The organism is Pseudomonas sp. NKUCC02_KPG (genome assembly GCF_019345465.1).
Taxonomy (GTDB): Bacteria; Pseudomonadota; Gammaproteobacteria; order Pseudomonadales; family Pseudomonadaceae; genus Aquipseudomonas.
In genome coordinates this window covers 222,107-279,777 of the sequence record NZ_JAHKRC010000002.1, presented here as the reverse complement: position 1 = coordinate 279,777, position 57,671 = coordinate 222,107, and the positions used below count along the sequence as shown (strand labels likewise).

The following is a 57,671-nucleotide window of genomic DNA, read 5'->3' as shown; positions in this document are numbered from 1 at the left end:
GTCTTCGGCCCGCTCGGAGCCCAGCAACGTGGCGCCTTCAGCCATTTGCAGGGTCATGTTGCTCTTGAGGTAAAGCGCCCCGCTTTTGTAGATGCCCTTGGGCAGCAGCACTTTGCAGCCGACGGTACAGGCGTCGATGGCGCTCTGGATGGCTTGCGTATCGAGGCTGCTGCCGTCACCCCTGGCGCCGTACTGCATGACGTCAAAGACCGCAGGCACAGGGGTGGTGCGTTGCTCCACGGCCGGGCTGTCGACCGATTCCTGGCCATCAGCTCCTACCGAACGCACGGTAAAACGGTACGGGGTGTCCGGCTTGAGGCCCTGTGCGGTGTAGCTGTGGATGCCGATGCGGTGGTGAAAGTTGGCCTTGTCCTGCTCGTAGAAGCGGTTGATGTAAGGCTTGGCGGGCGACACCCGGTCATTGTTGGCGTTACTGCTGCCCAGCAGCACGCCGTTGGCGTAAACCCGGTAATCCTTGACCGCAGCATGGTCTGCCGGTTTTTCCCAGACCAGAATGATCTCCTGATCATCAAAGGCCAGGGTCGGCACTTGCACCTTCAGTGGCGCCTGCAACGCGGCCCACAGCGGCAGGCTGAACCCCAGCGCCAGGGTGGCCACCGCCGACCGGGTCAGCACCCGCCTGGGTAAAGCAGTCGTCGTGTTTTGATCCAACATATTGTCTTCCTTATTGTTGTGAATCGTCACGCCAGAGCCGTTTAAGCCGATGCCTGGCTGAAATCGCGACTGGCCTGCACCAGCATTTGGGTATAGGCGTGGACCGCCGAGTCCTGACTCAGGGCCTTGCTGTCCAGCAGTTCAACGATTTTTCCCTGCTGCATCACGGCCACACGATCACACAGGTGCGTCACCACCCCCAGGTCGTGAGTCACCATCAAGTACGTCAGCTTTTCCCGCTCACGCAGGTCCGTGAGCAGGTTGAGGATTTCGGCTTGCACCGAAACATCCAGGGCCGAGGTCGGCTCATCCAGCAACAGCACCCGTGGCTCCAGAATCAGGGCCCGGGCAATGGCCACCCGCTGACGCTGACCACCGGACAGTTGATGGGGATAGCGATAACGGAAACTGTCATTCAGACCGACCTTGAGCAGGATTTCATTGATCCGGTCATCCTTGTCCCCTACCCCGTGAATGATCAGCGGCTCGCGCAGGGCGGTGTCAATGGTGTGGCGCGGATGCAGGGAGCCGTAGGGGTCCTGGAAGACCATCTGCACCTTGCGAAAATGCTCCTTGGACAGTTTGTGCTGCAACGGCACGCCAGCAATGCTCAGCTCGCCACTCCAGTGCCGGTACTGGCCGGCCAGGCAGCGCAGGACCGTGGTCTTGCCCGAGCCGGACTCCCCCACCAGACCAAAGGATTCGCCATCGGCGACACTCAGATTGACATCCTGCAACACGTGGTTATGAGCCGCGCCTGCACCAAAGCTCAGGTTCAGCGAACGGGCTTGAATCATGGACATGACGGGTTTCCTCAGTGGGTCAGCCAAAGCGGGTCACGCTGCAGCACCGGCAGGCGCACACGGCGATTATCCATGCTGGGCAGCGCAGCCAGCAGGCCACGGGTATAGGGGTGCTGGGCATTTTGCAGGTCGCAGGCAGCAAGAGACTCCACCACCCGCCCGGCATACATCACCAGCACACGGTCGCAGTAGTTGCGCACCAGATTCAGGTCGTGGCTGACAAAGATCAGCCCCATCTCCTGCTCCTCGACCAACTCCTCGAGCACGCTGAGTACCTGCTGGCGAACGGAAACATCAAGGGCGGAAGTCGGCTCGTCGGCGATGATCACTTCCGGTCGCGTGATGACCATCATCGCGATCATGATGCGTTGCCCCATGCCCCCGGACACTTCGTGGGGGTACAGGCCGTAGACCCTTTTTGGATCGCGGATATGCACTTTTTCGAGCATTTCCATGACCCGTTCCCGGGCCTCGCTGCGGCTGGCCTTGTGATGGGCCAGGTAGGCTTCGGCGATCTGGTCGCCGACTTTGACCACCGGGTTCAACGAGTACTTGGGGTCTTGCATGACCATGGAAATGCGCTGCCCGCGAATCTTCTGCATGGCCTTTTCACTGGCACTGAGCAGATCGACTTCGCAGAATTGCAGGGTGTTGGCGGTGATCCGGGTGCTGCTCGGGTGCAACTTGAGCAGGCTGCGCCCGACCGTCGACTTGCCCGAACCGGACTCGCCGACAATGGCCAGCTTTTCCCGACCCAGGGTGAAGGACACATCGCGCACGGCATGGGTTTCTTTCTGGCCGTTGACGAAGCGCACATTGAGCCCTTCGACGACCAGTTTATGGGTGGACACGGTATTCGCAGACATAGGGCCTCCAGTTACTCGCTACGCGGATCGAGAATGTCCCGCAGGCCATCGCCCAACAGGTTGAATGCCAGGCTGACCAGCATGATCGCGGCCCCTGGAACTGCGACCAGCCACCAGCACTCGAGCATGTAGCGCCGACCCGTGGAGATCATCGCGCCCCACTCCGGCGACGGCGCCTGGGCCCCAAGCCCAAGGAAACCCAGGGCGGCGGCCGTGAGGATGATCCCGGCCATGTTCATGGTCAGGCGGATGATCACCGACGACAGGCACATCGGCACGATGTGACGCAGGATGATCCGCGCAGGCGAGGCGCCTTGCAGCTCGACGGCGACCACAAAGTCGGCCTTGCGCAAGGACAGGGTTTCAGCCCGCGCCAGCCGTGCGATAGGCGGCCAGGACGTCAGTGCAATAGCGACCACCGCGTGCTCCAGGCCAGGGCCCAGTGCCGCGATAAAGGCCAGTGCCAGTACCAGGCTTGGAAAGGAGATGAATATATCGGTCAGGCGCATGAACACCGTGTCGACGATGCCGCCGAAATAACCGGAGACGGTGCCGATAAACAGGCCGATAGGCCCGACGATCACCGTCACCAGGGTGATGATGTACAGGGTGATGCGCGAGCCGTAGACAAGCCGGCTGAACACATCGCGGCCGTATTCATCGGTGCCGAACCAGTGGGCGGCACCCGGCGGCTGCAGGGCGTCGGCCAGGTTCTGCGCGACGGGGTCATGGGTGGCAATCCAGGGTGCGAACGTCGCCACCACAATCAGCAAGAGTGCGACCAGCAGCCCGGCCAGTGTCATGGGGTTGCGCAGCAGATGGCGCAGCACCCGCAGACCGTTCTTGCACAGGGCATCGAAGCTGGATGCCGGAGCATGGTGCAACGGCTGTTTGAGGCTGGAATCGGTAGAAGACATGGTGGGAATCATCGGCATGTTCTCGGATTGAAATCAGGTTCACCGGATACGCCCGCAGGCGCGTCCGGCAGCACTTCGCGGGTGAACACTCAGCGTTCCTTGTAGACCCCCAGATAACGGGTGGCCTCGGCGTCATCACCCGTAAACCCCTTGATATCGGAAGCGCTCACGACGGTGTCGGTCATCTGCGAAATCATCATGATCGGGCCCACTTCCTGGTCGTAGAGGTTCTGCGCCTGGTGGTACAGGCTCACCCGCTGGCTGGCGTCACGCTCCACCCCGGCCTTGTCGATCAGGCCATTGATCTGCGGGCTGAAAAACGAAGCACGCCAGCCCTGGAAATTCGGCAAGCCTGCGTCATCGCTGTTGTCGGGGTTGTAGACGAAGGTGCGCAAGCTGAAATACGGATGCGGGTAACGCTCGGCGCCACGGGCGACGATGATGTCGAAGTTGCGCGCACGCATCGCGCCATACACCTGGTTGCCCGTGCCGGTGACGATGCTGGCCTTGATCCCGCCTTCGGCCAGGGTTGATTGCAGGCGCGCAGCGATGTCAATAAAGGGGGGCTCGGACAAGGTGCGGATCGTGGTGGTGAAACCCTGGGGATACCCGGCTTCGGCCAGCAGTTTTTTCGCCGCCGCCACGTCCATGTGATACCCCGGGTCCGGCAAGCGTGCTTCCAGGCTCAGTTGCATCGGTTGCTGGTTGAGCTTGCCGTAGTAAGGCATCACCTGCTCATCCAGGCCCTTGTAGTCGATGAGGTTGCGCACCGCTTCGCGGACCTTGGGTTTGGCAAACTCGGGCTGCTTCATGCTCATGGCAACGTAGTACATGGTGCCCCGGGGTAACGATTGCACCTGAAGCTTCGGTGAACCGTCGATGGCGCGAATGTCCGGCGCCGCCATGCCGTAGGCCAGGTCCAGATCCCCACGCTCAAGCATCAGGCGCAAGGACTGGGACTCGGTCATGTGCCGCACCACCACACGCTTGAGCTTGGCCGCGCCACCCCAGTAACCATCGAAGCGGGTCAACAACAGGGAGTCATTGGCGCTCCACTTGGTCAGCACGAAAGGCCCGCTGCCCGCTTCGTTGGTCACCAGCCAGCCTGCGCCCAGATCACCGTTCTTTTCATGGGCCAGGGCAGTCACGCGGTCCACCACCACGGCACTGGGCGAGATCGCCAGGGAGTCCACCAGCAGTTGCGGATCCATGACCTGCGGCAGATCAATGACCAGGGTGTGGGCATCCGTGGCACGGATCAGCGACTGGATGTTGTCGACGTTGTAGCCGTAAGCCTTCCAGGTCGTGGCCAGGCCAAAGTTGAGTTTCATCACCCGGTACAGCGACCAGGCCACATCTTCGGCGGTCAGGGGATTGCCGGAGTGGAACTTCACGTCCTGACGCAAATGAAAGGTCACCTGCTTGCCATCTTCACTGACCTCCCAGCGCTCGGCCAATTGCGGCACGTGACGCTCGGGGTTGCCCTGGTCACGCTTGATCAGGGTGTCGTAGAGGTTGGCATTGACGCCCGAGGCGTCAAGGCCGGGCGCATTGGCCGGATCGATGGAGAACAGATTGACCATGCTCATGCCCACAATCAGCTGGTCGGCCGGGGTTTTGGCATTGACCGCGCCCGTCGCGCCCAACGCCAGAACAGCCGCCAGCAGACTCATATGCACTGTCGAAAATGCAGTCTTCATTCAAAATTCCTTCTTCTTATAGTTATTAAGGGGCTGACGTCGGATTAGCGGGTGCGCGGATCAAACACCTTGTACAAGGCATCACTGATCAGGTTGAGCGCGACGAAGATCAAGCCGATCACCAGTACACATCCCATCACGGCATTCATGTCGCCGAGCATCAGGCTGCTGGTCAGGTACTGGCCGAAACCGGGCCAGGCAAACACCATCTCGATCAATACCGCGCCTTCAAGCAGCGAGCCGTAAGCCAGGGCCACGACCGTCAGCAGTTGCACCAGGATGTTGCGAAAGGCATGCCCCCAGACCACCTGGCGCCGGGACAGACCCTTGACCCGCGCCGTAATGATGTATTCCTGGGAGAGCTGTTCGAGCATGAAGCTGCGTGTCATGCGGCTGATGTAGGCCACCGAGTTGAGGCCCAGGATCAGTGCAGGCAACAGGATGTGGCGCATGGCGCTGGCAAACGCATCCCAGTCCCGGGCCAGGCTGGTGTCGATCAGCAACAACCCGGTCACTTCAGGCACCATGCCGTCGTAGGCCAGGTCGATGCGCCCTGCCCCACCCGCCCATCCAAGCCAGGCGTAGAACACCAGAAGGCCCATCATGCCCAGCCAGAAGATCGGCGTGGAGTAACCGAACAGTGTGATGACCCGGGCAATATGGTCCCCCATGCGCCCCTGGTTACTGGCAGCGCAGACCCCCAGCGGCAACCCGATCAGGACCCCGAACAGGATCGCCAGCGTTGCCAGTTCGATGGTTGCCGGGAAGACCCGCAGGATGTCTTCAAGCACCGGATGACCGGTTAACAGCGCGTTACCGAAATTGCCGTGCAGCAGGTCATTGAGGTACAGGCCGAACTGGGTCCAGATCGGCTTGTCCAGGCCCATTGCCCGGTAGACCTGGTCATAGGTGGAACTGTCCGCGTCCGGCCCGACCACCGCCAGGACCGGGTCCAGCGGCATGACCCGGCCAATGACGAACGTCAGAGCCAGCAGGCCGAGCAAGGTCACCAGGACCGTGCTGACCCGCCGGGCGGCGTTGGAAGTACGTGCTCCCAACACAGAGGCTGTCGAAACAAACATAGTGAACTCCTGATCTATCGGGCACCGGTGCACCAAGGACGCGGGTGTTTACCCGCGCCACTTTCAGCGATTTTTGTAGACGTCTTTGTAGCGCGTGGTCGCCGCCGTATGGCCCTGGAAATCAACCACATCGCCGTACACCAGCACCGTGTCAGTCATCTGCGAGACAGGCAGGATGGCGCCGACCTGCTGGTCGAGCTGCTCCTGAATCTCGCGGTACTGGGCCAGTTGCCTGGCGGCATCGGGCTCCACTTCGGCGCTTTCGATCAGGGTGTTCAGTTCAGGGCTGTAGAACGATGTGCGCCAGCCCTGGAAGTTGCTGAGCTTGGCTTCATCGCGGTTGTCGGGGTTGTAGACCAGCGTGCGCAGGCTGGAATGGGGATGGCGTTCAGCACCGCCGCCGCCACGGCCGACGATGATGTCAAAGGACCTGTCGCGCATGGCGCCATAAACCTGGTTGCCGGTGCCGGTGATGATGCTGGCCTCGATCCCGGCCTGGGCCAGGGTCGATTGAAGGCTGGAGGCGATGTTGATAAACGGCGGCTCGGTCAGTACCCGGATAGACGTCTTGAAGCCGTTGGGATAGCCCGCTTCGGCCAGGAGTTTCCTGGCTTGCTCGACGTTCAACTGGTAGCCCGGATCGGGCAGCCGTGCGGGAAGCCCCAAGGGCAAAGGCCGCTGATTGATCACGCCGTAGTGCGGCATCACGGTCTGGTTGATGCCCTGATAATCGATCAGCGAACGCACGGCCTGGCGAACCCGGGCATCGGCAAACATCGGCTGCTTCACGCTCAAGGCCACGTAGTAAAGCGTGCCGCGCTGCAGGCTCTGGGTACGAATATTGGGGTTTTTTTGCAGGGCCTGGATATCCGGAGCTGACATGCCTTTGGCGATATCCAGATCACCGCGCTCGATCATCAGCCGCAAGGACTGCGACTCGGTCATGTTGCGCATGACGATACGCTTGAGCTTGGCCGGGCCACCCCAATAGCCATCGAAACGGGTCATCAGAATCACGTCATTGGCGCGCCAGTCGTTGAGCACGAAGGCTCCGCTGCCAGCTGCGTGGGTCACCAGCCAGGCTGCGCCCATATCATTGTTCTTTTCGTGCTCCAGGACTTTTTTACGGTCCAGGATAAAGGCGCTGGGAGACGTCGCCAGCGTGTTGAGCACCAGCATCGGGTCGGTAGGCCGCGCCAGTTCAATCACAACGGTGTTGGGGTCAGTGGCGCGGATCAGGCGGTCAACGTTGTCGGCACTGAAACCGTATGCCTTCCAGGTCGAGGCCAGGGCCAGATTGAGTTTGAGTACCCGCTGCAGCGACCACACAACATCCTCGCTGCTTAAAGGATTGCCCGACTGGAACTTCACATCGGGGCGCAGGTTAAAGGTCAGCGTCTTGCGGTCATCGCTGACCTGCCAGCGTTCCGCCAGCGCGGGCAACAGGCGATCGGGCTGTGCCACGTCCTGCACCAGCAGCATGTCGTAGAGATTGGCATTGATCTCCGACACATCCAGGCCAGTGGCTGCCGCCGGATCCAGGGACAACAGGTTGATCATGCTCATGCCGACAATCAGCTGGTCGGCCGGGGTCTTGGCATAAGTCACAGGTACTGCAGTGACCGCCAGGGCCATCGCCAATACCCGCGCCCAAAGCAAAGGGGAAATGCTCATGGTGAGAGTGCCTTTCTTATAGTTATAGGGCGCTCGGACAACCCGGTTTTCACCGGGTTAGCCGGGTACACATCAGAAGCTTTTGAGCGTGTTGGTCTCGATGAAATCGAAATCGATTTCTTCGCCCAGCCCTGGCAAATCGGAGAGATGAACAAAGCCATCGCTGTCCATCGGATCCACCAGGCGCTTGAGATACGCGGGCACTTCGTCGTAATCCAGGTACGGGTGCAGCAACCCGCGCTCATACCAGGTGCAGTTCTTGATGGCCCCGACCACCGCCAGGTTGGCGGCACCGTTGCCGTGGATCTCGCAATCCATGCCGAACGACTCCGCCATGTGCGCAACCTTCAGGCACGGCGCAATACCACCGACCCCGGCCACGCCTGCGCGCAAAATATCGCACACGTCGTTCTTGACCCAACTGGCACGGCTCAGGTGCTTGCCGCCCAGGCTTTCCGGGCCCAGCACCGGAATATCCAATTGCCCCGCCAACCAGGCGTAGGACTCTGCCGAGTCTTCCATCATGGGTTCTTCAAACCAGGCGAAATTCAGTTTTTCCAGTTCGCGGCCGATGTACAGCGCGTCAGTGCGGCTGTACCAGTGATAACCATCGAGCATCAGGGCGATGTCCGGCCCCACTGCCTCACGCACGGCGGCGCAGGCTTTGACATCCATACTCGGGCTCGGGGCGAAGGACACCGGCGGCATCCAGGTGTGCAGCTTGATCGCCTTGTAGCCACGCTCGACCAGCGTCTGGGCAAACCGGCCGTAATCTTCTGGCGTCGCCAGACCACCCGGTAATTCATCACCGCACATGGTTGAGCCATACGCAGGCACCTTGTCGCGGAAACCACCAATGAGTTTGTGCACCGGCACGCCCAGCTTGCGGCCTGCCCAATCCCACAACGCCTGCTCGACCAGTGCCAGTGCGCGGTCGGTCAACTGGCTGGCGCTGCCACGTTGCCAGTGCGCCAGCTCATGCCAGATCTTTTCGCGATCAAATGCGTTTTGCCCCACCAGCACTTTGCGCACAAAGCCATCGAGCACATACGGCCTGATCAATTCGGGAGCACCGAAGGCATACCCCTCGTTGCCGTCTTCGGTCTGGATCCGCAGCAGCGCCATTTGGGCCTGGGCGACATCACCGGGATGGGCATGGCCGGCGCTGTCCACAGCGCGGCGAGTGGGATAGGAAAAAACCTGGACGTTGACTGCGGTAATTCTCATGGACGTGGTTCGCCTTTTTATTGGGTGTGTATCAGAGCAATCGCCTGTCGAAATGATCATAAGTCATCGTACAACGATTGAAAAGACACTGATAAACATCCTTTAAAAATGCACGCCGCCCCTGAAAATCGCACGAAAGCCCCAATTTACTGGGGCTTAAAGGACAACATCGAGATAACTCATCCAGCATGAAGGCTGCGTAAAACGCCGACATATGTAACAAGATGTTACTAAAGCACCTATAACCCATAGACTCGTTACATGTCGTACGATAACGTATGTCATCGCGCAAAATTTGATCCAGCCGTAGCAACTGATTGGTAGTAGCCGTTTCAAACGAACCCCAAAAAAAACAATAAAAGAAGGCCGTATGAACAACCCTCTACGTACGCTCGTTACCGTCGCGACCCTGTGCCTGCCCTTCTACGTCAGTGCCGATTCCGCCAGCATCAATTACCGGCACCAGATGACTGAGGAAGACAGCGCCCACGCCGACAGAATCAAGCTGGGCTACCGCATGGACAGTGGTCTGGGCTTTGAAGCAGAAATGAAATACCGCACGGCTGGCGATCGCAAAGACGTCGCCTACGACAACATGGTCAACAACGGCCATGAGTTCACCGTCAGCTACAACTACAAGTTGAGCCCGCAATCGACGCTGACACCGGCTTTCCAGATGGACAGTTCGAAGGACTCGACCTCTTACAAGTTCGGCCTCAAGTACAACTACAAAATCAACGACACCTTCTACGTCGCGACGCGCTATCGCATCGACATGAAGAAACTGGACCGTGATCAGGTCAACAGCGACATGCCCGACAACCTCAAGGACAACCAGGACACCCACCGTATCGAAGGCTGGCTGGGCTACACCCCGGCCAGCAAGTGGGCGCTTGAGTACCAGGCCATCTACTTCAAGACCAACTACATCCGCTACGACAACGAGAAGAGCGATTACGAGCAGAACCTGATCGTCAAATACAAGATCAACAAGCAGTGGGCGCCGTTCATGGAGGTGGGTGACGTCAAGGTCAGCTCAACTTCCGACGACCGTCAGGCGCGCTGGCGTCTTGGGGTCCAATACAACTTCATGTAATGCCAGGCAGGCCTGGCGTTCGCGCATCGTGCGCCAGGCAAGCCCCTGTTACCCAGACCTGAATACCCATCGATGGATGACCTGACCATGACAACACCGCTTGCTTCGAATAAACCCTTCAACCGTATTTTGCTGACCGGTGCCGCGGGTGGCCTGGGCCAGATACTCAGGGACACCTTGCAGGCCCACGCCACCACCGTTCGCCTCTCGGACATCAGCCCAATGGCGCCTAGCCGTGGTGAACATGAGGAAGTCATCACCTGCAACCTGGCCGACAAGGCCGCCATTGCGGCGCTTGCCAAGGATGTCGACACGATTGTTCATTTGGGCGGGATTTCAGTCGAACGCCCCTTTGAAGAAATTCTCGAGGCCAATATTCGCGGCACCTTTCACATTTACGAGGCCGCACGCATCCACGGGATCAAGCGGATCGTCTTTGCCAGTTCCAACCACGTGACGGGTTTCTATCCCCAGGACACGCCGCTGGATGCCCACTCCCAACGCCGTCCCGACGGCTATTACGCGCTGTCCAAGTCTTACGGCGAAGACATGGCAACCTTCTACTTGCACCGGTATGGCATCGAGACGGTGAGCCTGCGTATTGGTTCTTCGTTTACCGCGCCCCGCAATACCCGAATGCTGTCGACCTGGCTCAGCTACTCCGACCTTGAACACCTGGTAGAGCGCGCCTTGCTGGCACACGACGTCGGCCACAGTGTGGTCTACGGTGTTTCCGACAACAGGGATGTGTGGTGGAGCAACCGCCATGCCTCGCACCTGGGCTTTGCGCCGCAGGACACTTCAGAACCGTTTCGCCCACAGTTCGAACAACAGCCCGAACTGGCGGCTGATGACCCAAACCGGCTGTATCAGGGCGGGGCCTTTGCGGTCGCCGGGCCTTTCGGCGAGTGAAGCGCCAGCACTCATCCCTTCAGGCTTGACTCATACGCCTTGCGCATACGCTCACGGCTGTTGGAGAGGTGCAGACGCATCGCCGCACGGGCCGCATCGGAGTCGCGGCGGACAATGGCCTTGTAAATGTCCTCATGCTCGCGGCTCAACCGCTCCAGATACGGGCCCGCATCACTGGTATGGCGCGTTGAGTGCAGCCGGGTGCGCGGGATGATGCTGAGCCCCAGGTGCAACATGATGTCGGTGAAGTAACGATTACCCGTGGCCAACGCGATCTGCTGGTGAAACTGGAAGTCCGCAGACACGGCGTAATCGACACTGACTGCCGGTGAATTCAGGGCATCCAGCGAATCGCGCATCAGTTGCAGCTGTTGATCCGTTCGCCGCGAGCACGCCAGGCCTGCAGCCTCCACTTCCAGGCTGATGCGCAACTCAAGCACAGCCAGCACGTCGTGCAGCGTCACAATGCTGTCGGGGTCGATATAAAAACCGCTGGCGCTCGGGATGTCCCGCACAAAGGTGCCAATGCCATGCCGGGTTTCTACCAGCCCGCTGGCCTGCAATCGGGAAATAGCCTCGCGCACCACTGTACGGCTGACACCGTGTTCCTGCATGACCTGCGACTCGGTCGGCAGTTTTGCAGCACGTGCCAACTCACCCTCTCGAATCCGCCGGGAAAGCTCAGTAACCAGATCCTCGGCCAGGCTGCGATGCTTTTGGCGAGCTCGGGGTTGGACGTTCGGGTTGTCCATCAAGTGCCTTTACTTCTGCTGGCGAATGAACCGCCATCATAGCTCAAGCAGTTGTACGACAACACGCCTAAGCACTGAGACCTGCTCCATCCGTGTCTTGCGCGGCCTTTTTTCCGCTGATAGGGTCTGCTGACAATACCTGCCCAAGCAGGAACACGAGGAAGCAAGCCATGCAGATTCAATCCCACAACACGGCGGACGTGGATCAGCAACTGGTGATTGCAGGCTGGCAGGAACACTACCAACAAATGTCGGCCGGGTATTTCCAGGGCAAGGTGGTGCACCTGCAACTCAACGGCATCGAGGTGTTTGAGGAGCAGATGAACACTCGCATCGAGCAGCATTTCCATGCACCCGCCGCCTCGCTGGTGTTCAGTTTTGACACGCAAAACGGCTCGCTCTATCTGCTCAACGAAGAAACCCAGAACACCTGGATCACCCCGGAAAACTACAAGGAAGTCTCGGTCGTCATCGGCCCCCGCTACCTCAGGCAACTGGAAAACCTGAGCAACCTCGACGGCCTGTTCCTCACGCCGCTGGTGTCCCAGCAAAGCCGCATTTTTGGCCGCTGGTTAAGCAGCACCTTGCAGCAACTGGCCGTCGATGATTCGCCGCTGCCCGACGAAAGCCTGGCCCAGCAACTGGTCGACGACTGCCTGTATATCCTCGACTGCCCGCGCCAGACCCTCGATCACAGCCAGCAAAAACACCTGGCCCATGACCGCCGCCTGATCCAGCGCGTATTCGACCTGGTCATGACCGCCCCGCAAGAACACTTCAACGTGCTGCAACTGGCCAATGCCGCCGGGGTGTCCGTGCGCCAGTTGCAACACAGTTTCACGTCCTTTACCGGCGTCTCGCCCAGCCAGTGGCAACGTTTGCGCCGACTGAATTTTGCCCGCCGCGACTTGCTGCGCCTTTGCCCCGCCCAAACCACCGTGGCAGAAATCGCCATGCGCTGGTCGTTCTGGCACCTGGGCCGGTTCTCGGAAACCTACCGCACACTGTTCGGCGAACTGCCCAGCAGCACCCTGTTGCGCCTACGCTAGCGCACCAAAACAGGGCATGAATTAAAACGCAAATCGGATAGAAGCCTGCCGTCCCACGATTGCACTATCACCTCGCAACACGGAACTGAGCAGCCAGGGGGCGCTCAGGCATTTCCCTGCAAGAGGCGTTATGAAAGGCAATCTGGATCGACTGAGCCATTGGCTCAAAGAAAACAAAATCACTGAAGTCGAGTGCCTGATCTCTGATCTGAGCGGCATCGCCCGGGGCAAAATCTCTCCCACCAACAAGTTTCTCAACGAGCAAGGCATGCGCCTGCCAGAGAGTGTCTTGTTGCAGACAGTGACCGGCGATTACGTAGAAGACGATATCTACTACGAACTGCTGGACGCGGCGGATATCGACATGCACTGCCGCCCGGATCAGGACGCAGTGTTCATCGTGCCCTGGGCAACCGAACCCACGGCACAGGTCATTCACGACACCTATGACAAACAGGGCAATGCGATTGAACTGTCGCCGCGCAACCTGCTGAAAAAGGTCTTGAGCCTGTACACGGCGCGCGGCTGGAAACCGATTGTCGCCCCCGAAATGGAGTTCTACCTGACTCAGCGCAGCCCCGACCCTGACTATCCGCTGAAACCACCGGTGGGGCGCTCCGGCCGCCAGGAAACCGGGCGCCAGTCGTATTCGATTGAAGCCACCAACGAATTCGACCCGTTGTTTGAAGACATGTACGACTGGAGCGAAGCCCAGGGGCTGGATCTGGACACCCTGATCCACGAAGAAGGCACGGCGCAGATGGAGATCAACTTCCGTCACGGCGCGGCGCTGTCCCTGGCTGACCAGATCATTATTTTCAAGCGCACCATGCGCGAAGCGGCGCTCAAGCATGACGTGAGCGCAACCTTCATGGCCAAGCCCATGACCGGCGAGCCAGGCAGCGCGATGCACGTGCACCAGAGCGTGGTGGACCTGGAGACAGGCGAGTCGGTGTTCTCCAACCCCGATGGCAGCATGAGCGAGCTGTTTATGCACCACATCGGCGGCCTGCAAAAGTACATCCCCGAAACCCTGCCGCTGTTCGCCCCTAACGTGAATTCGTTCCGCCGTTTCCTTCCCGACACCTCGGCCCCGGTCAACGTCGAGTGGGGCGAAGAAAACCGCACCGTGGGCCTGCGCGTACCGGACTCGGATCCGCAAAACCGTCGTGTTGAAAACCGACTGGCCGGTGCCGATGCCAACCCTTACCTGGCCCTGGCCGCCAGCCTGCTCTGCGGTTACGCCGGGATGGTCGAAGGCATTGAACCGAGCGCGGCGGTCGTTGGCCGTGGCTATGAACGTCGCAACCTGCGCCTGCCCCTGACCCTGGAGGCCGCGCTGGAGTGCATGGAACAGTCGGATATGGCCAAGAAGTACCTTGGCGAGCGCTTCACCAAAGGCTTTGTGGCCGTCAAACGGGTCGAGCACGAGAACTACAAGCAGGTCATCAGCTCGTGGGAGCGGGAGTTCCTGCTGTTTAGCGTGTAGCACTCAACGCCTTCCAAAATGGACTCACAGAAAGGACATGTGGATGAAACCTATAGCCAGAAAACTGATGTTCATGAGCCTGTTCGCCCTCGCCGGCCAGGCCTCGGCGCAAGACACGGTCAATATCTATAACTGGACGGACTACATCGCCGAAGACACCCTGGCCAACTTCCAGCGCGACACCGGCATCAAGCCGATTTATGACGTGTTTGATTCCAACGAAACCCTTGAGGGCAAGTTGCTTGCCGGACGGACCGGCTATGACGTGGTTGTGCCCAGCAACCACTTTTTGGGACGACAGATCAAGGCCGGGGTATTTCAGAAGCTCGACAAGTCGCAGATCCCCAACTGGAAGAATCTGGACCCCACCTTATTGGCCCGACTGCAGGCCAACGACCCGGGCAATGAGTACGCCGTGCCCTACCTGTGGGGCACCAACGGCATTGGCTACAACGTCGACAAGGTCAAGCAGGTGCTGGGCATCGACACCATCGATTCCTGGAGCGTGCTGTTCGAACCGGAAAACCTCAAAAAGCTGAAAAGCTGCGGCGTTGCCTTTATGGACTCTGCGGACGAAATAATGCCCTCGATGCTCAACTATATGGGGCTCAACCCCCGCAGCCTGGAACTCAAGGACTACAAGGCAGCCGAGAAAAAACTGGAGCCCCTGCGCCCCTATATCAGCTACTTCCATTCCTCCAAGTACGTGACGGACCTGGCCAACGGCGACATCTGTATTGCCTTCGGTTATTCGGGTGATGTGTATCAGGCGATCCATCGCGCGCAAGAGGCCGGGAACGGGGTGAATGTTGCCTACGTGGTGCCCAAGGAAGGCGGCAACCTGTGGTTCGACATGCTGACCATCCCGGCAGATGCCAAGAACCCCGAGCAGGCCCATGCCTTTATCAACTACATGCTCAAACCTGAAGTGATTGCCGGTATCAGCGAGTACGTGGGTTACGCCAACGCCAACACCGCGGCCACGGCCTTGATGGAAGACGAAATCACCCACAACCCGTCGATTTATCCGCCCGAGTCAGTGCAGGCCAAGCTCTATGTGTCATCGGAGCTGCCGCCAGACCTGATGCGCTGGATGACCCGTTCGTGGAACAAGTTCAAGTCCGGTCGTTAATCCTGTGCCGGGCATCAATGGATGCCCGGCAACTCAGTAGGCAGTTTTTTATGACGTCCATGATGTCTTTACCGCACACCTATTACAGCGCCACGCGCAACCAGACGCTCAACTGCCCGCCCCTTGAGGGCCAGGTGCAGGCGGACGTCTGCATTATTGGCGCAGGCTTTACCGGCTTGAACACCGCCATTGAGCTGGCGGAACGTGGTCACTCGGTGATTGTGCTTGAGGCGCAGCACATCGCCTGGGGGGCCACCGGGCGCAACGGCGGCCAACTGATTCGCGGGGTGGGTCACGACCTGGACGCCCACGAAAAAACCATCGGCCGTGAAGGCGTCACGGTACTCGAACGACTGGGCCTGGACGCGGTGGATCTGGTGCGTCAGCGCGTAGAAAAACACGGCATCGACTGTGATTTGCGCTGGGGCTTTTGCGAGTTGGCCAACACCCCGCGCCATGTTGAAAACCTTGTCGCCGAGCAGGCATCCCTGCAACGGCTGGGCTATCGGCACAAGGTCGAGCTGGTAGCGCGCGCAGACATGCACCTCGTGGTCGCGTCGGACCGCTACCTCGGCGGGTTGATCGATGAAGGCTCGGGGCATTTGCACCCGCTCAACCTGGCCTTGGGCGAAGCCGCCGTCGCGCAACAACTGGGGGTCAGGATTTACGAAAACAGCGCCGCGACCCGTATCGAATACGGCAGTCAAGTTCGCGTGCACACGGCCAACGGCGTGGTTCATGCCAAAACCCTGGTGCTCGCGGGCAATGCCCATCTGGGTGATCTGGAGCCTGCGCTCAGCGGCAAAGTGTTGGCCGCTGGCAGCTACGTGATTGCCACTGAGCCCTTGAGCGAGGATCTGGCGCACACCCTGATCCCTGAAAACCGGGCCCTGTGCGATCAACGTGTGGGGCTTGATTACTATCGTTTGTCGGCCGACCGACGCTTGCTGTTTGGCGGCGCGTGTCACTACTCCGGGCGAACGCTCAAGGATATTGCGGGGTATATGCGCCCCAAAATGCTTGACGTGTTTCCACAGCTGGCAGGCAAAACCATCGACTTTCAGTGGAGCGGCATGATCGGCATTGGCGCCAACCGGCTGCCACAGATTGGCCGGTTGCAGGCCCATCCCAACGTGTTTTATGCCCAGGCCTATGCCGGGCATGGCATCAACACCACCCATATGGCGGCGCGGCTGGTTGCACAGGCCATCAGCCTTGAACACAGCCAGGGTTTTGACCTGTTCTCCCGCGTACCGCACCTGACATTCCCCGGGGGCAAGCACCTGCGCTCGCCACTGTTGGCGCTGGGCATGCTCTGGTACCGACTCAAGGAAATCGCTGCCCGCTAATACGAGATGCAGCACTGTGGTCATTCAGATACACCGCGCCGCGAGTATCGCGAGCAAGCCCGCTCCCACAGGAATTGGGGCTGTGGGCGCGGGCTTGCTCGCGAGGCAGGCGCCGCGGTTTATCCGTTATTTCCAACACTTTGAAACAAGCCAACAACAATAAAAAGGACGTTCACATGAAGCGTTTTACCCCGTGTGTGCTTGCAGCATTGTTTACCCTGCCCTCGCTGCAGGCCATGGCCGCTGCCGACCTGGTCTTCACCAACGGCAAAGTGTTTACCGGCGTGCCCGGCCAGGCGCTGGCAAACGCGGTGGCCGTCGAAAACGGCAAGATCATGAAAGTGGGCAGCGATGACGAGGTCAACGCCTTGGCCGATGCCAAAACCCGGCGCATTGACCTGGCAGGCAAGGTACTGATGCCCGGCATGATCGACACCCATAGCCATCCGGTACTCGCCGGTTTGGCCAGCCTGGGGGCGAACCTGCTGGATGAAGAAAAACCCCTGCCCGAACTCGAACAATGGATCATCGAGCAGGAGCAGGCAGGCAATACCGGGGACGGCGCCATCGTCAATATTGCGGGCGTCAGTTCGGCCTATTGGGAACAAAGCAGCGAGTTGGGCAAGCGTTTCAATCAGGGCCGCTGGGCTGACAAACCGCTGGTATTGAACGGCATCGACGGGCATACCGGCTGGGCCAACAACGCCATGCTCAAGCACGCCAACATTGATGCCGCCTTTATAAAGAACCTGCCGAGCAAAGAGCGCGGTTATATCGGTCACGGGGCAGACTTCACCCCGACCGGTTTTGTTGCCGAGTCCATGTGGGATCAGGTACGCGGCCAGGTCCCGCCGCCAAGCGCGCAGGTGATGCTCAAGGCTGCCCGTGAAGCCGTAAGAATAAATAACCAGTATGGGGTTACGGGCTGGATGGACGCGGCCTCGAACGCAGGGCATTCCGACTCGCTGTTTGATTTCACCGCCACTGAACAGAGCGTGGGCGTATTACCGCTGTATCGTCAATTGGCAGAGAACGGAGAGCTTTCTGCCCACGTCGCGGCTCTGATGCTGACCAATTCCAAAAGCAAACCCGCCGACCTTGAAGTGCTGGCCACGGTGATGAAACAGTTCGAAGGCGTACCCAACCTGACCTTCCCCGGCATCAAGGTGTTTGCCGACGGTGTTCTGGAATACCCGGGGCAAACGGCGGCAGTCATCGTGCCGTACAAGAACAATAATAAAAACGGCGAACTGCTGATTGACCCTGCGCACTTTGGCGAGCTGGTGGTGGCCGCCGAAAAGCGCGGCTGGATCGTACACATGCATGCGGTCGGCGACCGTGCGGTGCGTGAGTCCCTGAACGGTTTTGAATATGCGCGCACGCAGAGCCCCGCATCGGTGACCCACAGCATCAGCCACTTGCAACTGGTCAACCCCAAGGAGTTCCCGCGGTTTGCGCAACTGGGGGTAGTGGCATCCATGCAACTGCTGTGGGCGACGGAAGAAAGCTACACCGTCGACCTGGTGAAGCCTTACATCAGTGCATTTGCCTATGGCTATCAGTACCCGGCCAAATCCCTGAAAGATGCCGGGGCCATGATCGCCGGCGCCAGCGACTGGCCGGTTTCCAGCCCGAACCCGTGGAACGCCATCGCCCAGGCAGCCACCCGCAAAGGCCCTCTGGGTGTGCTCAATGCCAAGGAAAGCCTTGATCGCCAGAGCATGTTTTATGCCTACACCAGCAATGCCGCCAAAACCCTGGGCCTGGATGCCCAAATCGGCTCTCTGGTACCCGGCAAGCAGGCTGACCTGATCATCCTCGACCGTGATGTGTTCAGCGTCGATGACGAGGCCCTTTCGGACACCAAAGTCCTGAAGACCTTCTTCGCCGGTAAGCAGGTGTACGCACCTGACGCCTGATTGACCCGCATGGCCCATGGCGCCTTATAAAAACAAGAGAATCGATATGAATGCATTGTCTGTCTGCATGCTCACGGGCCTGGCCCTGGCCCCCTTGCTCAGCGCCCGGGCGCTGGAGCTCAACGATGATTTCCAATTGGCGATCACCCCCACACTGATCAGCGACTACCGGGCCAACGGCCTGTCGCAAACCCTGGGCGACCCCGCCGCCCAGCTGGCGATCACCCTCAACCATGTCAGCGGTCTGTATGCTGGCCTGTGGACCTCCAATGTCGACTTTGGCCATGACTCCAAAGCCCGACAGGAGATCGAATACTTCGCCGGTTACTTCTGGCAAATCAACGACAACATCAGCCTGGACACTTTCTACACCCGCTACGAGTTCCCCCGTGAAAGCGGGTACAACCAGAGCGATATCCAGACCACCCTCGACCTGTACGGCGTGTTGCTCGGGGGCAAGTACGTCAACAACATGAAAGGCCCGGACTACGAGGATGACAACGGCGAGTTCCACGAGGGCAAAAAAGACGAGGATTTATCCACGGTCTTTATCGGCTATCACACCGTGCTGCCCGCCGAGATCGGCTTGGCCCTGCGCTATGAATACGTCGACTACAAGGACGACGTATTTTTCAGCAACAGCGGCAAAGGACGGGGTGATTACTACGACTGGGAGGTCAAGCTCAGCCGCCAGCTGATCGGTATTGACTGGGCGCTGAGCTATATCGATACCGACCTGTCGAAGGCCGAGTGCACCAGCTTCACCGACTATGACGATGTGTGCGGTGCAACGCTGGTGGCCAGCGCCAGCAAAACCTTCTGATTAAACCTGCGATCAGGCGTCACCCATTATCCTGTGATCCATTACCATGAGCCTCGCCAAGACGTCGTTACGTAGCCTGGAGTGCTCAGTGGAAATCAAACACCTGCGATCATTTGTGACCCTGGCAGAGGAGCTGCACTTCGGCCGCGCTGCACAACGGTTATCCATCGTGCAACCGGCCCTGAGCATGCAGATAAAGATGCTCGAAGAAGAGCTGGGGGTGCGCCTGTTCGAGCGTAACCGGCACTCGGTCACGCTGACAGAAGTGGGCACCCTCTTCCTGCCCGAAGCCCGGGCCACGCTGTATCAGTCTGCCCATGCGGCGGATGTGGCCAGGGCTTGCGGGCGCGGAGAAATCGGGCGCGTACGCTTGGGGTTTGTGTCATCGGTCCTGCCTGAGCTGCTGCCCTCACTGATCCGCTCGTTGCATGCACGATTCCCGCGTATTGAACTGGAACTCAAGGACATGCCCGGCCCGGATCAGGCGGTGGCACTCAAGAACGGCCAGCTCGATTTCGGCCTGATGCGCTTGCCAGCCGCCATCCCCGGTATCCAGACCCGCGAAGTGCTGCAGGAAACCTTTATTGTTGCCCTGCCCGGCGATCACCCGCTGGTTGCCTGCGACACCCTGCACCCGACGGACCTCGACCAACTGCCCGTGTTTATCCTGGCCAGACGTTACGCCCCCGGCTTTTACGATGAGCTGATGCAAGCGGTCACACGCCAGGGCGGGCAGTTGCAAATTGCGGCGGAGCTGGGCGAGTTCACCACCATGCTCGCGCTGGTGTCGGCCGGGCTGGGCGTTGGCTTGCTGCCCGCCAATGCCGGACGCGCATTACCCGCCAACGTCATTTCCAGGCCCCTGGAGCTGGGAAGCTACCGTGCAACCACAGGGCTGGCATGGACGGATCTGAACAGCGCCGTCAAAAGCACCGTGTTCAACTTGATGAGCGAGTTACTGCCGTTTGGGCAACAAGCGCTCAAGGAGTGATGCGCGGGCACGTTGCCCTGCCCCACGACTTTTGTGCGCCACACCCAAAAGTTAATGATAAACATTCCCGCCAGCTGATACGATTCAGCCCTACTGACGAGTCTGAAACGCCCGTAATAGACGTTTCACCCGGAGTACCTGGAACCTTGTCCAGCGTGTGTCCGGTGCTCGACAGCGAATTCAGTTATCTGCCGTCAATGGTGTGGAGTGTTACGGATGTTGCAAAGGAAGCATGGATTCAAACGGGCAGGCATTGTGCCGCTGGGTGTGTGTACCAGCCTGGTGATCAGTTGCACAGTGCTGGCGAGCGAAGTCGCCCCCCTGCAACTGCCCAGTACTCAGGTCGACGGTGTGCAATCCAGCGCAGACGACACGGACTACCGTGCAGGCTACAGCTCGACGGCAGACAAGACTGAAACGGCCTTCCTGCAGCAATCACAGACCGTGGACACGGTGACCCCGCAACAGCTCAAGGATCAAGCGCCTCAAACCCTCGAAGACGTGATCAAGTTTATGCCGGGGGTCGTGGTCAGTAATAATTTCGGTGGCACGCAGGACAGTTTCATCAAGCGCGGTTTCGGCAACTCCGACGATGGCGGCGTGCTGCGCGACGGGGTGCGCATGCCCATTGGGCGCAATTTCCAGCGCGTCACCACCGAGCGCGTCGAGATGCTCAAGGGCCCGGCGTCATTGCTCTACGGCATGCAGGAACCGGGCGGCGTGATCAACGTGATCACCAAAAAGCCGCAATACCAGTGGAACAGCACACTGGGCGGCACCCTGAGCGATCAGGGCGGTGGCGATGGCTGGTTCGATGTGACCGGGCCGCTGGGTGATACCGGGTTTGCATTTCGACTGATAGGGCAAAACCGGGACGAAAATTACTGGCGCAACTTTGGCCAGAACACGTCCAGGCTGGTCGCGCCCTCACTCGCCTACGAGTCTGACGATCTGTCATTTCTCGCCGCCTATGAATACAACGACTACAGCAACACCCTGGACCGGGGCGCCGTGTTTTACAACGGCCATCACGTGGGCAGCCGCGACAAGCGCCTGGATGAAAAATGGACCCGTGCCCAAGGCCAGCGCCAGTCGTTCAACACCACCACCGAGTACCGTCTGGATCCCGCTTCACGGGTACGCCTGACAACGGGCTGGGTGTATGACCACTACAACGATTACCAGGCCGACCCCAGCGAATATCGCCCCGCCACTGGCGAACTGACCCGGCGTTTTCGGCGCAATGTGGGCGCCAACCGGGAGAACGCTTACCTGTCCCTGGACTGGATCGGCAGCAGGACCTGGTACGGTATCGACCATGACCTGGTCACGGGTGTCGACTATGAAACACGTCGCGAAGCCAACGGGGATTTCCTGCAGAGTCGAAACGTCGGCGGCTTCTACCCGGCCGACCCGCAGTATGGCTTGCTGCCCCCGACAGGCACCGTCAACCCGTCGAACACCAACGGCAAAAACCATATCAAGGGCCAGTCGCTGTACGTCAAAGACACGGTTCACCTGGGGGAAAAATGGATTCTGGCGCCGGGCCTGCGCTATCAGCACTACTCGATAGACTCGGGCGCGGGCCTGGACTTCAAGCAAACCACCGACGAGGGCGAGTCCAGGCTCCTGCCCTTTCTGGGGCTGGTGTATCAGATGCGCGATGACCTCTCTGCCTATGCCAACTACAGCCAGTCGTTCGCACCCAATGAGATGGAATCCGGCACCACCTTCGAAGGCACTTACAAGGCGGAGACCGGGCGCCAGTACGAGGTGGGGCTCAAGTATGACAACGGTGACTGGACCAGCCAGCTGGCGCTGTACGACATCCTGAAAAAGAACGTGCAGCAGAACACCGGCGAGCTGGACGAATTCGGCAACATGGTGCAGCGCCTGGCGGGTGAAGTGCAGTCCCGTGGCCTGGAATGGAGCATGACCGGACGCCTGAGCGCGCAGTGGAGCGTGATAGCCAACTACGCCTACACCGATGCCCGGATCAAGAAGGACGCCGAGCAAACCGAAGGCAATCGCCTGTTCAACGTGGCACGTCATGTAGGCGGTGCCTACCTCACCTACGAAGTCCCGGCCGATATTTTCTCGGGACGTTTGCGTCTGGGCTCCGGTGCTCGCTATGTGGGCAAGCGCGCGGGCGATATCAGCAACTCTTTCGAGTTGCCTGACTACACCACGGTAGACGCTTTCGTATCCTGGAAATCCAGCCATCTGCTGGGCAAGGAAACCTCGCTGCAACTCAATGCCGGCAACCTGACCGATCGCAGCTACTTCGTGGCGTCGGGTGGCAACACCCGGCGAGTCACCTGGGGAGAAGGACGCACACTGCGCCTGACCGGGGAAGTCAGCTTCTGATCAGACGTGCGGGCGCCATGAAGCTTGAGCATGGCGCCCATGAGTTGACCGGTTCCCCAGCTTGTACGGGGAACTTCTGCTACTTAGATCCGGCGTTAGCGCAATGAGTGCTTGATGCAGCCCTGCCTGAGTTTCACAATTCGAGATTACGCCCTGAAGTGAGCCGGGCGCTGAGCTTTTCAGCTGTTACAAAACCGTCCATGGCAATGGATAGAACTGACCAAAAAGGACTTTACGGATGTCATTTTCACTGGAAGAAAGAACCGCCTTGTTAGCGCTCAAGGGCGTTGGACCCACCGTTATCACGCGACTTGAACAAATGGGCATCGGGTCCCTGACTGAACTCAGCAAGGCGAGTGTGTGTGACATTCTGGCCCAGGCATCTGCAGCAACAGGATCGACTTGCTGGAAAAACAGCCCTCAGGCCCGGGCTGCCATTACAGCGGCTTTCGAGCTCGCCAGAGCCTCGACAGGGCCTGAAGCAACCCGGTAGATACCTTCGGATACCGCCCTGTTGAGCTGCCCGGGCGCCACGAATCACCCAAGGGCGTGCTGGCGCCAGGGCTCTGAACTTTTTAAACAAGGGCCCGGTCAGACTTCAATCAATACTGTGTGTGAACATCTGCGTGCTTGACCTTACCGATAGCAATAGAACGTTTTTGAAAAAAATATACTCACTCTCCACCGACCTGAGCGACAGGGAGGTCTTGGTGGGACTCACCCATGAAGAGTCAGAGCGCTACCTGGCCCTGAGCGATCCAGTGAGAAACGCCACGCCTGAGGAAATGCAAGAGCACTCAGCGTTAAAGGAGAGACACATCCTGACTCGCGTGCAGGTTCTGGAGGCGGAGTTGTGTCTTCGAACCGAGAACCCTTCTGTACACTGAGAGACTAACGTCGGTGGAGTCGGTCATAACCCGGCAGAATGACCTGCCGTAAGACAGATTCTCAGGAGAGCTCATGAGACGCATCGAGCACAATCAGGAGCTTAGTCGCAAGCTCGAAATAATAGGCGCCAAGCTTGAGCAGGCCGCTGATGATGCCCTTGGCCAAGTGAAGGAATATCAAGGCGCAGAACTGATAGAGGTCCTCAAGCTGATCACGAAGCTTTACGAAGACGTCGCTCGGCTTAAAGTGATTTCAGACGAGCTGAAACAGCGATACAGCGCAGACTCAGGCGCTTGATTTTCCGGTTTTCACCCGAAAAGCGTGGACGGCCAGCGACCTTGGCAGCATGGCCGTCCGATCACCTCGGTTACTGACCTTTTTGTGAATTCACAACATCCTGCAGCGCTTTATTGGTGAGGCTGATGCACTTCTGTATGTCGCCTTCAGCCTGTGCTTTTTGTGCCTCAACCCGCGCGTCGTGGATCTGCCCAAGCAGCGGTTGTCCAAGGGTGCTGGCGGTGGCCTTGTAGTCAGAAAGCTTCTGCAGATTGATGGTGCACAAATCATCGGCAGCAAAAACCGGAGTAGCTGCCAGTCCTGCTAAAACAAACAACACTGATCGTTTCATAACGCTCTCTCTTATTGAGGCAGTGGGCTTTTACTATAGTCCCGGATCATTATGGACACCGAAATAAGCGACCTGGCGCCTATCCGTAATGTTCCCCTCCTCGCCCAATGGCGCCCCCCTGCAAATAAATCTGCTGAAAACAGTGCAGATTGACGCAATCAAGCTTCACTTGAATATAAAGGTTTTCAATGAACAACCAGCGCCAACGACAGCCTGTCGGTAACTGCCCGATCCCTCACGGGAGGTCGCATCGGAGTGTGATCTGAGTAGCACCTGACAGACCCCACTCCAATGCAGAACATTCAAGCGCCGCGCAATGTGGCCATCGGCATCAGAGCCTGTAACCACCCTTGATGACTTATCCCCTTCCTGACTCGTTTTCCTGACCCGCGCCAGCCCTGCGCGAGCATTTTTGGTGGGAGCCCGAATGATGGCAATGTAGAATCACTCTCTTAACCCTAAAATGGAATTTACTCATGCTGTATCTCCGCGTCCTTGCAATCCTGTGCGCCTTCACGGCTCTGGGTGGCTGCGCCTTCGGCCAAAAAATCGACTACCGACAATCCAGCCCCGCGCTTCACGCACGCTCTGACACGCCCGTGGAATTAAACGTCATTGATGAGCGGCCTTACGTGCTCAAAGATGAAAAAGCCCCTGACTTTGTTGGGCGCATCAGGGGCCTTTATTACAACCCCTTCAATGTCAATACGCTGACGGGCGACCCTTTATCGGCCGATATCAGAGAAGCGGTGCGTGGCGCACTGGAGAAATCCTCCATCAAGGCGCAGCCCGCTTATTCAGCCGCCAGCGCGAAACCCGGGCAGAAACTTTTGAAGCTCACCCTGCGCGAATGGAAGATTGATGCCTACATGCGCACCCGGTTCGACTACGACATTACGGCTTCTGTGTTCGATGAACACGGGAATCAACTGGCTACAAAGAACGCGAAAAACAGCGGTGAGGTAACGAACGTCATTACCGCCGGCACTGACGTATTGAGTGCCGTACTCAACTCAGATGAAATTGTCTCTGCGCTTTCATCGACACCAAAAACGACTGTGCCCTTCGCGTCCAAGTAACGCTCCCAAAGCCTGACGGGCTCAGCCGGCTCGTCAGGGCTGTGGCGTAAAGTGAAACGCCAGACCGCTTCCGGGAGTCACCACTCTGCTATGGTGGTGACCCAAAAATGCAGTGCAGACATTGCAGCATGGAGTGTTGGAAGATTCCGGCAACCCTTGGTGGTGCCCGTAAGTGCGCAAGGAAGAGACAAGAATGAAGTCATGGAAAATACTGGTGCTGGCCTTTGTGGCGTCGACTGGCAATCAGGCAGTGGCGGCCGAAAACAACAACCCATTCCAGGCAGCACTCATGATCACCACCGTTGTACCGTGCGTGATCATCTCCGGAGCCACAGCAGCAACTGCGAGCATTCCAGACCTCTTCAAATCCGCCAAGAGCGACGCACTGACGTTCATTGGTTCGGATGGCGAGATTCGGGGCGCTGAGTTTGAGCAGGCGTCCCGGTATTACAAAGCCAGCTACCCTCAGCCATTGATGTCGGATCAGCAACTCGCAGAGGCGATTGCGGCGTCTTTCTAGCCCAATGACTCGCAAGAGCCAGCCTTGACGATCTTGAGGAAGAAAACCGGGTGAACCCCCGCAAAAGTCACTGGGCATGAAAAAGCCACGGCCTCCTGCCGACCTAACCCTCCTCCCCATGACCATGAAATATCCGATACCGCGTGTAGAAGCCACCGCCAAATACTTACTATCTAACCGATCTTGAACCTGTGGAAGCTTTGCTCTTCACCTCCCTTGAGTTCATTTTTGCTTTTCTGCCCATCGTATTTGTAGGATTTTTCTTACTCGCACGCATTGCCGGTAAAGAGGCCGCAGCCATATGGCTAGCTGCCGCATCCGTATTTTTCTACGGTTACTGGAGCACCACCTATATCCCTCTTTTGCTGGCATCCATCGTATTCAATTACACCATTGGGTATATCATCGCCAAGAATCAGGAACACAATAGGACCAAGGCAAAGATCGCTCTGTATTTAGGGGTTATCAGCAATTTGTTGCTGCTCTGCTATTACAAGTACTCCAATTTTTTCTTGAGCGAGGTTGCGAGGTCAACCGGCGTACATATGCCGACCCTGGAATTGGTTCTGCCACTCGGCATATCTTTCTTTACCTTCACGCAGATCGCCTTTTTGGTAGATGCATGGAAAGGCAAAGCCAAGGAGTACAATTTCTGGCACTACCTGTTGTTTGTCACATGGTTCCCACACCTGATCGCCGGCCCGATCTTGCACCACAGCCAGATGATGCCGCAGTTTCGCGACCCGGATATTTACCGCATCCGATCTAAAAACATCTCTATTGGCATCGCGCTGTTTGCAGTTGGCCTGAGTAAAAAGCTATTAATCGCAGACCCCATCAGTGTGTATGCGGACCCCGTGTTTCATGCCGCAGCAGCAGGGCAGGCAATTAGCTTTATGATCGCCTGGACAGGAGCGATGGCATACACGATTCAAATCTACTTTGACTTCTCGGGTTATTCCGATATGGCTGTGGGCCTGTCGATGTTGTTCGGGATTAAACTGCCGATCAACTTCAACTCTCCTTACAAGGCACAGAACATTATTGAGTTCTGGCGCCGCTGGCACATGACGTTGTCGCATTTCCTGAGGGACTACCTATACATCCCGCTCGGTGGCAATCGGAACGGTGAAACTCGCCGACTGATCAACCTGGCGCTGACCATGCTGCTCGGAGGCCTGTGGCATGGTGCAAACTGGACCTTCGTTGTTTGGGGTGCGCTGCACGGTACGTATTTATGCATAAACCACATGTTCCAAAAGCTCCCGCCAGTCATGCGTCTGTCCGGGGTGCTGCCAAAGGCCTTGACTGCGCCACTCGGTGTGCTGCTGACGTTCACCCTGGTTGTGATCGCATGGGTGTTCTTTCGCGCTGACACCATTCATTCCGCAGAGGTGATCATTACTGCAATGGCCGGCCTACAGGATGCGGTTTCTTGGGAAACCGTATTCAATACATTGAGCGCACATACATTTATCGGCTACCTGACCGTCTCACTGGTAATAATCTGGGTATTCCCCAACACTTACGAAATACTGAATCTTTTAGAGAAAAACATCACAGTAGATGATCACGAAAGACGGAGAACCAGTTCAATGGTGAGTGTGACCGCCGGGGTAATTTGCGTTGCGCTAATAGGCACCAGTCTACTGTCTACCTTCGGAACAAATGTCATCAGCCCATTCTTATATTTCCAATTCTAACCATGAACCCATATAGAACTTTCGCTTTATCCGTGGCCGGCGCATCAGTGATAGCGTTCGGCGCCTACTATTGCGCATTCGTTTACCAGCTTGGCGCACCCATCCCGGCCTCCTACGATGTGGCGAACTGGATATCCCTAAAGGAAAACACCGCCCAAAACACTGCGGGGCACCGCGTTCTTCTCATCGGTGATTCAAGTGGAGTTTTCGGAATGGATAGCCCGCAACTGGAAAAGGAGCTTGGGCGACCTGTCGTCAACATGACATTGCATGGCGGGCTACCGCTGGATTGGATAACAAATTTTGCCGAGCGTAACGTCAGATCTGGCGATATCGTAATTATGCCCCTGGCATGGCCTTACTACTTTCGTGACTTCGATACACCGGAAGACTGGATGATTGATCAAATCGTCGCTTGGGACAGGGATTACTTTGATTCAATGAGCCTGTTGAAAAAGCTCAAGTACTTATCAGCGGTTAACCCCCAACGCCTGTACGACAATTTAAAAATCAAGATCAAAGCCAAAAAAACACTAAAAAACTTTCCGCTGCGGAAAATTCTATCGCCGCAAGAAGCGCTAAAGCAATATCAAGAACAGTATGGTGGATCGACCACCCAATTCTCGTACAGCTACCTGAACATGAATAAATATGGTGACATGTTAAACACCTGTGGCAACGTCACATCTGCCATAAGCAGCCTTCAAGTAGCACCAGACTCAAAAGTCAATACAAAAGCCCTACAACTCCTGAAGGAAACGGCTAAAAATATTGCCAGCCTTGGCGGGACTTTATATATAGTACCGTCTATCACAGTATCAGATTCACAGTCGCAACAACCCCATTATGAGCAAGCCCTTAACAGCATGTTAAATCAGGTAAAGGCGTCGGGTGTAAACGTATTAGGAGAAGCCAAGGAGTTTTATTTCCCTCCTGAAGCCTTTTTTGATACGAACTTCCATCTAAATTGTTCTTATCGAAGTGCCCGTACCAAAGCCCTTGCGAACATCCTGAAGCCTGAACTGAAAGATGTTGCGGGTACTAACGCGCCCGCTGGATTGTAAAGCGTCAGGTAATCCCCCCTGAAAAAGTACTCATCATAAGTAGAATTTTCCCCTGACCGGATCAAGGAAATTTTGCGTGAAGACATCGCGGCGACGAGAGATGGCGCAGGAAGCAGTTCGCTCAGGTCGGTGAAGCATCAAATTATCGTGCCTGGCTTTCAGGGTTAGCCTCTCGCGCTATCGTTTACTGCCGCGTTTGGTGCCAAAAAACGCCGAGATCTCCGATAAACTGATTCAACCCACGTAGAACCAGCGTACTGGGGATTTCGCTTGTGCTTTACGTACCTGATCAACGTGAGAGGCTATCGCTGCAACCACAAGCGGGTATATCGGATTTACCGCGAGCTGGAACTAAATCTGCGTATCAAAAAGCCTAAGGCACTGGCCGTTCCCGAGGCGACTAACCAGTGCAGATCGATGAGCTTCATGCACGATCAATTAGCGGACGGAAGCAGCTTTCTGGTTTTCAATCTGATTGATGACTTCAACCGGGAAGCCCTGAGTATGAAAATTGATTTGTCGCTCCCCTCTGAGCGCGTAGTGCGGGCATTGGATCAGGTTATCGAATGGTGCGGAAAACCACAGGAAATCCGCAGTAATAATGGCCCCGACTTTATTAGCGCCAACCTCACTGGCTAGGCCGAGAAACAGGGTATTCGTTTGGAAAATATTCAGCCAGAGAACCCGCAGCAGCAAAATGCTTACGTCGAACGCTATAACCGGACGGTACGCTAAGACTGGCTTGGCCATTACTTGTTTGAATCGATAGCTGAAGTTCAGGACTATGGGACGAATTGGATCTGGACATACAATCACGAGCGCCCGAATATGGCTCTTGGAGGAATAACCCCCAAACAGAAATTGGCCCAGGTGGCCTGACCTCTACATATGGCGAATGCTAAAAATGGGGGGGATTACCTACAAAGGCCTCAAAATGCGGACTCAAAACAACGCTGCTGTACATGCAACTCTCCCATGTGACTCACCTGACTACCAAGAGGGAGTAATTTTCAGAGCAGCTGAGTTCAAGTCGCATCGATGAACGGCAGCCAACAGCCACGTTCATCGAGAAGCCGCCACCCTCTTCAGAGATGGGTGTGACCAAGAAAGTACGGCATAACCACGAATTCATAGCAGCCCACGAATCGGGGGGGGGATTTAGTGGTTTTTTTTCGCAGGCATGAAAAAGCCCAACCTGTGAAGATTGGGCTAAGTCATTGAAAAATATGGTCGGGACGGAGTGATTCGAACACTCGACCCCTAGCACCCCATTCAAGCTTGTGTCTCTACAGGCTGCTAAATTCAAGGCTTCGCGCTTGGCGTTCGCTGCAACGATGCCCAACAGTGCTAAACCGCGAGTGACAAAGTCACTTGAAAAGTCACTCAGTCTTTTGCCACCACCAGCGTCCTTTCAACAGAATACGCTTCTCTACAAACTCAAAACGCTCCTTTCTCGACGGCTGTAGCAGGCCAAAGAACTGCGAAAGCTGGGACTGATGGTTTGACTGTCTTCAAATTGAGTCGAAACCCTGACCACACCAAACAAAGACCGGTTCGATTGGAGAACAAGGTCCTTCGCTAGCTGGCGGTAGCCAACTTACGGGTTCCAAGGGGTTTCTCTACCTAATTTCGGCTGGTCTAAATGCACCACGAAAGGAAGGTTAAACACCCATTGAATGGTAATTTCAGGCCTTCCGTCCATCACCACCTCTGGTAACATGCAACCAGGATTTCGATAGTATTAAGGACTTAGTGTCGTGGCTAGACCTGCAATTCCAATGGAGATTCAAAGAGCACTGCTGATTGAGGCTAGTCATCAGTGCGCAATTCCTGCCTGCCCACATCCCAGGGTAGAATTTCACCATATTATTCCGTGGGCCACATGCAAAAAACATGAATACCACAATCTTATTGCACTCTGCCCTAACTGCCATACTCGGGCTCATGATGGTGAGATTGATCGCAAGTCACTAATTAAATACAAGTCGATGTTGGCATCAGCTATTCGCGACTTAGGAAACTCCGCTTTCAACCAACCTATCGTTGAGATTAAGCGACGCATATATAAAATCGACATTAACCATCCTGATATTTATTTTGACTTTGAGTTTCCTGACTTCTGTAATGCAGACGTAATTATTGCTTCAAAAAACATAGAAGCCTGGGGTACCGAGCTACTGAACTGGCACACGGATTTAGCTGAAAGAAACAAGAAGGAGGCGATTGATGATGGCTACACTCGCGGAGCCTATTTAATCGGCAGATACGACGTTATTCGAAGAGATGAGCATGTATTGAGCGTTCGATACAAAATCCAAGGCTATTTGGGAGGTGCTCATGGATTCACAGAGACCAGAGCACAAAACTTCCTCTTATCACCATTCTCCCCTTTAACTCTAGACTCATTGCTAATTAATAGCCAATGCTTGAACAAACTATCTAATCTAATCAGAGAAGAGTTTAAAAACCAGCACCCTCGATTCGAAGGTGAATCGCTTATGGGAGGAACGAGCCCTAGCTTGATCGAATCAACCCCATTTATAGTTGGGCAATACGGGTTAGAATTTATGTTTGGCGAGTATCAAGTTGGCGCATACGCACAAGGAAATCCCGATATACATTTATCATTTTATCAGTTGAGAGGAATTTGTAAGCCGGAGGTCCTAAAGTTAATGGACGAGGATTAATGTGCATTCCAAACCTAGTTGCATGAAACCCCATCATGCCACTTCAACATAGCCCGATGATGGATTGGACGCATCAAGCTTTCACCTTCAGCGAATAAAGGCTTCTTAGGAAGCTATGGAACCTCTTGTACCACTTTATTACCACCTATCGTTCGTCAGCGGCGCTATACTGGCTTCTGATACTCTTTCAAAAGGCTACACGCTTCAAAATTATGCGCGGAAAGAATTCATAGAATAGAACCAAGGATCCAACATGAACAAAAGCCAAAAAGAATCGACAACTGTAGAAGATAAGAACACAGCAACACTAAAAGACGATAACTCAAAAAACAAAAGTTGTTTTATAATCATGCCAATTGCAGATATGGACGACTATGAACCAGGGCATTTTCTACGAGTTTACGAGCACCTCATAAAGCCCGCCTGCATTAACGCTGGATTTGAACCTCATCGAGCAGACTTTGTGGCCGCCAGCAACTATATAATAATCGACATTTTAAGAAAGATCCTAGATAGCGACTTAGTAATATGTGATCTGAGCGGCAGAAATCCTAACGTACTTTATGAGCTTGGCGTACGCCAAGCTTTCAACCTACCCACTGTTTTAATAAAAGATATCAAAACACCGAAAATATTTGACATCCAAGGCCTTAGATATACTGAGTACAACCATACATTACGAATTGACGAAGTCGAAAAAGAGCGAGAGCGCATTCAAAAATCTATCTTAGCGACTGCCGCAAACCCAAATGACGTAAATTCCATGATTCAATTATTGGGCGTAAAGCCCGCTCCCCTACCCCACAAAGTCGAGCTATCCAACGAAACCAGCGTTATACTTGAATCACTAAAAGACATATCTATTCGAATTTCCAAAATGGAACTATCTCGCGACTCAAGAACACCAAATCAAACTTCAAGAGAGAATCCAAATCCTGTAATAAGGACCAATAACGGAAATTATTTCTTTAACCAAGAAAACTTCAGGATTGGAGAGACTCTATTCCTAAACGGGACACCAATAGGAGAGCTAATAGGGGCTTCATCTAAAGAAATAAAAATCCAAGCTCCAAACAACAAAATTCTGCTAATAGATGTATCATCCCCAGAGTTCGAGCACCTAACAGGAATTCCATTTTAATCAATATCCAGTTACAACTTTCCTAAGCCCACACCCCCCTCCTGAGTACTCGTTATCTGTGGCCTTCGATGATGACGAGTATCCCGTTTCCATCCCCCGCTACGAGCGCCATAGTTCCCCCCCGAGTAAACCCTTCTTTCCGGAGATGTATTGGGAACCGTTTCATCAGACCACTACAATGATGGATTGTAGTTACTTAGGCTAAGGGCCACAGCAATATACAAAACCCGCCCTCCTCACCCACCTATCTCTAACTCAGGCTTTCTTATCTTCAGTAATCTTCTCTATAAAGTCGGGAATCATCCTTTCACTAAAACCAGCAACAACAGCCAACAAAAACATTTTTTTATAATTACCACTTAAAAACTCGAGCAACAAGCCAGACTTACTAGCAACTATCGCAATCACACCAAAGCAACAACCGAGCCCAACCCTAACTATTGATTGCAACACCAAAAGGCCAGTAGAGTCATATGCTGCAACCTTTATATCCTTTGATCGTTGAAGCACAGATATCGCCGCCCCTACCAATCCTCCGGCAATGCCTGTCAGCAGTATATTTAAATTCAGCGTAAGAGATGTAGAGTAATAAAAATAAACAAAGAACAGCCCAAGAAAAACCAACCCCGAAACACTTAGTATTGACAAAACCAAATACAACCCTGCAACATTGCCTATGGTCTTATCCAAGTACATTTGGACAGGAGAAAAGCATTCACCAACATCAACCTCGAGAGACTTCAGCGCAGATATAAACCCCGACGCTAATTTATGATTGAATCTTTCAATTTTGTTTTTTGGTAGCACCAACATCCCTAATGCCTTCAATCGCTGATACTCAGTAAATGCTTTGACTGGGTGTGCCTTTACATCTTTCACCTGATAAGCGACTTCCCCCTTACTGTTCAAAAACACTACAAAGGCCGCACTATACTCAAAAACATATTCTACTTCTGGCTTTTCATCTATAAACCGCTCGAGACTCTCAAAAATATCAGATGTTAACTGAACCCCATCAGATTCCGCACCAAAAATCAAAGCCAGCAAACTAATTCTGTGACTTTCCAAAGTAAACCTGTGAACGCCACGAAACTTAATAAAAGCTTCAGAAAGCAAACTCTCTAACTGCTGTATTAGCGCCTTATTCTTGTTTGTTCTTATTCGACTCAGATACCTTAGTTCTCCACCAGAATGGAGTACAAGCCCATTCAATCCGCTAAAATAGATTCGGTCAACGACTCGACCGTCCAAATAATCGCCCACTCGAACCTTGGAATACTCAAAAGAATTTCCGAAAACAAAATTTCGCGCTTCAAGCTCATTACTTACTTGAGCTGTAGTCCGCCCTGAGAGAAGGCGCTTCCAAACACTAACAATAATTTTTTTAACTCTCGATACTGCCGTAGCAAATTTCAATTCGTTCCTCACTGCTCAAATATATTCCATATTCCTACAAACCCAGCTAAATTCAAGCAGCCCGAGGTCGAGTCTGCTTTACTGGATTTCGTTAACATCTATCGTCCACCCACTTCATAAACTGATGGCGATATAACATTAAAACGCCACCACCTCAAGACTTCATTTATCAGAGCACAAGGAAGTCATGAAATAGCAACGCATCTCACCTGAAGTCGATGCACCTTCCCACCCGTCTATCTCTTCATTCCTGATGAACTCCCCCGCTTCTCTCTACTAAATACCAATGCTCCCAATCATCAGCGCCACACCCGCCCCCCCTCTCCCGCCGCTTCTCCATCGCCCCGATTATGGATCGTAACCATCTAGATAAAAAACCCTATAAATCAATATCTTACTTTTGACACCAGTATTGCTGTAGCAAAATTTAAGCAGCCAACATGACTTGATTGAAAGTGTTCCTTAAACCCTCTCCCCCGATCCGTCCGATCAAAGACAGTACGGAATCTTATCTTTTAGCTTTTCCTAAAGCGTTCTACTGACTGATAATTTCACCGACAGTCAAAAAATTACAGTGCTGTATGAAGGTCTGCTTTCGGGCGAGGTTGTGTAAAAACGTTTCTCAGTGCGTCAGGTACTCAACGCAGGACTGAAAATCACGCTTCTACGCAAAATCCACATGTGCTGACCTGCCGATAAATCTCAGATTTAACGCAGAGGCGTACACCTCATTATTGACGAACCGTTTTTACACACTCTGTGCCAAGACCGGACGCTCACCGAACCTGCTCCACTCTAAGGGTGTGCGGATATCGAGATATCCTATGACGCCAAAGCGACCAACCACGATGATCAAAAATTTTAGGTAATAACCATGCTAGAGTAATATCATAATGATGTCTCACGACATGACGTCTATATTGGAGTGCAAAATGGAGCCAGAAGTAGTAACAACTTACGACGAGATTGCTTTGTTGCCTGCAAAGGTTAGGAAAATTTATGAAGACTTTAACAAAAAGATCCCAGACACCTCCGACCTAGAAAAATATATTAATTTATGTGATGGAATAGTTGAAAAAGCTTCATTTATAGGAGAGAAACAACTCGTAGATGTGCATCGTGCTCAACGGATATTTCTCGCACTAATTCAGTGCAATGAAAATCTGAAAGATTTAGACGAGAAGGCAGAGTTCAAAAGCTCGCTGAGCCAAATCGCGGCTAACTCACTAGATCCACGCACTCCAGGCGGATCGCATGCTCTAAACATGATATTCGAGCTCGATTTTCTCCAACATATTAGGCTTAGGGGATTGGAAGCTCGACTTGGAGAACCAGATATCGTTATATCTGCACCATTTGGTAACTACTACGTGGCCTGTAAAACGGTTAACTCTTTTAATAATTTGAGCTCGAATCTTGAAAAAGGATCCGCTCAGATTACGAGAAATGGCTTTGGTATTATTGCTTTAAATCTTGAACCGCATATCTACTTCGAAGAGCCATACAAGGCGCAATCTTTACTTGAAGTTCACACAGTTCTAAAGCGTCACTTGGAAGGGCTATATGAAGGTCATAAAAAAATGATCAACAAGCATCTTGCTTCTGGCGATTTTGACGGTGTGACCCTGCAGATTTCATGCGTGGCAAAGATAGCTGAAAACCCCACAGATCTGGATACCGTAACTCATAACGTCTATTACTCTCGACCAAACATTCAGAACCGAGAATATCACGATCGATTCGTTGGTTTTAGACAATCTATGGAGGGCCCAATAAGCAGTAGTTTTGGATTCCCATACTGAAGCCGGTCAAGTGGTTTATTTCCTATTCTCCACTTACAAAAAACAAACACAAATAAGGATCGAGCAACATTTAAGCGATTTTCATATATGGCAAGAAAACCGACTTACCCTGTTGCCTCAGAACATATAATTCAAGAAGGAGTATTATTTATGGAACCTGCAGTACAGGGCGCATTAGTTGGTGCAACTGCAGCAATCATCGGAGTAGTTTCAAGTGGTGCTATACAATGGTATTTGAAAATATCTGAAGAGTCGCGCCGAAAAAAAGAATCTGCGGAGCTAATGATATTTTATTGCCGTCGCCTACGAAGTGTGCTTCGAAAGCTAAGTGCTCAACCAAGTCTCTCCAGTCATTTATCACTAGGAATTTCAATTAATGATGACGATATTAGCGACCTCGAATACGTGCTTAAAGAACTTTCGACAAAAATACCTCAACTTAATTTGATAGCTTTCGATATCAAAAGAGCGTTAAAAAACGTTCAAGGCTATTCAAATCAATACTGGGAACTACTAGCCGCCCTAAAAAAAGGAGCTGGCAATCCAAAAGACCTCCCAATAATTGAATCGTGGCTTATGACGGATGCACGACAAGGCAGTATCCAAGCCCACAACGCCATACAACTGTCATTTGAACAGCTTACAAAATCGAGAAGAAAAATAATTATTCACAAGGTTCGTCTTGATGATACGTATAGCTACAAATGACCCCAACATTCCATAGCACAGCCAATATACTGCTACAAACAAGACAGCTACCGGAATAGACATCAAAGAACCTATGAATCGATACAATATATCACCAACGCAAAAACATCGAACAACGCCTGCACATTTGTAAGATTCGCCCAGTAGAGGGTGGCGGGCTAGCAGTCCGCCTAACTAAACCGCCTCCAATTTTTATGTGAAACTCCACCTAATTATATCAATGTGTAATAAGAACCAAAGAAAATAACGAGTGCACCTAGAAAAACCAAACACCATTGCTTAGATAGCAATCGAATTAACACATTAGTAAAATCTTTAAATACAGGTTCTGGGCGTTCATCAATAGCTACTGTAGGATTTTGACCCGCTAGTGTGGATGTCCAAAATCTACTTGAGAAGCTTTCACCTGAACGGTCTTTTTTAAAGTACAAGCTATGCCCTCCTTTAAAGTACCTATTAACGAAATTTGGTGTGCTTTCTCGATAAAAGCCTGCTCGCCCCGCATAACCCAAACCTGGTACGAAAAGTTTTGATAACAAAAGAACCGTATCACTTGTTCCACATTCATTTATTGTTTGATCTGTCATTTTAACTATATGATCAATAGAGTCGGATTCAGATAATGGGGAGCCGCAAATTATTACAGTACTCACGCGACACTCTTCGGGTAGCATTTCAAAAGCACGGGAGAGAATCACCGATCCAAAACTATGTGCTACGATTGATATTCTCTTACCTTGATGCTGTTTGATAAGTGCCGCCAATCTAACCGCGAGTTCTTTAGCGCGCCTTTCTCTACTCTTAGGAAAGTAGAAATACAATAAATCCACATATTCATATTTTACTTGTAGAATATCAAAGGTCCTAGAGTATTTTTTAACTTCAGTTGCTAACTCAGCTTGCCAAGCACCGTAAGTCCTAATCCCATGAACCGTAATCAATATCTGATCTTTTATAAGACGTTCAGATTTTTGTGCTGCTTCAACATGAATTTGCACTTGACTGACTAATTGATCTAGCCAGTCTTGTGAGTTTAGACTGCCATCCAAAACTATAGATGCAGCATTAAGAAATGTTCCTTGATGTGTTTTAAGCCTTTCAATGTCAGCGGTGAGCCCAACGATCATCTTAGGCCTAATGAAAGGCTTTGCTGAACTCTCAAGATCGCTCAAGAGTTCTAGACTGTTTTTAGCTTCGGGGGTACCTCTATCTTTTTTAGGTAGTAGGACGTCCAGTACCATAAAGTCTATTGGTTCTAATAGCTCGGATCGAGCAGAGTCGGCGCTTTCACTAACGATAAATGTTATATGATTAATTAACCCTGATGCTTTTAATTTTTTTTCTACAAGCGCAATTCTTGGCTTAGAATCATCAACAAACAATACCTTTAGCATCCCAGCTTCCCCATTACTCGTCCAAGTTCTTCTTGCCACGAGTTATCGCTAGACTCAAATAAAATACACCCCAAATAGGAATTCCCCAGCGAACCCAAAAGGTCATTTATTTGCTCAATACTTAAGCTTTGAGTACCCACACTGAAGTCCTTATACCCTGTCAAAATGACAAAAGGTGGCAGTTTTTGTATCTTGGCCAGTTTGTTAACAATCTCCTTGCCTCCAAGAGCTCTAAAGCGCCCTCCCTGAGTCTGCTCGTTTCGATCAAAAGTAGGCATGCTCATGTCCACAATGAGAAAATCAAAGGAGCACTCATGGGCTAAGGTTAAACCAGAGTTATAGGAGGCTGCCTCAGAAACCACTATATGGCTGTAGCTTCTAAGGTACTCAATAATCTTCTCCCTTTTAAGGGAGTTGTCTTCTATCACCAAAATATTCATTTCTTAATCTCATTATTGCAACAAACTGATTCCTCTCAGATTCAATATCGAAATCAAACCCTGGAGAGGAATTGGTGAGAATGCTGAAGATTTTATAGAGTCCCGCCCCGCCTTCTTGTCTATTTAACGACAGATAATCAGGAGTCCATTTTGATTTTTGTAGACGGATTGTTTCTGGGAGTTCTGGAGCTGATATCTCAGAAACATTATTTCTTATATAAATGGCGTTACCCGTGGAGGTAACTTCATGCTGCATAACAATAGGAGACTGCTCTACGCCATACTTGTAAGCATTTTCTAACGCTGTAAATATTGCTATAAAAAGCGATCGAGCTTCACGATATGATAACAATAGAGAGCTCTTGGCTTGAGTAAACTGCACCGAGCAATCACCATGACCATAAATTGATTCAAAAGAAGATACGGAAGCCTCGATTACAACACCCAGTCGTTCAAAGCTTTCAGCACTCTGATCCCCGACGAATTTAAACCAGTTAGTTACGACTTCAATCTGTTTAGTGAACATGGAGCGTGCATTTTTAATTTCTTGCATCAGGTCCATCATCGCTATGCCACCTTTAGCTTGCGATATTTGCTCCTCCAGCCCCATGATCAATTCGTTCACATCACCAGCTAAATCATTAGCAATCAGCAGTTGAGCGCGACGGGCACTTTCACCTGCAATTTCCCACATAAACTCAAGAAGGCTTTTAAAAAAAACATTAGCGTTAGAAGAGTCATGAATTATGTGTGAAAGCTTTACTAACCGTTTATGGTATGGCTTAAAATCAAAAATACCACCCGAACCGTCGAGCCCGCTATCAACTCTAAATTGCTCATTAGTCAGCTCAAGAAGTGCGTCAATTTTCTGAGAAAACTCTTGAAGAATACCATCTATCTGACCCGTAAGGCCGGGCTGAATATAATTATAAAAGTTTAACCAGTAAATATTCTTATTATACTCACCGTTCTTTTGAACGGTTACTAGCTTTGTTTTTTCAAAACAGGCCCTTAATTGCGCCTCAAAAACTATATGCCTGATTTCCGCACTCAAATATTTATCAAGCCCATAGCTCTCATTTAGCGCGAAATCATCAATTGCAGTAATAAATATTTTGTATAGCACGTCTGTTTTTTCAGTAGATGCTATTGCATTGGTATCAGATATTTTAAAAAAATCCTTGGAAATTTCAAGATCTGATACATTTCCTACAGGCGCGAGTACTACACCGCCAGGAATAGACTTAGCCTGTGCAAAAAGCGCACTGTAAACATGCTTACGTTGTGATTCGATCTCATGAACATCGACGAACAATTTACCTGACTCAATCTTCGCCCTTAGTTTTTCTACAAAAAGAGACTCCAATACATTATCACGTTCTAGCCGCAACTGTTTTTCCATGCTCGGCACAGCGTCGATCAAAAGATCTATAATTGCAACACGCTCATGAACAACCTCATCGTTAGTTTTGTATTGAAACAGATTATCAAGTTGAGACGGAATGCAAATCTGGTGCAGAAAATAGACTTCATTCCTTGTCAAACTTTTCTTTTCATATATTTTTGAGATCCTATGAGTTTTTGCCAATAGTGCAAAATCCTCAAACAACTCTGTTTTGGTCTCTTCAAAAGTTGCGGCCAGCTCTTTCGAAAATATATCTAACGCTATTAAGCATAAAATCCTATCTTCGAAACTCTCCTTTTCTACCTCATCTATGATCTTACACATCTTTGTAAACGGTAGATGATAGAAACTTAGATAGTTTTTATGGTATTCGTCAACTGCGAAGGAAATAGCATCAAGTGTTTTACCTGAATCTAAAAGAGTAGTTGCACGAAGTTTTAGAAAATCTGATTTGACTGGGAATTTTGCCTCATCAATTTCGTCACCTATAGAGTCATCTGGGAAATATTTAGCCGCGCGGTAACTAGGTAACAGCTCGATTCTTTTAGGATCAATTAGGTGTCCGGCACTCATACCAAACGCTGCTTTAGGAGTATTTTTTCTTCCGAGTGCTCTTGTTTCAAGGCGCGACCGCTCCACAGCGTCAGGTGCGGTTACTTCCTCAAGAATGGATAAAAGATGAAATGATAGTGATTTTGCCCAACGCTCCGTTTTAAACTTAACTGAGAGTCTAGTTATGTTCTCTATTTTTTCGACAATGGTGTTTTCGCATTGCATAATGACTGACAAGTCAGCGGCCAAAATCTCAAAGAGATTTTTTCTTTCATGCGGAGATTTAAGATAGATTTTTGATTTTGCATATACTTCTATAAGCCCGAACAGACACGGATTCTCTGTTAACAGTAAGTTTTCCACCTGGGTTATTACGTCTTTATAATCGCCAAGTGTATATGAATCAATCACACTCAAAACCTCTGGTGCTATTGACGCATCAGGGCTGACAACACACCCTAACTCCTCATCGCCGACAGAAAGTGCTAAATCTTGGATTTTTCGAATAAGATGCAAGGGTACTGAGTCTGTAACGGCCAGCTCTAAAACCACTTCTTTTAACAAAACATATTGATCAATAATTGATTCGTGAGAGTGGTCTTTAATGCACGACAGCTCAACATTTCTTTCAGGATCGAGGTAGTTGTAGAGGTAACGGCAAGACTCAGTATCGCCATGCCTTATTATATCCTGCAAACCTGAAGTACGATATTCTGCTAGGCGATTGCGAATATTATTCAAAAAAACACTAATTGCATTGCCTTCTGAAATCAACTGCAATCTTAAAACCGATGGAGTCACATCCGCAAGTGGAAACTTCTCAGGCAGACTAGATAGGTATGCTTTAGTATCTTCTTTTTTAAGCTCTTTAGTAACATGTACTCTAGTAGATATTGACCACCAACTTTTGCACAACTCATCCAGAGCATCAAGCTCAGAAATTATTTCATTCGGCATACTTCGCAAGATGTAATTACTGATTTTCTCTTGAGCGCCTAGAAACTTGCGCAGCAGTTCGCGATTCTTTTCAAATAGCCCTAACATCCAATAAATAAAGACGTCATCGCTTAGATGCTCACCAAAGGTGAATGAATTGTAATAATCTACCCCACCACTAAAAACAGGGTTGAGAGTATCTGGAAGACGCACATGCGCTCCGAGCTTAAATATTAAGTCGTACTCATTCGCATGGCCTAGTTTCTGAATCTCACGCATAATCCGATTAGCGTTGCGAGCAGGTGTCTCCTCCCTTCTCAAGGCTAGTATAGATACGTCAATCGAAAACTTTTTGCCTTTTAATTTTTTTTGAGCGCTCATTTGATGCCTAAAAACCAAGGATCGTAGTGGCAAAATCGTAGCACATTAGTACATTCAGATGATTTTTGAACACCTTCAAGCTAAAGACTCAGCTTGCGCGGCTTTGTTTTTGAGTGACTGTGATTTTTGTCCTGTGAAACCACCTTTTTAAGGCGGGCCGATGTTAAATCAGGTTTGACAACCTCTGCTGAAACAACGGATTTCAATCTCGGCCTCGTATTTTTCAAGAACCGCTTGCCGCGAGCGGAAGCCTTTGGCTGTTTGCTGACGGTAAGTCGCCCCCCCTTAACCTCCGACTATACATTCCCTCTCTTTGCGTCCAGCGACCGAAAAGTCACCTTCGCTACCTACAAGACACCTGCCACAGCTGCTGTATTTGTGTTGTATAGCTCTGACTCATCATTTCACGCCTCATCCCCCATTCGGGGTTGCTCGGCACACTCGCTGCACGCAGCGTCCCCCTTCCCCAGCGACCATTGATTTCATCAAGGACTGCCATCACACGGGATGCTTCTGCCGGCTGAATTACCGCAAACAGATCGTCCGAAAACTCACCAGGCTGTCGAAGGTCCAGCAGCAGGATCACTGCCTTGCTGTATTTAAATCCGGGTTGAAACACATGGTCTAGTGCATCCACTGCTGCCCTTGTCAGCAAACGTACATCGTCTGTTGGGTATGGCAGTGTTACTACCACTCCCTTGGCGTATTTGGCTTCATCAGGATTGAACATGCCGGTGCGTATACTGACCCGAACCTTTTTGCAGTATGACTTCTGAACTTTCAGCTTTTCCGAGGCGCGCATCATGTAGGTGGCCACTGCCTCTTTTATTGGTGCCAGCTCAGTCAGTCGTTTGCCGAACATGCGGCTACAACAGATTTCCTGCTTTGGCGGATCTGGCTCGTCCAGCTCAAGGCAAGCTGTCCCGGCCAATTCGCGAGCAGTTTTCTCAATAACGATGCTGAATTTCTTGCGCAGCGTCCACGGGTCAGCCTTTGCCAGGTCCATGGCGGTACGAATGCCCATCGCTTCAAGGTGCACGGTCATTCGCCGCCCTACTCCCCACACCTCAGACACAGCTGTATTGCGCAGCACCCAGTCGCGCTCGAAGTCCCCGCAAAGATTCACTACCCCGCCGGTTTGGGCCTGCAATCGCTTCGCAGTGTGATTGGCAAGTTTGGCCAACGTTTTGGTATGAGCGATCCCGACACCTACCGGGATGCCGGTACATTGAAATATGCGGCTGCGTGTTTTCCGGCCCATAGCCGAAACGTCAGCTATGCCGGTCAGGTCAGCGAATGACTCATCGATGCTATAGACCTCCACCGCCGGGACCATCGCTTCGATCAAGCTCATAACCCGCTCGCTCATGTCGCCATACAGCGCATAGTTCGATGAGAAGGCGACAATGCCCAACTTCTCCAGGCGATGCTTTATCTGGAAATACGGCTCCCCCATTTTCACGTGGGGCTTGGCGTCATAGCTGCTAGCAATCACGCAGCCGTCATTGTTACTCAGCACCACGATGGGCACTTTGGCCAGATCGGGACGAAACACACGCTCACAGCTGGCATAGAAGCTGTTGCAGTCGATGAGCGCGAATACTGGATCTGGCTTAATTGCCATGGCTGCGTACTGTGTGAGTGATCACTCCCCAAATGGAAAGATCGTCGCCTTCCAGCACATGCCGGTCTGGGTATTTCGAGTTTTCAGACTGGAGAATGACCATCTTTTCTCGCATGCACAGACGTTTGCAAATCGGATCGTTGTTGAGCAGCGCTACTACGACATTGCCATGGACTGGTTCGATTGAACGGTCGACAACAGCCAGATCCCCGGAAAAGATCCCGGCGCCCTGCATGCTATCGCCATCAATTGAGACCAAGTAAACGTGCGGAGCACGGATGTTCAGCACCTGGTCTAACGAGATTTGCTTCTCGATATGGTCTGCTGCAGGTGACGGAAATCCGGCTGGAACCTTGAAAGAGCAAAGAGGCAGGCGAATGCCTCCTTCTACAATTGGACCCAGAGAAGTGAAGCTCATGACGCACGCCTTAATTTAACTGTATGTATATACAGTTAACTGCAGAGCGTGATTCAGGTCAATTCGCCTTTAGGAATTTTCGACGAGAGGGAAGCCTTGAGCACTTCAAGCTACGCTTCGTTCAGGCCCCCTTTGCAAGAGGTCACCACGATGTGCGGTCGATTTGTACAGTATCAGGGTATGTCTGATTATCTTGAGGTGTTGGCGCCTGACCGGATTGTCGTGAGCGGGTATGACAATCAACCCATAGGTCGCTACAACGTCGCACCTGGCACGCACGTCAGTATTCTTCACGGCGGAGATGAGGGGCTGCGGATTGATCCCGTCCACTGGGGCTGGGCGCCGTTCTGGGCCAAGGGAAAACGCGCTGACCCGATCAATGCCAGAGTGGAAACAGTCACAACCGGAAATTTTTTCAAGCAACTCTGGCCCAAATGCCGGGCCTTGGTCATGGCTGACGGATGGTATGAGTGGGTCAAGAATCCGGATGATCCGAAGATGAAACAGCCCTACTTCATTCGACTGAAAAGTCAGGCGCCAATATTCTTCGCGGCGCTGGCCGAGGTACACCCAGGACTGGAGCCTCATGAAGGGGATGGGTTTGTGATTGTCACTGCTGCCAGTGATCAGGGGATGGTCGACATTCATGATCGACGGCCCATGGTGTTCTCACCCGAGCGTGCGCGAGAGTGGATGGGGAGCCATCTCGATCGAAAGGTAGCTGAAGAGTTGGCGTTGAACTGTTGCCAGCCAACAGAGGACTTTGAGTGGTACCCAGTTGGCAAAGCTGTGGGCAATGTGAAAAACCAAGGGCCTGAGTTGATCAGACCGCTGAAGTCATAACCGTGAAAAATTACAGAATTGTCCGCTTCATTTAGGTGTGCCAGCACACCTGTAATGCTGGGTCTACCGAGACTATCTGGAGATGGCGTTTTGCCCTATCTTTGCTGCACACATAGATATTCGGATACTTTAGGACCTTTCTCCCTTTCCTCCCAGTCCGAGATTACTCATTGCGCTAGCTGAAATCGTGTACTCCCATCCTTCTGCCAGGTTTAACCAAAGGGTAAAAAATGATTCGTACTATTATCGACAAAACTGCAGAAAAGCTAACTACAGCATGGAGACACAACACAGTTATAGACTGGTATAACGAAAATTCTGCCCCGCATGAGATGAACATACTCGCTCGGTTTGCAAGCGCAGCAGCTGAGACTTGGAAAGAAGCAACAGCATTTTATGAAGTCATGATCGACAATGGACGAATTGATTTATTGATCGTTTCACCAGAAGGGATTTTGCTTGTAGAAGGAAAAACAACATTCCACTCCAATACAACCTATTTAATAGAATCTCTGAACAGTCAAGTTGAGCGAGTACATGGCACCAACGGAGGAATGCGTCGGCTAATTGATCATAAGATACCGTCATACTGCCGCGAGCGCTGGAATCTAGAAACGCCACCACCCATGTACGTCGTTACGCTTTCTTGGTGTAATTCCAAAGGGCTTAAAGCCTGGGAATCATCTGAAAAATGGAGCGAGTCGATATCCGGTTTCACCTCTGGAAACACGCCCTTTATTTTTAGTGAGTACGAGCACTACTTACTTTTCAAATACAAAAAAACGAACGGTATGGCGTGGCTTGAAAACGATACCCTGCCAGCACATGACAGCCCTCACTTCAGCGCAGAGATCTCTTTGACGTAAGCCTGACAGGCCTGAAGCGCGATCAGTCCTTGATCGCCGTCGCCGGTGATTCCGATAATTCGTTGAGCATGCGCTGAGTCAAGTTGGGCTCTACGGGCGCCATAAACCACGCCGCCGGGGCTGGTGGTGGCCTGCACTGCGTCACAACCAATTGCGGCGGCGTCGAGTTGGACTGACAACCGCAGGTCAGCAGTAGCAAGGCGATCACGCAGGCGTGCCTGTTTAGTTTTTTCATCAGTAAGGGCTCTGTAATGGGCTTGGTCGCTGGCTGCCAGCCATTGCTCCAGGGCGAGTCGTTTGCCCTGCTCCGCCAAAATTTGTGCGGAGTTGGCATTGGCCAGATTGGTGCGCTCGGTTTGGGATTGCGGTTTGAGCGGCTGGATGATCAGCAGGTGCGGGAACGGTTTTACCGCTTCGGCGGCCGGGGTGGTGTCCGTCCCAAAAGCTCCGGTCGGAATAATGTTGGCCAGCGACGGGCTGATGTTGCCTGCAATGTTATTGATCGCCGTAGCGGCCCTGCCCACTTGTTCTTGGAGCACGCCTAGGCGTTCTTCAATGAGCGACGCCGCCCGTGTGGCCTTGTTGTAGGTGGTCACCACCGTCCCGACCTTGGACTGGGCCGCACTGATCCCGCGTATCAGGCGCTGAGCCTTGGCTCCCGTCTCAGCGCTGATAAAGGGTAGATCGTCCAGTCCATTGGCGGCACCGGTGATCTCGTTGATGGCGCCATTGACCGGGCCAAGCATACCGTCAAGGCTACGGCGTCCGGTTTCGCCTGCGGCTGTCAGGTAGCTCAACCCTGACTGCAGCTGCGCCATATAGGCCATGTACGCTCCTTACCCCACATGCGGGGCGTCATATAAGTTACGGCTCGACATCTGCTGGCCGATTTGTTCCATCTGCCGCTGCAGGTGCGGTTGGAGTTCCCGGGCCAGTGCGGCCGGGTCTTTGACATCGCCTTTCACGGTGATTTGAAGCGGTGCATTGATGTCGATTTTCTGATCGATCTTTGGCGGTTCGACTTTGAGCACCGGCTCAACTTTCGGTGGCATGGCCAGTGGCCCCGTGCAGGGGTGAGCCGGTGACAGGCAGCGCATGGGCTCGCGGGCATAGGGCGTACGCGAGGTGCGGTATTGGCCGGGCTCGGCGGCGCCGGTGTCACGCGGGATACGCATGTACTCGTCGGCCCATTGGTCGACCCACAGTGACGGGTCAGGCCGCAGCCCACGGAAATACGCCTCGCGGTACACCTCTGCACCGTTCGGGGTTTCCGTGTGCATGGGTTAGCTCTTGTTGTTGAGGGCGTGAATAAGGTCAGCCGAAGACATGCGCTCGGCATCTTCCAGCGAGGCGCGGATGGCATCGGTCAGACGGCGCTCGATTTCCCAAGGGTCAGTCATGGCGGCCAACTCCGGCGCCAGTTGCGGGGGCATGCCCAGCAACTGATCGCGCAGCAGGCGCCCCGCGTTGAAGGCACCGGTTTTGACTGCCTCCAGCTCGACCTGTGAACCCTGAACCTTGTGGAATTCAGCCTCGGCCAACTGCGCCAGGTAGTACTCGCGGTGGGCACGAGCTTTTTGGAAGTCAGGTTGCTTGCCAGTAGTGCCGATGGCGGGCTGCGGCGCAGCCATGTTCGGCGTGGATTCGATCAGCGGGGATAACTGGCTGATCACATCGCGCTGCACTCGGGCCTCTTGATGCCGAGCCGCGACGGCGGCTTTAGTGGGGTCGGCGGTTTCACGGATCAGTGCGATGGTCTCTTCAACATTGACCTGTCTTTCATCCGACGACAGGACCAGTTGATTGTTCTTTCTGAGCCAGGTTATGTAGCTAGGCGCCTTACCGATGTAGGCCGCAAAAGCGCTCTTCGACAGAAAAATGGGGTCTGTCACAAGCCCTCCTTTTCAACGGCTTTTCAATGCAAGCCTTTCAATTTCAATGGATTGAATTTCAATAAGCTGACAAGCCTGCGGCTAACGCTTTCCCGCGGGTTTCCTGCCCCGTACCCGTGGAAAATGCCCAGGGTCCCCGGCAGAATTTGAGAGACGAGAATTATTCTGATTGGTCCGAACGGGGTGGATTTTCACAAACCCCGAGGCGCTTGGCGGCCCAGCGCTCGTAAAGGCCGATGGCAACGTCTGCCCCGGCCATCGCCGTGAGGCAGCCCACCGCCGACGCTGCCCAGATCGACACGCCGTTGGCATGCAGCAGCATCATCGTGGACAGCCCGCAGCCGACGCAGGCACCTGACCGTAAAGCCAAGCGCCGCACCAGTGACCAACCCCGGGCGCCATCCTTATCCGCTCGCCACATCTCACCCGACACACCCCCGATCAAGGACAGTGTAATCACCAGCCAGATCGGCATATCAGCTAACGCTTGTTGCTCTGTTGTCATTGCCTGCCCCTAAACGCAAAAAACCCGGCGCAATGGCCGGGTTTAGTGGTGGGTGTCGGCCGCTCTCTGCGGTCGCACCTATCGAAGATGACTACTTTTTACAGGTGGATTCTCATGGCAGCAAGCCGCTTTTAATGCCATCGGTGAATAAGTGGGTTACACAAGGGGAATGTCTGGCGAATGTCGGTGAATACATCACCACGGCTATAGCTTTTAGTGCGCTGTCCTACCTGTCCTACCTTCTTGAGTCAGGTAGGACAGCTACAGACGCCTAAAATAAAGGGCTGTCCTACCGTCCTACCTCTTTTACTCTTTTCTCCCGTGAAGAAAGAAAACTTAAAACACGCCTGCGCGACACAGGCGCGAACGCTCGCCCACTACGCTCACACGCGCAATGTGCGCCACAAGGTTGGACAGTAGGACAGCCCAGTAAGTACGTGGCCTGTAGCTGTCCAACCTCATAAGGGCAAGGTTGGACGGTAGGACAGTATTGGCCATAAATACGGGCAACATCACGCAGCCCTACCCAACAGCAAGCCTTCAATGCAGACGTGAGCATCATGCAGCCGCCGATAGTAGGTCGGCGTGCTGCATCCGCAGTGCTGCATTTTCTGCGAGAGGAAGCTGTCCTGATTGCAATAGTGCTCTCTGACTATCAAGGACAACTCAGGTGACAGGTGCTTGTTCACAATCAGCTCAATATCAACCGATTCATCCAACAGCACTCGGCTGCCTCTGGTCCCTCGTATCAATTCGCCTTTACACTCCATTAGCATCGCAATCATGTTGCCGCCTACAGCACCGCACGGAACCGGTGTATGTAAATCCTGAGCCCAGAGTTTCAGCATTTCATCGATTCGCTTAATCATCGAAACATGGCTCCTCGATCGGATCGCGCACGAGAGAAGAAAAGCCTCCCCAGCCTTCTGGTTTCTTGTACGCCCACACACGCACCCCGCTTTTTGGGTGAGCTGTCACACGCTGCTTACGCCAACCGAGACGATGCATAATCGAGCCGACGCGCATCTGCTCAGGCTTACCCCAATGCCCAAGATCCAGCTTTAACGCACTGCCGAGGATATCGCTGCCTGTTGCGTGCTCACCGATCTGTGCCTCTTCAAGCCACTTGAGAATGGGACCTTCCCACTCATCACAAACAAAACGTTCTTCCTGCGCCTCGGCAAATAATGGTGCCTCTTCGCGCTCTACCCACCAGAGATCCCCAGCCGTATAGCCCGCCATCGCTTCTGCCCAAAGCTGATCGCGAACTTCGCGTAACTGGGCAAGATCGACCTTGGTACAGGCCACCGGCCAGTAACGACGGTTTCCCGTGGCATCCTTTAAATATTCGTCCTGGTTGGTGGTGCCCGCGAAAACACACTGGCGTGGCACGTCCATCGTTCTGCGTCCATAGCTCTCGCGGTAAGTGTCGGTTGAGGCCGAAAAAAACTGCTTGGCCTTTGTGGATTCAGCCTTGTTAAAACTATCAAGCTCGCCCAGTTCGATAATCCATTTACCACGGATAGCTTGGAACCCATCTTTGTCACCAAGGGAAAAAGGGGTGTCCATGAACCAATCGCCGCCCAAAATGGATAGCGCTGTAGATTTACCTGCCCCCTGAGCGCCCTCGAGAATCATCACAGAGTCAGCCTTGCAGCCTGGCTGCATCACTCGCCCGACGGCGGAGATAAGCCAACGACGTCCAACCTTCGAGCTGTACTCACTGGCTTCCACACCCATGATATCGGTCAGCCAAGAGTCGATCCGCGATACGCGATCCCATACCAATTCGCGCAAGTACTTACGTACCGGATGAAACGAGTGGTAATGAGCTACAACACTGACTGCCTCCATTACACTGCTGACTTTGACCCTCAGGTTGTACTGCTGGGCAAGCCATTTCATAACAAGCATGTCGTCGATATCAGCCCACTCACCCGTTTTACCTCCGTACGGTGCTGCGCGCAGTTTCATTACCTTTGAGCTGAAAGAACTAAAGCCAATGACACCGGCCCAGCGCTCATCGTTACCTAGAATCAGCTCGACGTTTTGCATGTGGGCTATCAGCGAGCCGTTTTCTGTCCTTGCAAGTTGATCTTTCCAGCCACCAGCAGCAGGCGGCCTGACCACCGACAACACCTGGCGGCGGACTGCGTCCAAACCTTCGGCACAATGCAGGTCGTTGAAGTCGGTCCACTTGATCTCACGCTCGCCAGAAAAGACTGGGCCTACCACTTGGCCGCCAACGATCAAAGCAGCGTTGCTGCCCTTCTCTTCGCCGGGGTTCCAGGGCTCGCCATTAGGGCGTTTGGTCTTCCAGTCATCGTCGCGGCAAACGATCAGGGCACGGCCCGGGAAACGCTCGCGCATGACCTTGGCCACCCCGCTCAAATTACCCGCGTCAAACGCGATGGCCACCGTCAAAGAGGTGGCCATATGCAGGCTTGCTCCGGTGGCGTAGCCTTCACAGACCAGTACCGGTTCGCCCGGCTCAGGGTGCGGGCCAATCAGGTGAAAGGCGCCTTCCTTGGACATGCCATAAGGCCAATAGGACTTGTCGCGGCCAGTGTCCTGCTGTTTCTCCGGGTAGATAACCTGCAGCCCTACGATCTGATCCCGCACATTGCTCATCGGCACCAAGACAGCACCGGAGCGCGGGGCGTAACGCACGCCCATGCCGACGATCTGCTTGCGATCGAGGTAAGCGCTACGGCCCTTCTCCGGCATGCGCTTGAACAGGCCAGATGCACGATTGGCAGCACGGCGTGCGGCGTTCGCGGCTATCTCAGCAGCGCGGCGCTTGCCTTCCTCCTGACGAGCGCGCATCACGTCGCGCTCTTCCTGGCTCATACGGCCAGATTTGACCTTAACCTTGTTGCTGTCGCCCGAACGCCAGTCACCGAAGCTGCCGAAAATCAGAGTCTCGTTTTTCTCGGTGCGATGCTCATGGATCACATACCAGCCGTTTTTCTCTTTGCCCTTGTCCTGCGTGGTCTTGCAGCGGGTCAGCTTGCCGAACGTGAGTGGTTGCGCAGGCTCAAGGCCGTGGTCAGCGAATTGACCGAGAACGTCATCGAGCATAACGGGTACCTATTTGTTCATTCAGTTGTTGGCAGGCTGCACAGCGCGTGCAGCTGGTGACGGCCAAACGGCGGGCCTGGGGAATTGATGAATCGCAGTCCACGCAAAACTCGAAAGACGCAAACACCGGCTGCGCTTTGCGCGCTGCCAGGGCCAGGTCGATGCGTTCCTGCACCAGGTCGTTAGCAAAATCTGCGATATCAGCCACGGTCGGTACCCCGCGTGGTCGAGTTGACGTAGCAGGCACGGTTGAACATGCCCAGCAGCCCCTGAATGCCGCGAAACACCTGCAGGCGGATCTCGGCCAGCTCGCGGTCATTGACCACCCCGTCGCCGATGCTTTTGGCCCAGGTGTCAGCCAGATCGGCGACCTGACGGAAATACACAGCTAGACCAGTGGTCAGCGTCTCGGGCATATCGTCGGTATAGGCCTCGGCCAGCTCCTGCCAGATCGTGTCCCCCACCAACGCATGCACCGCATCCAGGATGCGGCGGTCTTTGGTCAACTCCAGGATCTCGGCGAACTCTTGAACATTGACCGTGTGGCTTGGGTGGGTCACATCCGCCACGTTGCTGCGCTGATTGATATTCGCGCATACAAGGCTGACGAGGAGCTGGCCAGACCGCAAAGTGACTCACCGGATAAAGACGACTAGCCAAGCGCCGCCAACAAAGCGAAAACCGTGCGGTGCTAGATGTTCCAAACAGCCTAAAACCACACTCCCCAACTTCTGCCGTCACGAACGGTATGGAAAAAGTTATGGCCAATCGAAGCGCAGCTCAAGTCGCACCCATCCTCCCGCGCTTTATTCGCGCCGGAGAGGCATACGGCTATCTCGGCATGTGCCGGGATGAATTCAACAAAACAGTCCGACCTCACGTTAGGGAATTCCCGATCGGAAAACAGGGTGTCGGCTTCGACCGACTGGAACTTGACGCGTGGGCCGACACCTACATTCAGGCCATGGCGATTGAAAAAGCAGCAAATCAGGACAACAATCGGCCCCGCAGCGAGCGCCAGGGCGGATCCAAAGGAGATACGCAATGGCACAAAAAGCAATCACCGGGCTCCAGCAAATGCCGAGCGGCATCTGGAAGATCGACAAGAAGTACCGAGGTGAACGAATTCAAGAGAGCACTGGCACTCGTGACCGCGCCGAAGCTGAGCAGTACCTGATCTATCTCTTGGAACAGCGCCGAAAGGAGAAGGTGTACGGGATCAGGAAGGTGAGAACCTGGCGGGAAGCGGCAACTCGCTTCCTGCTTGAAGTGAAGGATCAGGCCTCGATCCATATTTCAGCAACGTACATGGCACAGTTGGATCCGTTCATAGGGGACATGCCGATCACGCACATCGATGACGACTCCCTGGCACCGTACATTCATTCCAAGCTGCACCCTGCCGAGGGCAAGCCTGTAACGAATCGCACGGTCAATATTGCCCTTCAACGGGCAATCAGGGTTCTCAATCTGTGCGCGCGCAAATGGCGTGATGATGAGCGCAGACCATGGCTTGATGTTGTGCCGATGATCTCGCTCCTGGATGAGAAGACGAACTGCCGCAAGCCCTACCCGCTTTCTTGGGAAGAGCAGTCGATCTTGTTCGCTGAACTGCCGCCACACCTGCAGACCATGGCCATGTTCAAGGTCAATACGGGGTGTCGGGAGCAGGAGGTTTGCAAGCTTCAATGGGATTGGGAAATCGCGGTACCGGAGCTGGATACAACGGTGTTTTTGATTCCTGCCGGGTTCGGCGGGCGAAGCGCAAGGTCTGGCGTGAAGAACCGGGACGAGCGCCTGGTGATTCTCAACACGGTAGCCAAGTCGGTCATTGAGAAGCAGCGAGGCCAGCACAAGCTGTACGTCTTCCCTTTCGGCAAGCCAGACGGCGACGGGGGCGAAACGATGGTACACCGCATGAACGACTCAGCCTGGAAGAAGGCCAGGGTCAGGGCGGCGAAGAAATGGCAGGAGAAGTATTTGCGGCCGGCACATGATGGTTTCGTCCGGATCCGCATTCACGACCTGAAGCACACCTTTGGCAGAAGGCTGCGTGCAGCAGGCGTGACTGAGGAGGATCGCAAAGCTTTGCTCGGCCATAAGAACGGCAGCATCACCAGTCACTACTCAGCGGCAGAGCTGGACCAACTGATTGAGGCTGCAAACAAGGTATCAGTAACCGACTCACGCGCACCAGCGCTGACGATCCTGAAGAGGAGGCAGGGATAGCAGGAAAACCCAAGATCACTCGAAAAGTCACTAGGTAGAAATGAAAAAGCCACCCAAAAGGTGGCTAAGTCATTGAATAATATGGTCGGGACGGAGTGATTCGAACACTCGACCCCTAGCACCCCATGCTTGCATATCTCCAAAAAGCCCAATTAAATCAGGGCTTTGCATCTTGCGCTCGCTGCAACGACGCCCCACGATGCTCTACCACGATGAGCCATTCCCCGAATTTCCCCCGACGCATTACTCTCCCCTGCCCCGGCGTCCTACCAAAGTTCACCTATCCCTTTTTGCGAAAAAAGAAACATCGTCGGGATCAATAAAGTGATCTAGGAATAGCCCGACGCCGTCAGCCTCCTCCCACTCAACTAATCCCCAAAGCCTGGCTGCGTCAGCAAGCTCGAGCATTTCAGATAGCTCATCGCTGCGCACTTGGCGCCGCTCATAAGCGAGCATCGCCAGATCCACAAGCTTGCGCCAATGGCCCTCAGGGTCGGTGACTAGGTCAAAGTGTTGCTTGCTCGCAACTTGCCAGTCAGCAAGCGGATCCTTAACGTATCGACTCATGCCAAAGCACTGTATAAAAAAACAGATTTATAGCAGTTCTGCAAAGCGGAATATAGATCCGCTCAGCGGAGCTTTCCTATCCCAGCACTCATGGATGCCAGTGATCAGAAAATTAGTGCCAAGCCCCAAATTTTTTTGTGCTCTAAGGGGTTGTTTTGGATTACCTGTACCAGCTTAATCACTGGTAACCATGAAGAATGAGAGCACGCTACTATGGCAAGCAGTAACAACCCAGCTGGCATCTTGCTGGAGCATATGACGATAGCACTGAGTATACCCCCTGATCAGATCATGCTCGGAGTATGGGCACGAGTTTTCAATTGTGATACCGGATCCTCGGGGGAAATCCTGTCTGGAATTTCTACGCTTCTTGCGGTAATTCAAGAAGCTGAGCGAGCGACTATAGAATTTGCTCCCGGAAATCCGGAGAAATTTCTAGCCCCGCTGACCAAGATCAAGGCCTTTGTGACCTCCCATAATTTGGGCGCTCAATGGTCGACCTATAAGCGCAATTTGGATCCAGCTACGATGACGGCGCTCGAGTTCTCAGATCATATTCTGAGCATTGCTTACTCAGAAGATCATCCCGGAACAACCAAAGACATACGTGCTTTTATCCTGGCTTTGGACGAACTCCTGCAAGAATGCCTAGATTCTGAAATGAGTCCCGAGCTGAAGCAGTTGTTCGTCAGAAACCTTGAGGCGCTCAGGCAGGCTTTAATTCAATATCGTGTTGGTGGCGAAGAGGCAATCAGAGACATCCTGGACCAGATCACTGGATCCATAGTGAGGCATCAGGATGAAATCAAGAGTGAGTTCAGCAAAGCCGAAGAACTTTTAGTTAAGTCTGTAGGAATTATGGGCAAGCTCGAAGAGCTGATAACCAAAACACAGAACCTTGTTGCATTAGCTGCTCCTACCACTACATATCTCCTTAATTTTTTTAAATAGTCTCTAAAGCAACTCCCATCGCCGCTGCCCGCATGCCCATGCAGCGGCAACCAACTCCCGCTCATACCCTATCCGCTGGCGACGCTCAGCCTGCTTTGCCAAAAACTCCATCCCTCCCCCCTAGAGCCGCCTCAAAGATACTTGGCTACGGCATCGTAGCTAGACTCGCAGGCAAATCCGGCCCGGCGACTTGCTGTAAGCGCTGCCGCCAGCTCACCCGCATATCCATCAGCCTCTGATCGCAGCTCGGCGAGCAGATCGACAAGGTCTTCGATTGTCTTGCCTCGCTCGGCAAGGCGGGTATTGAGGGCGGTCTTGTCGGCAAGTAGCTGTCGGGTTTCGTTGCGCAGGCTGTCATTGTCAGCGAGCTGCTGAGCAGCAAGAGCATCATCCACTGCTTTCTGATTCGCTGCATCGGTTCGTACCTGGTCAATAGTTCGTTGGCGTTGCTGTTCGGCCTGGCGGGCTTTCTCGCTTGCCTCCGTGGCGGCAGTGGCTACACCAGATTTGTAGTCAGAGTATTCGGCCCGGACTTTGGCCAGTTGGTTGCCGTAGCGCCAAGCGTCCACTTTCCATGTGGAAAAACAGGCAATGGACACCAACAGGGCAAGGCCCAGCCAGCGGCCAAGGCTCACGCCAACACCTTAAGCGCCTTGGCATACAACGCCTGACGATCTGCCGCGCCGTTCTGTCCACCATTGATGCGGCTAGTAATCTTGCTGAATCTACCGGCATCGGCCAGCGTGTTCAGGCCCCTGCTCGCCCAGAACCACGCAGCCGACATGCAGGCATGCTGCGGTTTCTCCAGTAGCTCAGGGTGATTGATCAGGTCGAGGCCGAGCGCTTCGCCGCACTCGGCGTAGTTGGCACGGCCGGTGATCTGGATCAGGCCCCGTCCACGGTACTTCGAGCCGTCACCCTTCACGGTATTGCCCAGGTCAACCCTGCCCTCGTATTTGGCCTGGGCTTTGGTTGGGCCCCAGATTTCTTTCACATACTTGAGCTGTCCAGACTCATGCCCGATCTGGGCGATGAAAGCAGCTACGCGCTTCGCCCCGACGATCTGGTAATGCCCCATCGCGGCGTTGAGTACCGGCACAAAAACGCCGGCAACTGGGCCGGCGTTTGGGAAGATCTGCAGGAGTTGTTTTTGGGTTATCGACATAAGTTGCCCTTACTGAAAAGCCCGCACAAGGCGGGCCTGCATTGAATTGCACGCCGAGTCAGTAAACCGACTCAGCCAACATGGCCTCCAGCGAAGCCAGCTCGACGCCGTCCAGCGCCTTGGAAAAGGCGATAGGCGCGCGATAGGAGCCGTTACGCATCTGCGGCGTGCCTGCGTTGATCTGTCCGATCATCAGTTCGTTTTTCACAACCATGGTATTCAGCGCGGCAGAAGACAAGGTGTCGACCAGTACACCATTGACGCGCAGGCGAATTTCGCCGGCTGCCCGGTCGTAGATGAACACCACCGCCGTCATTTTGGTGTCGGTAAGCAGAGGCCCCGTATAGGTGTCGTAGGTGGCGCGACCTACGGTGCCGACGAAAAAACGCATTTTTCCGTCAGCGCTGCCAAGCCACCAGGCGTCAGAAGGCGCGCCAGGGTTATTGATTGAGCTAATGCCAATTTCCTTACCGACCACCACGCCAATGGTGAAGCCGCCTGAAGCCTGGAACGCGGCACGCTTCAAAACATGCGCCTGCGCATTGATCGAATAGGCCTCATGGCCGTCGGCAAAATTGATAAAGCGGCTAGCAATAGACGCTGCACCATAAGTTGGGCACGCTGCGTCAGTGACACGATCCAGGAAGCCAGTACCTGCCGGGTCGATATCCCAGCTGAACAGCCCTGGCCAATACTGCAAGCCATCAATATTAGCCACTGCCACTTCGTTCGCAGTGACGTCAATGAGCGGCAGGCCAGCGACAGTGACACTTCCTTCAAGTTGCAGAATTTGGCGTGTACCCATGATCAGATCTCCACTTCAATAGTTTTTCGGAATGCGACACACCAGTTGTACAGATAGCCTCCGTCGAAACGGGAGCGATCACGGGTGTCGGTGTCGCGTAGACAACCACGCGGGCCGCCACCGGGCTTGTCGCCCTGGTTCAGTTGCATGGCATATTCAAGCTTTGCAGCGGCGGCCGGCGGCGCGGCCAGCTGGATGACGACGGAACGCCGATCACTGCCGAGGGCGATGCTCTGGATGACCGCCGCCGGATCGGACAGGGCAAATCCGTAATGCCCTGGATCGGCTACCGCCGCTGTGTCGAACACCAGGGCTCCGACCGGGCCGGCGCTTTCGCTGGTGCCGCTCGGGGCGTTGCTGAGTTGCACGGTGAGGGTCGTGCCGACCAGTTTCACGCTCAATGGCCGCAACGGCTGCCACTTCTCGCCGAGCAGGGCGAAGCGTTCGGCCCGAGCTTCAAGCTCGCCGAGTTTGATGTAGCCTTCAGCCAAGATGTGCGCTGAGTCCCAATACGGGAATTGGTATTTAGGTCCAATCAGACACATCGCCGGATTGGTTTCGTGCGCCAACAGCTGGCCTAATGGAATTTCTTGGGTGGCGGAGTAATGGGTACTCATCTGCGACAGGAAGCCTTTCGGCGGCACTGTCTGACCCGTGATGGCCATCACATCGGTGGTGTAGTCCGCCAACCATTCGGCCAGATACCCCGCATAGACCGCCGCCGTGGTGGCAGTTTGTGACTCACCATGGATGATCGAAATCGAACTGACGACGTGATCCCAACCGTTGGCCACCGCCAACGCATTAGCGTTCTGCGTGGTCGTGATTGCAGCGGCATAAACGCTGGTCCCTTTTTTCAAGTTGACGTAAGGCACTCCGCCGATACCGTGAACGGTAGCCAGCAACCGAACATCCGCACGAGTCGAGCGCACAGCCCAGCGCCGTAATGCTAACGCCCAAGACGAACTGATCGTCTCGCCGAGCACACCGTTAGGGTATTCCCGAATCGGGATAAACGCTGGCGTCGCGGCCATGTTCGGGCGCGGCCCGCCCTGTAGTGATAGGCAGTAGCCCCGCATTTCTTCAGGAATCGAGGTGGTAAACAGGTCACCAATGCCGGGCACACGGTTGACACTGCCGTTGACGCCGGGTTCGAAC

Annotated in this window: 52 protein-coding genes, 1 tRNA gene and 4 pseudogenes (2 of these 57 running past the window's edge); 27 read left to right on the top strand and 30 right to left on the bottom strand. The window is 53.7% G+C overall.

Features of this window, described 5'->3' with window-relative positions:
- From KO536_RS04215 to KO536_RS04180, 8 genes are all read right to left on the bottom strand, one after another.
- A protein-coding gene (locus KO536_RS04215) for a glycoside hydrolase family 28 protein (protein ID WP_219261196.1) crosses the window boundary here: on the bottom strand, positions 1–675 show its start. 1,146 nt of this gene lie to the left of the window's left edge; 675 of the gene's 1,821 nt are visible here — the first part of the coding sequence; the start codon lies at positions 673–675; the stop codon falls past the left edge of the window.
- 41 nt (positions 676–716) lie between these two features.
- Positions 717–1,478 (bottom strand): ABC transporter ATP-binding protein, encoded by a 762-nt coding sequence (locus KO536_RS04210; RefSeq protein ID WP_019829298.1) that lies wholly within the window; start codon positions 1,476–1,478, stop codon positions 717–719.
- An 11-nt stretch (positions 1,479–1,489) separates the two neighbouring features.
- Positions 1,490–2,329, bottom strand: coding sequence for an ABC transporter ATP-binding protein (locus KO536_RS04205; RefSeq protein ID WP_046808990.1), 840 nt, complete (start codon positions 2,327–2,329; stop codon positions 1,490–1,492).
- A gap of 26 nt (positions 2,330–2,355) precedes the next feature.
- On the bottom strand, positions 2,356–3,273 hold the full coding sequence (locus KO536_RS04200; protein WP_019829296.1) for an ABC transporter permease: 918 nt from the start codon (positions 3,271–3,273) through the stop codon (positions 2,356–2,358).
- A gap of 77 nt (positions 3,274–3,350) precedes the next feature.
- The gene (locus KO536_RS04195; RefSeq protein WP_219261195.1) at positions 3,351–4,961 is read right to left on the bottom strand and encodes an ABC transporter substrate-binding protein; all 1,611 of its coding nucleotides are present in this window, start codon (positions 4,959–4,961) and stop codon (positions 3,351–3,353) included.
- Positions 4,962–5,005: 44 nt separating this feature from the next.
- Positions 5,006–6,043: an ABC transporter permease gene (locus KO536_RS04190; RefSeq protein ID WP_019829288.1), complete on the bottom strand. Its 1,038-nt coding sequence runs from the start codon at positions 6,041–6,043 to the stop codon at positions 5,006–5,008.
- Between the two features lie 63 nt (positions 6,044–6,106).
- Positions 6,107–7,717, bottom strand: coding sequence for an ABC transporter substrate-binding protein (locus KO536_RS04185; RefSeq protein ID WP_219261194.1), 1,611 nt, complete (start codon positions 7,715–7,717; stop codon positions 6,107–6,109).
- A 72-nt stretch (positions 7,718–7,789) separates the two neighbouring features.
- Complete coding sequence (locus KO536_RS04180) at positions 7,790–8,944, bottom strand: mandelate racemase family protein (RefSeq protein WP_133077568.1); 1,155 nt, start codon at positions 8,942–8,944, stop codon at positions 7,790–7,792.
- A gap of 370 nt (positions 8,945–9,314) precedes the next feature.
- Here KO536_RS04180 and KO536_RS04175 point away from each other — a divergent pair, with 370 nt between their 5' ends.
- On the top strand, positions 9,315–10,040 hold the full coding sequence (locus tag KO536_RS04175) for an oligogalacturonate-specific porin KdgM family protein (RefSeq protein ID WP_133077567.1): 726 nt from the start codon (positions 9,315–9,317) through the stop codon (positions 10,038–10,040).
- Positions 10,041–10,127: 87 nt separating this feature from the next.
- Positions 10,128–10,952, top strand: a complete 825-nt coding sequence (locus KO536_RS04170; protein WP_219261193.1) for an NAD(P)-dependent oxidoreductase — start codon at positions 10,128–10,130, stop codon at positions 10,950–10,952.
- An 11-nt stretch (positions 10,953–10,963) separates the two neighbouring features.
- On the opposite strand, the gene KO536_RS04165 is transcribed toward KO536_RS04170, so the two are convergent.
- Positions 10,964–11,704: a FadR/GntR family transcriptional regulator gene (locus tag KO536_RS04165; RefSeq protein WP_133077565.1), complete on the bottom strand. Its 741-nt coding sequence runs from the start codon at positions 11,702–11,704 to the stop codon at positions 10,964–10,966.
- 170 nt (positions 11,705–11,874) lie between these two features.
- On the opposite strand from KO536_RS04165, the gene KO536_RS04160 reads away from it, so the two are divergent.
- From KO536_RS04160 to KO536_RS04120, 10 genes are all read left to right on the top strand, one after another.
- Complete coding sequence (locus KO536_RS04160) at positions 11,875–12,753, top strand: helix-turn-helix domain-containing protein (RefSeq protein ID WP_219261192.1); 879 nt, start codon at positions 11,875–11,877, stop codon at positions 12,751–12,753.
- Between the two features lie 130 nt (positions 12,754–12,883).
- The gene (locus tag KO536_RS04155) at positions 12,884–14,242 is read left to right on the top strand and encodes a glutamine synthetase family protein (protein WP_048360915.1); all 1,359 of its coding nucleotides are present in this window, start codon (positions 12,884–12,886) and stop codon (positions 14,240–14,242) included.
- Positions 14,243–14,285: 43 nt separating this feature from the next.
- Positions 14,286–15,374 carry a polyamine ABC transporter substrate-binding protein gene (locus tag KO536_RS04150; protein WP_219261191.1) on the top strand — a complete coding sequence of 363 codons (1,089 nt, stop codon included), beginning with the start codon at positions 14,286–14,288 and terminating at the stop codon, positions 15,372–15,374.
- A gap of 50 nt (positions 15,375–15,424) precedes the next feature.
- On the top strand, positions 15,425–16,723 hold the full coding sequence (locus KO536_RS04145; protein ID WP_219261190.1) for an FAD-binding oxidoreductase: 1,299 nt from the start codon (positions 15,425–15,427) through the stop codon (positions 16,721–16,723).
- Positions 16,724–16,899: 176 nt separating this feature from the next.
- On the top strand, positions 16,900–18,642 hold the full coding sequence (locus KO536_RS04140; protein WP_219261189.1) for an amidohydrolase: 1,743 nt from the start codon (positions 16,900–16,902) through the stop codon (positions 18,640–18,642).
- A gap of 46 nt (positions 18,643–18,688) precedes the next feature.
- Positions 18,689–19,465, top strand: coding sequence for a TorF family putative porin (locus KO536_RS04135; protein WP_219261188.1), 777 nt, complete (start codon positions 18,689–18,691; stop codon positions 19,463–19,465).
- A gap of 88 nt (positions 19,466–19,553) precedes the next feature.
- Positions 19,554–20,456, top strand: a complete 903-nt coding sequence (locus tag KO536_RS04130) for a LysR family transcriptional regulator (protein WP_133077560.1) — start codon at positions 19,554–19,556, stop codon at positions 20,454–20,456.
- A gap of 216 nt (positions 20,457–20,672) precedes the next feature.
- Positions 20,673–22,823, top strand: a complete 2,151-nt coding sequence (locus KO536_RS04125) for a TonB-dependent siderophore receptor (protein WP_219261187.1) — start codon at positions 20,673–20,675, stop codon at positions 22,821–22,823.
- Between the two features lie 238 nt (positions 22,824–23,061).
- Positions 23,062–23,316 carry a helix-hairpin-helix domain-containing protein gene (locus tag KO536_RS24210; protein ID WP_257622772.1) on the top strand — a complete coding sequence of 85 codons (255 nt, stop codon included), beginning with the start codon at positions 23,062–23,064 and terminating at the stop codon, positions 23,314–23,316.
- Positions 23,317–23,783: 467 nt separating this feature from the next.
- Positions 23,784–24,008 carry a hypothetical protein gene (locus KO536_RS04120; protein ID WP_133077557.1) on the top strand — a complete coding sequence of 75 codons (225 nt, stop codon included), beginning with the start codon at positions 23,784–23,786 and terminating at the stop codon, positions 24,006–24,008.
- 70 nt (positions 24,009–24,078) lie between these two features.
- Here KO536_RS04120 and KO536_RS04115 read toward each other — a convergent pair whose 3' ends face one another.
- The gene (locus KO536_RS04115) at positions 24,079–24,339 is read right to left on the bottom strand and encodes a hypothetical protein (protein WP_133077556.1); all 261 of its coding nucleotides are present in this window, start codon (positions 24,337–24,339) and stop codon (positions 24,079–24,081) included.
- 476 nt (positions 24,340–24,815) lie between these two features.
- Here KO536_RS04115 and KO536_RS04110 point away from each other — a divergent pair, with 476 nt between their 5' ends.
- The 7 genes and pseudogenes from KO536_RS04110 (at position 24,816) to KO536_RS04075 (ending at position 32,533) form a co-directional block, all read left to right on the top strand.
- Positions 24,816–25,418 (top strand): hypothetical protein, encoded by a 603-nt coding sequence (locus KO536_RS04110; protein ID WP_219261186.1) that lies wholly within the window; start codon positions 24,816–24,818, stop codon positions 25,416–25,418.
- A gap of 193 nt (positions 25,419–25,611) precedes the next feature.
- On the top strand, positions 25,612–25,938 hold the full coding sequence (locus KO536_RS04105; protein ID WP_219261185.1) for a DUF2388 domain-containing protein: 327 nt from the start codon (positions 25,612–25,614) through the stop codon (positions 25,936–25,938).
- Between the two features lie 191 nt (positions 25,939–26,129).
- Positions 26,130–27,641, top strand: coding sequence for an MBOAT family protein (locus KO536_RS04100; RefSeq protein WP_219261184.1), 1,512 nt, complete (start codon positions 26,130–26,132; stop codon positions 27,639–27,641).
- Between the two features lie 212 nt (positions 27,642–27,853).
- Entirely contained in the window at positions 27,854–28,705 is an 852-nt protein-coding gene (locus KO536_RS04095) for a hypothetical protein (protein ID WP_219261183.1), read from the top strand.
- Between the two features lie 67 nt (positions 28,706–28,772).
- A pseudogene (locus KO536_RS24205) lies at positions 28,773–29,584 on the top strand (integrase core domain-containing protein); the annotation flags it as partial.
- Positions 29,585–30,462: 878 nt separating this feature from the next.
- Entirely contained in the window at positions 30,463–31,392 is a 930-nt protein-coding gene (locus KO536_RS04080; RefSeq protein ID WP_219261180.1) for an HNH endonuclease, read from the top strand.
- A gap of 253 nt (positions 31,393–31,645) precedes the next feature.
- Complete coding sequence (locus tag KO536_RS04075; protein WP_219261179.1) at positions 31,646–32,533, top strand: hypothetical protein; 888 nt, start codon at positions 31,646–31,648, stop codon at positions 32,531–32,533.
- Between the two features lie 255 nt (positions 32,534–32,788).
- Here KO536_RS04075 and KO536_RS04070 read toward each other — a convergent pair whose 3' ends face one another.
- The gene (locus KO536_RS04070) at positions 32,789–33,949 is read right to left on the bottom strand and encodes a hypothetical protein (protein WP_219261178.1); all 1,161 of its coding nucleotides are present in this window, start codon (positions 33,947–33,949) and stop codon (positions 32,789–32,791) included.
- 932 nt (positions 33,950–34,881) lie between these two features.
- Between KO536_RS04070 and KO536_RS04065 the strand changes: the two genes are divergently transcribed.
- Together KO536_RS04065 and KO536_RS04060 are read left to right on the top strand one after the other, a co-directional pair.
- Positions 34,882–35,751 carry a hypothetical protein gene (locus KO536_RS04065; protein WP_219261177.1) on the top strand — a complete coding sequence of 290 codons (870 nt, stop codon included), beginning with the start codon at positions 34,882–34,884 and terminating at the stop codon, positions 35,749–35,751.
- A gap of 150 nt (positions 35,752–35,901) precedes the next feature.
- Positions 35,902–36,459 carry a hypothetical protein gene (locus tag KO536_RS04060; protein WP_219261176.1) on the top strand — a complete coding sequence of 186 codons (558 nt, stop codon included), beginning with the start codon at positions 35,902–35,904 and terminating at the stop codon, positions 36,457–36,459.
- A 212-nt stretch (positions 36,460–36,671) separates the two neighbouring features.
- On the opposite strand, the gene KO536_RS04055 is transcribed toward KO536_RS04060, so the two are convergent.
- The 5 genes from KO536_RS04055 to KO536_RS04035 all read right to left on the bottom strand — a co-directional run bounded on the left by KO536_RS04055 (position 36,672) and on the right by KO536_RS04035 (position 43,609).
- On the bottom strand, positions 36,672–37,853 hold the full coding sequence (locus KO536_RS04055) for an alpha/beta hydrolase (protein ID WP_219261175.1): 1,182 nt from the start codon (positions 37,851–37,853) through the stop codon (positions 36,672–36,674).
- Positions 37,847–38,293, bottom strand: coding sequence for a response regulator (locus KO536_RS04050; protein WP_219261174.1), 447 nt, complete (start codon positions 38,291–38,293; stop codon positions 37,847–37,849). The genes KO536_RS04055 and KO536_RS04050 overlap by 7 nt, the downstream gene beginning before the upstream one ends.
- A complete protein-coding gene (locus tag KO536_RS04045) occupies positions 38,259–41,567 on the bottom strand; it encodes a hypothetical protein (protein ID WP_219261173.1) in 3,309 nt (1,102 codons plus the stop codon). The genes KO536_RS04050 and KO536_RS04045 overlap by 35 nt, the downstream gene beginning before the upstream one ends.
- Positions 41,568–41,910: 343 nt before the next feature.
- The gene (umuC, locus tag KO536_RS04040; RefSeq protein WP_219261172.1) at positions 41,911–43,191 is read right to left on the bottom strand and encodes a translesion error-prone DNA polymerase V subunit UmuC; all 1,281 of its coding nucleotides are present in this window, start codon (positions 43,189–43,191) and stop codon (positions 41,911–41,913) included.
- The gene (locus KO536_RS04035; protein ID WP_219261171.1) at positions 43,181–43,609 is read right to left on the bottom strand and encodes a LexA family transcriptional regulator; all 429 of its coding nucleotides are present in this window, start codon (positions 43,607–43,609) and stop codon (positions 43,181–43,183) included. Before KO536_RS04035 ends, umuC begins: the two co-directional genes overlap by 11 nt.
- Before the next feature lie 150 nt (positions 43,610–43,759).
- Between KO536_RS04035 and KO536_RS04030 the strand changes: the two genes are divergently transcribed.
- Positions 43,760–44,452 (top strand): SOS response-associated peptidase family protein, encoded by a 693-nt coding sequence (locus KO536_RS04030; RefSeq protein ID WP_219261269.1) that lies wholly within the window; start codon positions 43,760–43,762, stop codon positions 44,450–44,452.
- Positions 44,453–44,682: 230 nt separating this feature from the next.
- Positions 44,683–45,318 carry a hypothetical protein gene (locus tag KO536_RS04025; RefSeq protein ID WP_219261170.1) on the top strand — a complete coding sequence of 212 codons (636 nt, stop codon included), beginning with the start codon at positions 44,683–44,685 and terminating at the stop codon, positions 45,316–45,318.
- Here KO536_RS04025 and KO536_RS24490 read toward each other — a convergent pair.
- From KO536_RS24490 to KO536_RS03985, 8 genes and pseudogenes are all read right to left on the bottom strand, one after another.
- Positions 45,288–45,710, bottom strand: coding sequence for a lysis protein (locus KO536_RS24490; RefSeq protein WP_374105688.1), 423 nt, complete (start codon positions 45,708–45,710; stop codon positions 45,288–45,290). The two genes, KO536_RS04025 and KO536_RS24490, sit on opposite strands and share 31 nt — an antisense overlap.
- Before the next feature lie 657 nt (positions 45,711–46,367).
- Positions 46,368–46,598 (bottom strand): annotated as a pseudogene (locus tag KO536_RS04015) (phage terminase large subunit family protein); the annotation flags it as partial.
- Between the two features lie 3 nt (positions 46,599–46,601).
- Positions 46,602–47,210 carry a terminase small subunit gene (locus KO536_RS04010; RefSeq protein ID WP_219261169.1) on the bottom strand — a complete coding sequence of 203 codons (609 nt, stop codon included), beginning with the start codon at positions 47,208–47,210 and terminating at the stop codon, positions 46,602–46,604.
- Positions 47,211–47,370: 160 nt separating this feature from the next.
- On the bottom strand, positions 47,371–47,715 hold the full coding sequence (locus KO536_RS04005; RefSeq protein ID WP_219261168.1) for a phage holin family protein: 345 nt from the start codon (positions 47,713–47,715) through the stop codon (positions 47,371–47,373).
- Between the two features lie 512 nt (positions 47,716–48,227).
- Entirely contained in the window at positions 48,228–48,584 is a 357-nt protein-coding gene (locus KO536_RS04000; RefSeq protein WP_219261167.1) for a hypothetical protein, read from the bottom strand.
- Positions 48,577–50,796: a VapE domain-containing protein gene (locus KO536_RS03995; RefSeq protein ID WP_219261166.1), complete on the bottom strand. Its 2,220-nt coding sequence runs from the start codon at positions 50,794–50,796 to the stop codon at positions 48,577–48,579. Before KO536_RS03995 ends, KO536_RS04000 begins: the two co-directional genes overlap by 8 nt.
- Entirely contained in the window at positions 50,786–51,004 is a 219-nt protein-coding gene (locus KO536_RS03990; RefSeq protein ID WP_219261165.1) for a TraR/DksA C4-type zinc finger protein, read from the bottom strand. The genes KO536_RS03995 and KO536_RS03990 overlap by 11 nt, the downstream gene beginning before the upstream one ends.
- Positions 50,997–51,353, bottom strand: a pseudogene (locus KO536_RS03985) (phage regulatory CII family protein); the annotation flags it as partial. The pseudogene KO536_RS03985 and the gene KO536_RS03990, both read right to left, overlap by 8 nt.
- Between KO536_RS03985 and KO536_RS24195 the strand changes: the two are divergent.
- The 3 genes and pseudogenes from KO536_RS24195 to KO536_RS03980 form a co-directional block, all read left to right on the top strand.
- Positions 51,354–51,452: pseudogene (locus KO536_RS24195) on the top strand (transcriptional regulator); the annotation flags it as partial.
- A gap of 104 nt (positions 51,453–51,556) precedes the next feature.
- Positions 51,557–51,973, top strand: a complete 417-nt coding sequence (locus tag KO536_RS24190) for a hypothetical protein (protein ID WP_257622790.1) — start codon at positions 51,557–51,559, stop codon at positions 51,971–51,973.
- Positions 51,874–53,025 carry a tyrosine-type recombinase/integrase gene (locus KO536_RS03980; protein ID WP_257622789.1) on the top strand — a complete coding sequence of 384 codons (1,152 nt, stop codon included), beginning with the start codon at positions 51,874–51,876 and terminating at the stop codon, positions 53,023–53,025. Before KO536_RS24190 ends, KO536_RS03980 begins: the two co-directional genes overlap by 100 nt.
- A gap of 82 nt (positions 53,026–53,107) precedes the next feature.
- On the opposite strand, the gene KO536_RS03975 is transcribed toward KO536_RS03980, so the two are convergent.
- Together KO536_RS03975 and KO536_RS03970 are read right to left on the bottom strand one after the other, a co-directional pair.
- Positions 53,108–53,222: transfer RNA gene (locus tag KO536_RS03975), tRNA-Pro, on the bottom strand.
- A 79-nt stretch (positions 53,223–53,301) separates the two neighbouring features.
- A complete protein-coding gene (locus tag KO536_RS03970; protein ID WP_219261163.1) occupies positions 53,302–53,592 on the bottom strand; it encodes a hypothetical protein in 291 nt (96 codons plus the stop codon).
- Between the two features lie 213 nt (positions 53,593–53,805).
- Here KO536_RS03970 and KO536_RS03965 point away from each other — a divergent pair, with 213 nt between their 5' ends.
- A complete protein-coding gene (locus tag KO536_RS03965) occupies positions 53,806–54,543 on the top strand; it encodes a hypothetical protein (RefSeq protein WP_219261162.1) in 738 nt (245 codons plus the stop codon).
- Positions 54,544–54,674: 131 nt separating this feature from the next.
- On the opposite strand, the gene KO536_RS03960 is transcribed toward KO536_RS03965, so the two are convergent.
- The 4 genes in view from KO536_RS03960 to KO536_RS03945 are tightly spaced (at most 58 nt apart) and all read right to left on the bottom strand, a layout consistent with a single transcriptional unit that may run on beyond the window.
- Positions 54,675–55,178, bottom strand: coding sequence for a DUF2514 family protein (locus KO536_RS03960; protein ID WP_219261161.1), 504 nt, complete (start codon positions 55,176–55,178; stop codon positions 54,675–54,677).
- Entirely contained in the window at positions 55,175–55,708 is a 534-nt protein-coding gene (locus KO536_RS03955; RefSeq protein ID WP_219261160.1) for a glycoside hydrolase family 19 protein, read from the bottom strand. Before KO536_RS03955 ends, KO536_RS03960 begins: the two co-directional genes overlap by 4 nt.
- Before the next feature lie 58 nt (positions 55,709–55,766).
- Positions 55,767–56,513: a LamG domain-containing protein gene (locus KO536_RS03950; protein WP_219261159.1), complete on the bottom strand. Its 747-nt coding sequence runs from the start codon at positions 56,511–56,513 to the stop codon at positions 55,767–55,769.
- 2 nt (positions 56,514–56,515) lie between these two features.
- On the bottom strand, positions 56,516–57,671 hold the 3' portion of the coding sequence (locus KO536_RS03945) for a hypothetical protein (RefSeq protein WP_219261158.1). It continues 1,151 nt past the right edge of the window; 1,156 of the gene's 2,307 nt are visible here — the last part of the coding sequence; the start codon falls outside the window, past its right edge; the stop codon is at positions 56,516–56,518.

Excerpts from the sequence above, each read along its gene's own strand:
- KO536_RS04210 (WP_019829298.1), bottom strand. The coding sequence starts at position 1,478 with ATGTCCATGATTCAAGCCCGTTCGCTGAACCTGAGCTTTGGTGCAGGC.
- KO536_RS04200 (WP_019829296.1), bottom strand. The coding sequence starts at position 3,273 with ATGATTCCCACCATGTCTTCTACCGATTCCAGCCTCAAACAGCCGTTG.
- KO536_RS04195 (WP_219261195.1), bottom strand. The coding sequence starts at position 4,961 with ATGAAGACTGCATTTTCGACAGTGCATATGAGTCTGCTGGCGGCTGTT.
- KO536_RS04190 (WP_019829288.1), bottom strand. The coding sequence starts at position 6,043 with ATGTTTGTTTCGACAGCCTCTGTGTTGGGAGCACGTACTTCCAACGCC.
- KO536_RS04185 (WP_219261194.1), bottom strand. The coding sequence starts at position 7,717 with ATGAGCATTTCCCCTTTGCTTTGGGCGCGGGTATTGGCGATGGCCCTG.
- KO536_RS04180 (WP_133077568.1), bottom strand. The coding sequence starts at position 8,944 with ATGAGAATTACCGCAGTCAACGTCCAGGTTTTTTCCTATCCCACTCGC.
- KO536_RS04175 (WP_133077567.1), top strand. The coding sequence starts at position 9,315 with ATGAACAACCCTCTACGTACGCTCGTTACCGTCGCGACCCTGTGCCTG.
- KO536_RS04170 (WP_219261193.1), top strand. The coding sequence starts at position 10,128 with ATGACAACACCGCTTGCTTCGAATAAACCCTTCAACCGTATTTTGCTG.
- KO536_RS04165 (WP_133077565.1), bottom strand. The coding sequence starts at position 11,704 with ATGGACAACCCGAACGTCCAACCCCGAGCTCGCCAAAAGCATCGCAGC.
- KO536_RS04160 (WP_219261192.1), top strand. The coding sequence starts at position 11,875 with ATGCAGATTCAATCCCACAACACGGCGGACGTGGATCAGCAACTGGTG.
- KO536_RS04155 (WP_048360915.1), top strand. The coding sequence starts at position 12,884 with ATGAAAGGCAATCTGGATCGACTGAGCCATTGGCTCAAAGAAAACAAA.
- KO536_RS04150 (WP_219261191.1), top strand. The coding sequence starts at position 14,286 with ATGAAACCTATAGCCAGAAAACTGATGTTCATGAGCCTGTTCGCCCTC.
- KO536_RS04145 (WP_219261190.1), top strand. The coding sequence starts at position 15,425 with ATGACGTCCATGATGTCTTTACCGCACACCTATTACAGCGCCACGCGC.
- KO536_RS04140 (WP_219261189.1), top strand. The coding sequence starts at position 16,900 with ATGAAGCGTTTTACCCCGTGTGTGCTTGCAGCATTGTTTACCCTGCCC.
- KO536_RS04135 (WP_219261188.1), top strand. The coding sequence starts at position 18,689 with ATGAATGCATTGTCTGTCTGCATGCTCACGGGCCTGGCCCTGGCCCCC.
- KO536_RS04125 (WP_219261187.1), top strand. The coding sequence starts at position 20,673 with ATGTTGCAAAGGAAGCATGGATTCAAACGGGCAGGCATTGTGCCGCTG.
- KO536_RS24210 (WP_257622772.1), top strand. The coding sequence starts at position 23,062 with ATGTCATTTTCACTGGAAGAAAGAACCGCCTTGTTAGCGCTCAAGGGC.
- KO536_RS04120 (WP_133077557.1), top strand. The coding sequence starts at position 23,784 with ATGAGACGCATCGAGCACAATCAGGAGCTTAGTCGCAAGCTCGAAATA.
- KO536_RS04115 (WP_133077556.1), bottom strand. The coding sequence starts at position 24,339 with ATGAAACGATCAGTGTTGTTTGTTTTAGCAGGACTGGCAGCTACTCCG.
- KO536_RS04110 (WP_219261186.1), top strand. The coding sequence starts at position 24,816 with ATGCTGTATCTCCGCGTCCTTGCAATCCTGTGCGCCTTCACGGCTCTG.
- KO536_RS04105 (WP_219261185.1), top strand. The coding sequence starts at position 25,612 with ATGAAGTCATGGAAAATACTGGTGCTGGCCTTTGTGGCGTCGACTGGC.
- KO536_RS04095 (WP_219261183.1), top strand. The coding sequence starts at position 27,854 with ATGGATAGCCCGCAACTGGAAAAGGAGCTTGGGCGACCTGTCGTCAAC.
- KO536_RS04075 (WP_219261179.1), top strand. The coding sequence starts at position 31,646 with ATGAACAAAAGCCAAAAAGAATCGACAACTGTAGAAGATAAGAACACA.
- KO536_RS04065 (WP_219261177.1), top strand. The coding sequence starts at position 34,882 with ATGGAGCCAGAAGTAGTAACAACTTACGACGAGATTGCTTTGTTGCCT.
- KO536_RS04060 (WP_219261176.1), top strand. The coding sequence starts at position 35,902 with ATGGAACCTGCAGTACAGGGCGCATTAGTTGGTGCAACTGCAGCAATC.
- KO536_RS04055 (WP_219261175.1), bottom strand. The coding sequence starts at position 37,853 with ATGCTAAAGGTATTGTTTGTTGATGATTCTAAGCCAAGAATTGCGCTT.
- KO536_RS04050 (WP_219261174.1), bottom strand. The coding sequence starts at position 38,293 with ATGAATATTTTGGTGATAGAAGACAACTCCCTTAAAAGGGAGAAGATT.
- KO536_RS04045 (WP_219261173.1), bottom strand. The coding sequence starts at position 41,567 with ATGAGCGCTCAAAAAAAATTAAAAGGCAAAAAGTTTTCGATTGACGTA.
- umuC (WP_219261172.1), bottom strand. The coding sequence starts at position 43,191 with ATGGCAATTAAGCCAGATCCAGTATTCGCGCTCATCGACTGCAACAGC.
- KO536_RS04035 (WP_219261171.1), bottom strand. The coding sequence starts at position 43,609 with ATGAGCTTCACTTCTCTGGGTCCAATTGTAGAAGGAGGCATTCGCCTG.
- KO536_RS04030 (WP_219261269.1), top strand. The coding sequence starts at position 43,760 with ATGTGCGGTCGATTTGTACAGTATCAGGGTATGTCTGATTATCTTGAG.
- KO536_RS04025 (WP_219261170.1), top strand. The coding sequence starts at position 44,683 with ATGATTCGTACTATTATCGACAAAACTGCAGAAAAGCTAACTACAGCA.
- KO536_RS04005 (WP_219261168.1), bottom strand. The coding sequence starts at position 47,715 with ATGACAACAGAGCAACAAGCGTTAGCTGATATGCCGATCTGGCTGGTG.
- KO536_RS04000 (WP_219261167.1), bottom strand. The coding sequence starts at position 48,584 with ATGATTAAGCGAATCGATGAAATGCTGAAACTCTGGGCTCAGGATTTA.
- KO536_RS03995 (WP_219261166.1), bottom strand. The coding sequence starts at position 50,796 with ATGCTCGATGACGTTCTCGGTCAATTCGCTGACCACGGCCTTGAGCCT.
- KO536_RS24190 (WP_257622790.1), top strand. The coding sequence starts at position 51,557 with ATGGCCAATCGAAGCGCAGCTCAAGTCGCACCCATCCTCCCGCGCTTT.
- KO536_RS03980 (WP_257622789.1), top strand. The coding sequence starts at position 51,874 with ATGCCGAGCGGCATCTGGAAGATCGACAAGAAGTACCGAGGTGAACGA.
- KO536_RS03970 (WP_219261163.1), bottom strand. The coding sequence starts at position 53,592 with ATGAGTCGATACGTTAAGGATCCGCTTGCTGACTGGCAAGTTGCGAGC.
- KO536_RS03965 (WP_219261162.1), top strand. The coding sequence starts at position 53,806 with ATGGCAAGCAGTAACAACCCAGCTGGCATCTTGCTGGAGCATATGACG.
- KO536_RS03955 (WP_219261160.1), bottom strand. The coding sequence starts at position 55,708 with ATGTCGATAACCCAAAAACAACTCCTGCAGATCTTCCCAAACGCCGGC.
- KO536_RS03950 (WP_219261159.1), bottom strand. The coding sequence starts at position 56,513 with ATGGGTACACGCCAAATTCTGCAACTTGAAGGAAGTGTCACTGTCGCT.